Annotated in this window: 39 protein-coding genes; 26 read left to right on the top strand and 13 right to left on the bottom strand. The window is 70.7% G+C overall.

The features are described from left to right. Nucleotides 1-55: 55 nt before the first annotated feature. The 5 genes from ABZ873_RS23160 to ABZ873_RS23140 form a co-directional block, all read right to left on the bottom strand. Complete coding sequence (locus tag ABZ873_RS23160) at nucleotides 56-1,045, bottom strand: PAC2 family protein (RefSeq protein WP_360875247.1); 990 nt, start codon at nucleotides 1,043-1,045, stop codon at nucleotides 56-58. Between the two features lie 126 nt (nucleotides 1,046-1,171). Further along, a complete protein-coding gene (locus tag ABZ873_RS23155) occupies nucleotides 1,172-2,779 on the bottom strand; it encodes a glycerol-3-phosphate dehydrogenase/oxidase (protein WP_360875244.1) in 1,608 nt (535 codons plus the stop codon). A 45-nt stretch (nucleotides 2,780-2,824) separates the two neighbouring features. Beyond that, on the bottom strand, nucleotides 2,825-4,351 hold the full coding sequence (glpK, locus tag ABZ873_RS23150) for a glycerol kinase GlpK (RefSeq protein ID WP_360875241.1): 1,527 nt from the start codon (nucleotides 4,349-4,351) through the stop codon (nucleotides 2,825-2,827). Between the two features lie 80 nt (nucleotides 4,352-4,431). Further along, nucleotides 4,432-5,214, bottom strand: coding sequence for an MIP/aquaporin family protein (locus ABZ873_RS23145; RefSeq protein WP_360875238.1), 783 nt, complete (start codon nucleotides 5,212-5,214; stop codon nucleotides 4,432-4,434). 313 nt (nucleotides 5,215-5,527) lie between these two features. Then, a complete protein-coding gene (locus ABZ873_RS23140; protein ID WP_360875235.1) occupies nucleotides 5,528-6,295 on the bottom strand; it encodes an IclR family transcriptional regulator in 768 nt (255 codons plus the stop codon). Nucleotides 6,296-6,573: 278 nt separating this feature from the next. Here ABZ873_RS23140 and metH point away from each other — a divergent pair, with 278 nt between their 5' ends. The 4 genes from metH to ABZ873_RS23120 all read left to right on the top strand — a co-directional run bounded on the left by metH (nucleotide 6,574) and on the right by ABZ873_RS23120 (nucleotide 14,756). After that, nucleotides 6,574-10,086 carry a methionine synthase gene (gene metH, locus ABZ873_RS23135; protein WP_360875232.1) on the top strand — a complete coding sequence of 1,171 codons (3,513 nt, stop codon included), beginning with the start codon at nucleotides 6,574-6,576 and terminating at the stop codon, nucleotides 10,084-10,086. 113 nt (nucleotides 10,087-10,199) lie between these two features. Beyond that, nucleotides 10,200-10,901, top strand: coding sequence for an HAD family phosphatase (locus ABZ873_RS23130; RefSeq protein ID WP_360875230.1), 702 nt, complete (start codon nucleotides 10,200-10,202; stop codon nucleotides 10,899-10,901). A gap of 596 nt (nucleotides 10,902-11,497) precedes the next feature. Further along, a complete protein-coding gene (locus ABZ873_RS23125; RefSeq protein WP_360875227.1) occupies nucleotides 11,498-13,102 on the top strand; it encodes an ABC transporter substrate-binding protein in 1,605 nt (534 codons plus the stop codon). Nucleotides 13,103-13,172: 70 nt separating this feature from the next. Beyond that, complete coding sequence (locus ABZ873_RS23120) at nucleotides 13,173-14,756, top strand: ABC transporter substrate-binding protein (RefSeq protein WP_360875224.1); 1,584 nt, start codon at nucleotides 13,173-13,175, stop codon at nucleotides 14,754-14,756. 69 nt (nucleotides 14,757-14,825) lie between these two features. Here ABZ873_RS23120 and ABZ873_RS23115 read toward each other — a convergent pair whose 3' ends face one another. Together ABZ873_RS23115 and ABZ873_RS23110 are read right to left on the bottom strand one after the other, a co-directional pair. After that, on the bottom strand, nucleotides 14,826-15,497 hold the full coding sequence (locus tag ABZ873_RS23115) for a response regulator transcription factor (RefSeq protein WP_360875221.1): 672 nt from the start codon (nucleotides 15,495-15,497) through the stop codon (nucleotides 14,826-14,828). A 101-nt stretch (nucleotides 15,498-15,598) separates the two neighbouring features. Then, entirely contained in the window at nucleotides 15,599-16,486 is an 888-nt protein-coding gene (locus ABZ873_RS23110) for a RecB family exonuclease (protein ID WP_360875218.1), read from the bottom strand. Between ABZ873_RS23110 and ABZ873_RS23105 the strand changes: the two genes are divergently transcribed. The 3 genes from ABZ873_RS23105 (at nucleotide 16,386) to ABZ873_RS23095 (ending at nucleotide 19,574) form a co-directional block, all read left to right on the top strand. Continuing rightward, nucleotides 16,386-17,864, top strand: coding sequence for a site-2 protease family protein (locus tag ABZ873_RS23105; RefSeq protein ID WP_360875215.1), 1,479 nt, complete (start codon nucleotides 16,386-16,388; stop codon nucleotides 17,862-17,864). The two genes, ABZ873_RS23110 and ABZ873_RS23105, sit on opposite strands and share 101 nt — an antisense overlap. A gap of 18 nt (nucleotides 17,865-17,882) precedes the next feature. Then, nucleotides 17,883-18,779, top strand: a complete 897-nt coding sequence (locus ABZ873_RS23100; protein ID WP_053632380.1) for a tRNA (adenine-N1)-methyltransferase — start codon at nucleotides 17,883-17,885, stop codon at nucleotides 18,777-18,779. A gap of 297 nt (nucleotides 18,780-19,076) precedes the next feature. Further along, entirely contained in the window at nucleotides 19,077-19,574 is a 498-nt protein-coding gene (locus tag ABZ873_RS23095) for a hypothetical protein (protein WP_360875255.1), read from the top strand. Nucleotides 19,575-19,578: 4 nt separating this feature from the next. Here ABZ873_RS23095 and ABZ873_RS23090 read toward each other — a convergent pair whose 3' ends face one another. Next, nucleotides 19,579-19,899 carry a ferredoxin gene (locus tag ABZ873_RS23090; RefSeq protein ID WP_360875212.1) on the bottom strand — a complete coding sequence of 107 codons (321 nt, stop codon included), beginning with the start codon at nucleotides 19,897-19,899 and terminating at the stop codon, nucleotides 19,579-19,581. 264 nt (nucleotides 19,900-20,163) lie between these two features. Between ABZ873_RS23090 and arc the strand changes: the two genes are divergently transcribed. From arc to prcA, 6 genes are all read left to right on the top strand, one after another. Then, entirely contained in the window at nucleotides 20,164-21,930 is a 1,767-nt protein-coding gene (gene arc / locus ABZ873_RS23085) for a proteasome ATPase (protein WP_360875209.1), read from the top strand. A gap of 261 nt (nucleotides 21,931-22,191) precedes the next feature. Beyond that, nucleotides 22,192-23,703 carry a depupylase/deamidase Dop gene (gene dop, locus ABZ873_RS23080; RefSeq protein ID WP_360875206.1) on the top strand — a complete coding sequence of 504 codons (1,512 nt, stop codon included), beginning with the start codon at nucleotides 22,192-22,194 and terminating at the stop codon, nucleotides 23,701-23,703. Nucleotides 23,704-23,894: 191 nt separating this feature from the next. Further along, a complete protein-coding gene (locus tag ABZ873_RS23075; RefSeq protein ID WP_030233608.1) occupies nucleotides 23,895-24,107 on the top strand; it encodes a ubiquitin-like protein Pup in 213 nt (70 codons plus the stop codon). 37 nt (nucleotides 24,108-24,144) lie between these two features. Next, nucleotides 24,145-24,744, top strand: coding sequence for an endonuclease VII domain-containing protein (locus ABZ873_RS23070; protein WP_360875202.1), 600 nt, complete (start codon nucleotides 24,145-24,147; stop codon nucleotides 24,742-24,744). After that, on the top strand, nucleotides 24,696-25,535 hold the full coding sequence (gene prcB / locus ABZ873_RS23065) for a proteasome subunit beta (RefSeq protein ID WP_360875199.1): 840 nt from the start codon (nucleotides 24,696-24,698) through the stop codon (nucleotides 25,533-25,535). Before ABZ873_RS23070 ends, prcB begins: the two co-directional genes overlap by 49 nt. A 44-nt stretch (nucleotides 25,536-25,579) precedes the next feature. Beyond that, entirely contained in the window at nucleotides 25,580-26,344 is a 765-nt protein-coding gene (prcA, locus tag ABZ873_RS23060) for a proteasome subunit alpha (protein ID WP_360875196.1), read from the top strand. Nucleotides 26,345-26,411: 67 nt separating this feature from the next. On the opposite strand, the gene ABZ873_RS23055 is transcribed toward prcA, so the two are convergent. Then, nucleotides 26,412-27,422 carry a LacI family DNA-binding transcriptional regulator gene (locus tag ABZ873_RS23055; protein ID WP_360875192.1) on the bottom strand — a complete coding sequence of 337 codons (1,011 nt, stop codon included), beginning with the start codon at nucleotides 27,420-27,422 and terminating at the stop codon, nucleotides 26,412-26,414. A 135-nt stretch (nucleotides 27,423-27,557) separates the two neighbouring features. Here ABZ873_RS23055 and ABZ873_RS23050 point away from each other — a divergent pair, with 135 nt between their 5' ends. The 11 genes from ABZ873_RS23050 to ABZ873_RS23000 all read left to right on the top strand — a co-directional run bounded on the left by ABZ873_RS23050 (nucleotide 27,558) and on the right by ABZ873_RS23000 (nucleotide 38,854). Further along, complete coding sequence (locus tag ABZ873_RS23050; RefSeq protein WP_360875190.1) at nucleotides 27,558-28,808, top strand: MFS transporter; 1,251 nt, start codon at nucleotides 27,558-27,560, stop codon at nucleotides 28,806-28,808. Nucleotides 28,809-28,946: 138 nt separating this feature from the next. After that, complete coding sequence (gene pafA / locus ABZ873_RS23045) at nucleotides 28,947-30,308, top strand: Pup--protein ligase (RefSeq protein WP_360875187.1); 1,362 nt, start codon at nucleotides 28,947-28,949, stop codon at nucleotides 30,306-30,308. 116 nt (nucleotides 30,309-30,424) lie between these two features. Further along, the gene (locus ABZ873_RS23040; protein WP_360875184.1) at nucleotides 30,425-31,366 is read left to right on the top strand and encodes an FKBP-type peptidyl-prolyl cis-trans isomerase; all 942 of its coding nucleotides are present in this window, start codon (nucleotides 30,425-30,427) and stop codon (nucleotides 31,364-31,366) included. 41 nt (nucleotides 31,367-31,407) lie between these two features. Then, entirely contained in the window at nucleotides 31,408-31,794 is a 387-nt protein-coding gene (locus tag ABZ873_RS23035) for an FKBP-type peptidyl-prolyl cis-trans isomerase (RefSeq protein WP_360875181.1), read from the top strand. A gap of 122 nt (nucleotides 31,795-31,916) precedes the next feature. Beyond that, the gene (locus ABZ873_RS23030) at nucleotides 31,917-32,873 is read left to right on the top strand and encodes a WYL domain-containing protein (RefSeq protein WP_360875178.1); all 957 of its coding nucleotides are present in this window, start codon (nucleotides 31,917-31,919) and stop codon (nucleotides 32,871-32,873) included. Nucleotides 32,874-32,975: 102 nt separating this feature from the next. Next, nucleotides 32,976-33,944, top strand: coding sequence for a WYL domain-containing protein (locus ABZ873_RS23025; RefSeq protein WP_360875175.1), 969 nt, complete (start codon nucleotides 32,976-32,978; stop codon nucleotides 33,942-33,944). 14 nt (nucleotides 33,945-33,958) lie between these two features. Then, entirely contained in the window at nucleotides 33,959-34,186 is a 228-nt protein-coding gene (locus tag ABZ873_RS23020) for a hypothetical protein (protein WP_360875172.1), read from the top strand. A 26-nt stretch (nucleotides 34,187-34,212) separates the two neighbouring features. Beyond that, on the top strand, nucleotides 34,213-34,413 hold the full coding sequence (locus ABZ873_RS23015) for a hypothetical protein (RefSeq protein WP_360875169.1): 201 nt from the start codon (nucleotides 34,213-34,215) through the stop codon (nucleotides 34,411-34,413). 166 nt (nucleotides 34,414-34,579) lie between these two features. Further along, nucleotides 34,580-34,873, top strand: coding sequence for a Sec-independent protein translocase subunit TatA (tatA, locus tag ABZ873_RS23010; protein WP_360875166.1), 294 nt, complete (start codon nucleotides 34,580-34,582; stop codon nucleotides 34,871-34,873). 47 nt (nucleotides 34,874-34,920) lie between these two features. After that, the gene (gene tatC, locus ABZ873_RS23005) at nucleotides 34,921-35,886 is read left to right on the top strand and encodes a twin-arginine translocase subunit TatC (RefSeq protein ID WP_360875163.1); all 966 of its coding nucleotides are present in this window, start codon (nucleotides 34,921-34,923) and stop codon (nucleotides 35,884-35,886) included. A gap of 127 nt (nucleotides 35,887-36,013) precedes the next feature. Continuing rightward, entirely contained in the window at nucleotides 36,014-38,854 is a 2,841-nt protein-coding gene (locus ABZ873_RS23000; RefSeq protein ID WP_360875160.1) for a DEAD/DEAH box helicase, read from the top strand. Between the two features lie 44 nt (nucleotides 38,855-38,898). On the opposite strand, the gene ABZ873_RS22995 is transcribed toward ABZ873_RS23000, so the two are convergent. The 4 genes from ABZ873_RS22995 to ABZ873_RS22980 form a co-directional block, all read right to left on the bottom strand. Then, nucleotides 38,899-39,855 (bottom strand): RluA family pseudouridine synthase, encoded by a 957-nt coding sequence (locus ABZ873_RS22995; RefSeq protein ID WP_360875157.1) that lies wholly within the window; start codon nucleotides 39,853-39,855, stop codon nucleotides 38,899-38,901. A 30-nt stretch (nucleotides 39,856-39,885) separates the two neighbouring features. Beyond that, the gene (locus tag ABZ873_RS22990) at nucleotides 39,886-41,442 is read right to left on the bottom strand and encodes a serine hydrolase (RefSeq protein WP_360875154.1); all 1,557 of its coding nucleotides are present in this window, start codon (nucleotides 41,440-41,442) and stop codon (nucleotides 39,886-39,888) included. Between the two features lie 272 nt (nucleotides 41,443-41,714). After that, entirely contained in the window at nucleotides 41,715-42,554 is an 840-nt protein-coding gene (locus ABZ873_RS22985; protein ID WP_360875152.1) for a siderophore-interacting protein, read from the bottom strand. A 49-nt stretch (nucleotides 42,555-42,603) separates the two neighbouring features. After that, the gene (locus ABZ873_RS22980; RefSeq protein WP_360875252.1) at nucleotides 42,604-43,509 is read right to left on the bottom strand and encodes a 5'-3' exonuclease; all 906 of its coding nucleotides are present in this window, start codon (nucleotides 43,507-43,509) and stop codon (nucleotides 42,604-42,606) included. Between the two features lie 243 nt (nucleotides 43,510-43,752). On the opposite strand from ABZ873_RS22980, the gene ABZ873_RS22975 reads away from it, so the two are divergent. Beyond that, on the top strand, nucleotides 43,753-44,355 hold the full coding sequence (locus ABZ873_RS22975) for an XRE family transcriptional regulator (RefSeq protein ID WP_360875249.1): 603 nt from the start codon (nucleotides 43,753-43,755) through the stop codon (nucleotides 44,353-44,355). Between the two features lie 17 nt (nucleotides 44,356-44,372). Then, nucleotides 44,373-45,131 (top strand): helical backbone metal receptor, encoded by a 759-nt coding sequence (locus ABZ873_RS22970; RefSeq protein WP_360875149.1) that lies wholly within the window; start codon nucleotides 44,373-44,375, stop codon nucleotides 45,129-45,131. The last annotated feature ends 171 nt before the right edge of the window (nucleotides 45,132-45,302 follow it).

Genomic DNA, 45,302 nt, shown 5'->3' with positions numbered 1-45,302 from the left:
GGCGGAGCCCCACGGGGGTGCGGGGCGGAGCCCCGCGAGCCCCCGCCCCGCCCGGCTACGCGCCCGGGGTGTCCTCGCCCGGTTCCTCCGGCGGGGCCTCCGGAGGCGGCGGCGACACCGGCGGCTGCGGCTTAGGGGGCCGGGGGAGCCCCCCGCTCGTGTCCCGCAGGTACGAACCGTCGCCCGGCTCCGCCGACGGCGACGCGGGATCCCGCCGCCGCAGATACCGCTCGAACTCCCGCGCGATCGCGTCCCCCGACGCCTCCGGCAGGTCCGCCGTGTCCCGCGCCTCCTCCAGCGTCTGCACGTACTCCGCCACCTCGCTGTCCTCGGCGGCCAGTTGGTCCACGCCCAGCTGCCACGCCCGCGCGTCCTCCGGCAGCTCGCCCAGCGGGATCCTGATGTCGATCAGGTCCTCCAGCCGGTTCAGCAGCGCCAGCGTCGCCTTCGGGTTCGGCGGCTGCGACACGTAGTGCGGCACCGCCGCCCACAGCGACACCGCCGGCACGCCCGCGTGCGTACACGCCTCCTGCAGGATCCCCACGATCCCCGTGGGGCCCTCGTACTTGGTCTCCTCCAGGTCCATCGTCCGCGCCAGGTCCGCGTCCGAGGTGACCCCGCTCACCGGCACCGGCCGGGTGTGCGGGGTGTCCCCGAGCAGCGCCCCGAGGATGACGACCATCTCCACGCCCAGCTCGTGCGCGAAGCCCAGGATCTCGTTGCAGAACGACCGCCACCGCATGGACGGTTCGATCCCGCGCACCAGCACCAGGTCCCGCGGCTTGGCGCCGCCGATGCGGACCACCGACAGCCGGGTCGTCGGCCACGTGATCTTCCGTACCCCGTTGTCCAGCCATACCGTCGGCCGGTTGACCTGGAAGTCGTAGTAGTCCTCGGCGTCCAGAGCCGCGAAGACCTCGCCCTTCCACTCCCGGTCCAGGTGTGCGACCGCACCGGAGGCCGCGTCACCCGCGTCGTTCCAGCCCTCGAACGCGGCCACCATGACCGGGTCGATCAGCTCGGGCACGCCCTCAAGCTCGATCACCCAGGTCTCCTTCCGAAGTTCCTTGCGTACGTGGGCCAGCCTAAGCCTTGAGGGCACACCGGCCACAGCCCACGACAGAGGGGCGGTTCCCCTCGGAACCGCCCCTCTTCCCCACCTGCGTGACAGCTATGCCTTACGGCCCAGCATCTCCTCGACACGGGCCTTCACCGCGTCGTCGTCCAGACCGCGGATCGTGACCGTCGTACGGCGGCGCAGCACGTCGTCGACCGTCTCGGCCCACTCGTGGTCCCGGGCGTACGCGACCTGCGCCCAGATCTCCGGACCGTCCGGGTGGATGCGCTCGGCCAGCGCCGGGTCCTCGTTCGCCAGACGGGCGATGTCGAAGGCCAGCGAGCCGTAGTGCGAGGCCAGGTGGCGGGCGGTCAGCGGGTCCATCCGGGTGCCCGGCTCACGGTCCACGAGCAGCCGGTGCGCGACCGCGTTGGGGTTGGCGACACCGGGCAGCGGGACCCGGCGCACCAGGGACTTCACCGGCTCCATGTCCTCGGTCAGCGGGCTGCCCGGGAGCTTCGCCAGCTTGTCCATCACCACACGGCCGATGTGGCGGTACGTCGTCCACTTGCCGCCGGCCACGGACAGCATGCCGCCCGCGCCCTCGGAGACCACCGTCTCGCGCTTGGCCTTCTCCACCCCGCCGGGGCCGCCGGGCAGCACCCGCAGGCCCGCGAAGGCGTAGGTCATCAGCGAGCGGTCGAGGTCGGCGTCCTTCACCGAGAAGGCCGCCTCGTCCAGGATCTGCTGGATGTCGGACTCGGTGGCGCGCACGTCCGCCGGGTCCCCCTCGTACACCTCGTCGGTGGTGCCGAGCAGCAGCTGGTCCTCCCACGGGAGGGCGAAGGTGATGCGGTACTTGTCGATCGGGGTGGCCATGGCGGCCTTCCACGGCGACTTGCGCTTCATGACGATGTGCGCGCCCTTGGACAGGCGGATCGACGGCAGCGCGTGCTTGTCCTCCATGCGCCGCAGGTGGTCCACCCACGGGCCGGTGGCGTTGAGTACGACACGGGCGTCGACCCCGAACTCGGTGCCGTCGAGGCGGTCCTTGAGCTCGGCGCCGGTGACCCGGCCGCCGGTCTTGCGCAGCCCGGTGACCTCGGCGTGGTTGAGGACCACCGCGCCCGACTCGACGGCCGCGCGGACCGTCATGACGGCCACGCGGGAGTCGTTCATCTGGTGGTCGTAGTAGACCGCGACGGCCTTGAGGTTGTCGGTCTTCAGACCGGGGTTGTCGGCGACGGCACGCGCCGGGGATATGACCTTGCCCATGCCGTCACCGAAGGCCGAGAGGGCGGAGTAGGCGAAGACGCCCGCGCCCAGCTTGGCCGCACCCACCGGACCGCCCTTGTAGACCGGCAGGTAGAAGGTGAGCGGGTTGACCAGGTGCGGGGCCACGTCCTTGGCCAGCACCCGCCGCTCGTGGTGGTTCTCCGCCACCAGCTTGACCGCGCCGGTCTGCAGGTAGCGAAGACCGCCGTGGACGAGCTTGGAGGAGGCCGAGGAGGTGGCGCCGGCGAAGTCGCCGGCGTCCACCATGGCAACCCGCAGGCCCGACTGCGCGGCGTGCCAGGCCACCGAGGTGCCCAGGATTCCACCACCGATGACCAGCAGGTCGTACGTGGCCTTCGCCAGCTGCTCGCGGGTCTCGGCACGGCTCGCGTTCGCGCCGGCGGTCGGGTGCGTACCCAGGGCGGGAACGCTCTGCAGGGTGCTCATATTTCTTTCAGCTCCTCGTCGATTGACTCAGCTGTGACGGTGCGGTCAGCTGGCGTCTTCGTCGTCGACCCAGCCCATGGACCGCTCCACGGCCTTGAGCCAGCTCTTGTACTCGCGCTCCCGCTGCTCGGCGGGCATCCGCGGGGTCCACTCCGCCGCGCGGCGCCAGTTGGCGCGCAGGGCGTCGGTGTCGGGCCAGAAGCCGACGGCCAGGCCGGCGGCGTAGGCGGCGCCGAGGCAGGTGGTCTCGGCGACCATCGGACGGACCACGGGGGCGTCCAGGAAGTCCGAGAGCGTCTGCATCAGCAGGTTGTTGGAGGTCATGCCGCCGTCGACCTTGAGGGCCGCGAGCTCCACGCCCGAGTCCTTGGTCATGGCGTCGGTGATCTCGCGGGTCTGCCAGGCGGTGGCCTCCAGGACGGCACGGGCGATGTGCGCCTTGGTGACGTACCGGGTGAGGCCGGCGATCACACCGCGGGCGTCGGAGCGCCAGTACGGGGCGAACAGGCCGGAGAAGGCCGGTACGAAGTAGGTGCCGCCGTTGTCCTCCACGGAGGAGGCCAGGGTCTCGATCTCGGCCGCGGACTTGATCAGACCCATCTGGTCGCGCATCCACTGGACGAGCGAGCCGGTGACGGCGATGGAGCCCTCCAGGGCGTAGACCGGCTTCTGGTCGCCGATCTGGTAGCCGACCGTGGTCAGCAGGCCGCTGTAGGAGTTGATCAGCTTGTCGCCGGTGTTCATCAGCATGAACGTGCCGGTGCCGTACGTGGACTTCGCCTCGCCCTCGGCGAAACAGGTCTGGCCGAACAGGGCGGCCTGCTGGTCACCGAGCGCCGAGGCGACCGGGACACCGGCGAGGACGCCGTCCTTGACGTGGCCGTAGACCTCGGCGGAGGACTTGATCTCCGGGAGGACGTTGAGCGGGACGCCCATCGACTCCGCGATCTTCTCGTCCCAGGCCAGGGTGTGCAGGTTCATCAGCATGGTGCGCGAGGCGTTGGTGACGTCCGTGACGTGCACACCGCCCTCGGCGCCACCGGTGAGGTTCCAGATGACCCAGGAGTCCATGGTGCCGAAGAGGATGTCCCCGGCCTCGGCGCGCTCGCGCAGGCCCTCGACGTTGTCGAGCAGCCAGCGGACCTTCGGGCCGGCGAAGTAGCTCGCCAGCGGCAGGCCGGTCTCGCGGCGGAAGCGGTCCTGGCCGACGTTGCGGCCGAGCTCGCGGCACAGGGCGTCGGTACGGGTGTCCTGCCAGACCAGCGCGTTGTGCACGGGCTCGCCGGTGTGGCGGTCCCAGAGCAGGGTGGTCTCGCGCTGGTTGGTGATGCCGACGGCCTTGACGTCCGCGGCGGTGATCTCGGCCTTGGCGATGGCCCCGGCGACGACCTCCTGGACGTTGGTCCAGATCTCGTTGGCGTCGTGCTCGACCCAGCCCGGCTTCGGGAAGATCTGCTCGTGCTCCTTCTGGTCGACGCCGACGATGCGGCCGTCGCGGTCGAAGACGATGCAGCGGGAAGAGGTGGTGCCCTGGTCGATCGCGGCGATGAAGGGGCCGGTGCTCGTGGTCATAGTGGCTGCTCCTGGCAGATCGGGTGAGGAGGCGAATCAGGAGGGCGGTGCGGATCTTGCGATCGTTCCGGTACTGCTGATCAGGCGAACGCGATGTTGTAGAGACCACCGGCGAGCACGGCGCCGACGAGCGGGCCGACCACCGGGATCCAGGAGTAACCCCAGTCGGAGCCGCCCTTGTTGGGCAGCGGCAGCAGGGCGTGCACGATGCGCGGGCCGAGGTCGCGCACCGGGTTGATGGCGTAGCCGGTCGGGCCGCCGAGGGAGAGGCCGATACCGACGACCACGAAGGAGGTGATCAGGACTCCGATGACGCCGAGGCCCTTGCCGTCGTCCTGGAGGCCCTGGGTCAGGATCGCCAGGATCAGGACGGCGGTGCCGATGATCTCCGTCGCGAGGTTCTGCACGACATTACGGATCTCGGGGCCGGTGGAGAAGACACCGAGCACCGGGCCGGCCACGTCGTGCGGGTGCGGGTCCTCCGGGCCGAGCGTGGCGTCGCGGATGTGCTCCGGGTCGGACAGGTGGACGCGGAACTGCCCGTAGTAGGTGATCCACATCAGGACCGCGCCGAGCATGGCGCCCAGCAGCTGGCCGGCGAAGTAGACGGGGGTGTCGCCCCACTCGCCGGTCTTGACGGCGAGGCCGACGGTGACCGCCGGGTTCAGGTGGGCCCCGGACAGCGGCGCGGAGACGTAGGCGGCGATCAGTACGGCGAATCCCCAGCCGAACGTGATGGCGAGCCAGCCCGCGTTGCGTGCCTTGGAGCTCTTGAGCGTCACTGCGGCGCAGACGCCACCGCCGAGAAGGGTGAGCAGGGCGGTACCGATGGTCTCGCCGATGAAGATGTCGGAGCTGGACACCCGCGACTCCTTTGTACGTCCAGGGGTGGGCGGACACCGGGTCCCTCCGGTGGTTCCGCGCACTCGGTGAGTGCTGCACCGGTCCGTGGCCTTGTCGCATCCTAGCGCGTATTGCCGGTAGGTGTTCGACAATGTCGACCGGTGAACGGCAGTTTTCCGCCCAGATGAAGAACGCGTCAAGAGTCGGTCCGGTCAAGGTGTCGGATCGTTACCACGCGAGGGGATCAGCCAAAACCGGCCATACGAAGGTCGGGATATGGCGAAAAGTGGGCAGAAAGAGGCCCAGGGGCAGCCGGAGGCTGCTAAAGGAAGCTCAGAACCGGCCTGCGCCGAGATCGCGTGAAACCGACCGCGCACAGTCCCGTACGGACGCCACCAGGGCCGCACGGGGCTCCCCGGCCTCCCCGCAGACCCGCTCCACGGCACCCGCCACCGCCACCGCGCCCACCGGCATCCGCCGCCGGTCGTGGATCGGCGCCGCCACCGAGGCGATGCCCTCCCAGGTCTCCTCCACGTCCGCGGCCCAGCCGCGCGCCCGCGTGAGGTCCAGGATCTCCTCGAAACCGCCGCCGTCGGTGACCGTGCGCGGGGTGAACGACTCGCGCTCCACCTCCAGCGCCTGGGTGTGCGCCACCGGGTCGTACGCGGACAGCACCTTGCCCAGGGCCGTCGAGTGCAGCGGCTGCATCGCGCCCACCTCCAGCACCTGGCGGCTGTCGTCGGGCCGGAACACGTGGTGCATGATCAGCACCCCGCTCTGGTGCAGCACGCCCACGTACACGCTCTCGCCGCTCGCCCGGGCCAGATCATCCGTCCAGACCAGCGCGCGGGCCCGCAGCTCGTGCACGTCGAGATAGCTGTTGCCCAGCCGCAGCAGCTCCGCGCCCAGCTGGTAGCGGCCGGAGGCCGGGTCCTGCTCCACGAAGCCCTCCGCCTGGAGGGTGCGCAGGATGCCGTGGGCGGTGCCCTTGGCCAGGCCCAGCGAGGACGCCACGTCCGAGAGCCCCAGCCGGCGCTCGCCGCCCGCCAGGAGTCGCAGCATCGCAGCGGCTCGTTCGAGCGACTGGATGTTCCGTGCCATCGCGCAGCCTCCTGCTGACCTTCGGTATTACTGACCATCTTGACGCGGTTCGACAATGCTGAACAGTATCGGTCGATGTCGACCTTGCGCACCGTCGGAGATCTGTTCGCCGCACCACCGCCGGGTCACCCGCGGGTACGCCCTCCCGCCACAGAATGCAGTCCGCCACGTGGGACACCCACACCGGGGCCGGGGCCTCGCGGTTACGCTGGCCGCGTGCACCCCTGACACAGCGGGGGCGCAAAGCCGACAGCCGTCGCATCCCAGGGAGCTCAACCATGGCCTCGTCGCCGAACCCGCCCGCCGATCCGCAGAACCGGGCCGATGCCCTCCGAGAGGCGCTGACGACCCGCGTGGTCGTCGCCGACGGGGCGATGGGAACGATGCTCCAGGCGCAGGACCCCAGCCTGGAGGACTTCCAGCAGCTGGAAGGCTGCAACGAGGTCCTGAACGTCACCCGCCCCGACATCGTCCGCTCGGTCCACGAGGCGTACTTCTCGGTGGGCGTGGACTGCGTGGAGACCAACACCTTCGGCGCGAACTACGCGGCACTCGCCGAGTACGACATCGCCGACCGCAACTTCGAGCTGTCGGAGTCCGGCGCCCGGATCGCCCGCGAGGTCGCCGACGAGTTCACCGCGTCGACGGGGCAGCAGCGCTGGGTGCTGGGCTCCATGGGACCGGGAACGAAGCTCCCCACCCTGGGCCACATCACCTACGCGCAGATCCGCGACGCCTACCAGATCAACGCCGAGGGCCTGCTGACGGGTGGCGCGGACGCGCTGCTGGTGGAGACCACGCAGGACCTCCTGCAGACGAAGTCCTCGATCATCGGCGCCCGGCGTGCCATGGACGCGCTCGGCCTGCACGTCCCGCTGATCTGCTCGGTGACGGTGGAGACCACCGGCACGATGCTGCTGGGCTCGGAGATCGGTGCCGCCCTGACGGCGCTGGAGCCGCTGGGCATCGACATGATCGGCCTGAACTGCGCCACGGGTCCGGCGGAGATGAGCGAGCACCTGCGCTACCTCGCCCGCAATTCCCGTATCCCGCTGTCCTGCATGCCGAACGCCGGTCTGCCGGTCCTGACGAAGGACGGCGCCCACTACCCGCTGACCGCGCCGGAGCTGGCGGACGCCCAGGAGACCTTCGTCCACGAGTACGGGCTCTCCCTGGTCGGCGGCTGCTGCGGTACGACGCCGGAGCACCTGCGCCAGGTCGTGGAGCGGGTGCGCGGTACGGAGGTCACCGCGCGCGACCCCCGGCCCGAGCCGGGCGCGGCTTCGCTGTATCAGACGGTGCCGTTCCGGCAGGACACCTCGTACATGGCGATCGGTGAGCGGACGAACGCGAACGGGTCGAAGAAGTTCCGTGAGGCGATGCTGGAGGCGCGCTGGGACGACTGTGTGGAGATGGCGCGGGACCAGATCCGTGAGGGCGCGCACATGCTGGACCTGTGCGTCGACTACGTGGGCCGCGACGGCGTGGCCGACATGCAGGAGCTGGCCGGCCGCTTCGCGACCGCTTCCACGCTGCCGATCGTGCTGGACTCGACCGAGGTCCCCGTCATCCAGGCGGGGCTGGAGAAGCTCGGCGGGCGTGCGGTGATCAACTCGGTGAACTACGAGGACGGCGACGGCCCCGAGTCGCGGTTCGCGAAGGTGACCCGGCTGGCGCAGGAGCACGGTGCCGCGCTGATCGCGCTGACCATCGACGAGGAGGGCCAGGCCCGCACCGTCGAGCACAAGGTGGCGATCGCGGAGCGGCTGATCGAGGATCTGACCGGCAACTGGGGCATCCAGGAGTCGGACATCCTCATCGACACCCTGACCTTCACCATCTGCACCGGCCAGGAGGAGTCGCGGGGTGACGGTATCGCGACGATCGAGGCGATCCGCGAACTCAAGCGCCGCCACCCCGACGTCCAGACCACCCTCGGTCTGTCGAACATCAGCTTCGGTCTGAACCCGGCCGCCCGTGTCCTGCTGAACTCGGTCTTCCTCGACGAGTGCGTCAAGGCCGGACTGGATTCCGCGATCGTGCACGCCTCGAAGATCCTGCCGATCGCCCGCTTCGACCAGGAGCAGGTCGACACGGCCCTGGACCTGGTCTACGACCGGCGTCGTGAGGGCTACGACCCGCTCCAGAAGCTGATGGCCCTGTTCGAGGGCGTCAACACCAAGTCGTTGAAGGCGGGCCGCGCCGAGGAGCTGCTGGCGCTGCCGCTGGAGGAGCGCCTCCAGCGCCGCATCATCGACGGGGAGAAGAACGGCCTGGAGGCCGACCTGGACGAGGCGCTGCAGACGCGTCCGGCGCTGGAGATCGTCAACGACACCCTCCTGGAAGGCATGAAGGTCGTCGGTGAGCTCTTCGGCTCGGGGCAGATGCAGCTGCCGTTCGTGCTCCAGTCGGCCGAGGTCATGAAGACGGCTGTGGCCTATCTCGAGCCGCACATGGAGAAGACCGACGCCGAGGGCAAGGGCACCATCGTCCTGGCCACCGTGCGCGGGGATGTCCACGACATCGGCAAGAACCTGGTCGACATCATCCTGTCCAACAACGGCTACAACGTGGTCAACATCGGCATCAAGCAGCCGGTCTCCGCGATCGTCGAAGCAGCCCAGGAGCACAAGGCCGACGTCATCGGCATGTCCGGCCTGCTGGTGAAGTCCACGGTGATCATGAAGGAGAACCTGGAGGAGCTCAACCAGCGCAAGCTCGCCGCCGACTACCCGGTCATCCTGGGCGGCGCCGCCCTCACCCGCGCCTACGTCGAACAGGACCTCCACGAGATCTACGAGGGCGAGGTCCGCTACGCCCGCGACGCCTTCGAGGGCCTGCGCCTCATGGACGCCCTCATCGCCGTCAAGCGCGGCGTCCCCGGCGCCACCCTGCCCGAGCTCAAGCAGCGCCGCGTGGCCCGCCGCGACACCCCCGCCCTCCAGGTGGAGGAGCCGGAGGAGAGCGGCGGCCGCTCCGACGTGGCCGTGGACAACCCGGTGCCCACCCCGCCGTTCTGGGGCACCCGCGTGGTCAAGGGCATCCCGCTCAAGGACTACGCCAGCTGGCTGGACGAGGGCGCCCTGTTCAAGGGCCAGTGGGGTCTCAAGCAGGCCCGCGCGGGCGGAGCCACGTACGAGGAGCTGGTGGAGAGCGAGGGCCGGCCGCGGCTGCGCGGGCTGCTGGAGAAGCTGCACACCGAGAACCTGCTGGAGGCGGCCGTCGTCTACGGCTACTTCCCCTGCGTGTCCAAGGGCGAGGACCTGATCATCCTCGACGACGCCGGGAACGAGCGGACCCGCTTCACCTTCCCGCGCCAGCGCCGCGGCCGCCGACTGTGCCTGGCGGACTTCTTCCGCCCGGAGGAGTCCGGCGAGACCGATGTCGTCGGCCTCCAGGTGGTCACGGTGGGCTCGAAGATCGGTGAGGCCACGGCCAAGCTGTTCGAGTCCGACTCCTACCGCGAGTACCTGGAGCTGCACGGCCTGTCCGTGCAGCTGGCGGAGGCCATGGCCGAGTACTGGCACGCCCGGGTCCGCGCCGAGCTGGGCTTCGGCGGCGAGGACCCGGCCCAGGTCGAGGACATGTTCGACCTCAAGTACCGCGGTGCCCGCTTCTCCCTCGGCTACGGCGCCTGCCCCGACCTGGAGGACCGCGCGAAGATCGCGGACCTGCTCCAGCCGGAGCGGATCGGCGTCCATCTGTCGGAGGAGTTCCAGCTCCACCCGGAGCAGTCCACGGACGCGATCGTGATTCACCACCCCGAAGCGAAGTATTTCAACGCACGCTGAGCTCCGCCGACGTACACTTGTCGGTCCCATACAGGCCGGTCGCCTGTTCCCCGGGGGTACACCCCTGCGGGAAGAGGTGACCGGCCTTCTTGTCCCCCAGGAGAGGTACGCGCATGACGAGCACCGTTCCCGCCCCCGTCGCCCGCACGGCCGACGGATCGGCCCTGCAGGCGGTGCTGCTCGACATGGACGGCACCCTGGTCGACACCGAGGGCTTCTGGTGGGAGATCGAGGCGGAGATCTTCCGCGAGCTGGGGCACCACGTGGAGGAGTCCTGGCGGGACGTGGTCGTCGGCGGGCCCATGAGCCGCAGCGCCGCCTTCCTGATCGAGGCCACCGGCGCCGCCATCACCGTCGGCGAGCTGAGCGTCCTGCTCAACGAGCGCTTCGAGGCCCGTATCGCCGACGAGGTCCCGCTGATGCCGGGCGCCGAGCGGCTGCTGAACGAGCTGGCCCGGCACAACGTGCCCACCGCCCTCGTCTCCGCCTCGCACCGCCGGGTGATCGACCAGGTGCTGCGCACCCTGGGCCGGGACCGCTTCACGCTGACCGTCGCCGGGGACGAGGTCGTCCGTACCAAGCCGCATCCGGACCCGTACCTGCTTGCCGCGCGCACGCTGGGCGCGCACCCCTCGCGCTGCGCGGTCATCGAGGACACCGCCACCGGGGTGGCCGCCGCCGAGGCCGCGGGCTGCCGGGTCGTGGCCGTGCCCTCGGTCGGCCTGATCGAACCGGCTCCGGGGCGTACGGTCGTGGGCTCGCTGGAGGACGTGGACCTGGCCTTCCTGCGCTCGCTCATCGTCCCGCTGAACTGAGCCGGCAGCCGCCGGCGACCCCCTCGGACGCGCACTCTCCGTAACGGTGCGCTCAGCCCGCATACATTGGTATGCGGGCACTTTCATCCGTATGCACCAATACGGACAGGTATCCCCTGAGCACACTGCGTGCCGAACGGAACACCGGTCGCCCCGAGGTCTGGCGGAAGGATCTTCCGTCGAATGGCCCGGAGGCTGAAATTCCATCCCCTCCGCGGCCGTAGCTCAGGGTGACCTTGGTCACCTGCGGAACCCCCCGGAGGCCCCTCGGGCACCCCCAGCGCCTTCCCTTGTGTCCGGATTGATCAGCCACTGACCGAATCTTCACGGCCCCCCGCGTGAACAAGCTGTTCCCTCCCATCACGGTGCGATTACGCACCAAGTCCGGCCAGTTCCAGCCATCCCGCCCCGGGCCACTAGTGTCGGGCCGGGCACTGCGCCGCACCCAGCAGTCCCGGACACACACCCCTGTGCCGGAACCGCGTGGACCGATCGTCATACCACCGGCCCGATCGTTCCGCCCCGAACGGGCGACCGCCGCGAAGTGCCCTCTACGCCGCTTCAACCAAGTGCCGGTTACAGGGAGTACTTCCAGCATGAACCGCAAGACCATGGTGCTGACGGCCGCGGCCGGACTGCTCGCCCCCGCGCTGACCGCATGCGGCAGCGCGACCGGCGGAGGAGCGGGATCCGGAGCGATCGTCGTCGGGACCACCGACCGGTTCGAGGCCGCAGACTTCGCTCCCGCCCCCTTCGACCCCGCGTACGCCTACGACGCCGGCGCCTGGAACATCCTGCGCCAGACCGTCCAGACGCTCATGCACACCCCCCGCGGCGGCGGCCAGCCCGTCCCCGAGGCCGCCTCCGGATGCCGCTTCACCGACTCCGGCAACGAGAGCTACCGCTGCACCCTGCGCCCCGGCCTCAAGTTCGCCAGCGGTGACCCGCTCACCGCCAAGGACGTCAAGTTCTCCATCGACCGCGTCCTCGCGATCAAGGACGAGAACGGCCCGTCCTCGCTGCTCTCCACCCTCGACAACGTCGAGGTCAAGGGCGCCGACACCGTCGTCTTCCACCTCAAGACGCCGGACGCGACCTTCCCGTACAAGCTCTCCACCCCGGCCGCCGGCATCGTCAGCGCGAAGGACTACGACGCCAAGAAGCTCCGCGAGGGCTTCACCGTCGACGGCTCCGGCCCCTACACGATGAAGGCCGAGGTCAAGGACAACCGCCTCGTCCGCGCCGTGTTCAGCAAGAACCCGAACTACAAGGGCGACATCAAGCTGCAGAACGACAAGGTCGAACTGCGCACCTTCGACGACTCCACCGCCATGGGCAAGGCGCTCACCGACGGGAAGATCCACATGGTCTCCCGCACCCTGTCGCCCGCCCAGATCACCGAGCTGAGCGCCAACCCGCCCAAGGGCGTCAAGCTCGTCCCGATGCCCGGCCTGGAGATCCGCTACCTCGGCTTCAACACCGACGCGCCCGTCGTCAAGGAGAAGGCCGTACGCCAGGCCCTCGCCGCCGCCGTCGACCGCGGCTCCCTCATCTCCAAGGTGTACGGCAAGTCCGCGCAGCCGCTCTACTCGCTGGTCCCCACCAGCGTCACCGGCCACGTGAACTCCTTCTTCAACAAGTACGGCGACGCCAACACCGCCAAGGCCGCCGCCCTGCTCAAGGAAGCCGGCATCAAGACCCCGGTCAAGCTGACCCTGCACTACACCAACGACCACTACGGCGACGGCACGGCGGCCGAGTTCGAGGCCCTCAAGGCCCAGCTCAACTCCACCCAGCTCTTCGACATCACCGTCCAGGGCAGCGAGTGGAACAGCTTCCGCCCCACCCAGAAGAAGGGCGACCACGCCGCCTACGGGCTCGGCTGGTTCCCCGACTACCCGGACGCCGACAACTTCCTCGCCCCGTTCCTGGAGCAGGACAACTTCCTGGGCACGCCGTACGCCAACAACGCGGTGCGCACCAGGCTCCTCCCCGAATCCCGGCGGGCCGCCGACCGCAGCGTCGCCGCCCCCGCGATCGCGGAGATACAGGACATCGTCGCCGAGGACGTACCCGTCCTGCCCCTGTGGCAGGGCAAGCAGTACGTCGCCGCACGCGACGGGATCACCGGAGTGGAGTGGTCGGTCAACGCCATCTCCGACCTCCAGTTGTGGGAGCTCGGCCGCGGTGTGAGCGGCTGAGAAGGCAGAGACCGGCAGCGGATGTCGCGGGCCGGAACAACGAAACAGTTCGACTGTGAAGGACGTTCGCGTGAATCGACGTAACCAGTGGCTCGCGGCCCCGCTCGGCGCGGCCACCGCCGCCGCGCTGCTCAGCGGTTGCGGTTCGACCGATGGCTCCAACGCCGGCAGCGGCAAGGGCGTGGTCATGGGCATATCCGACAAGGTGAAGTCCACCGACCCCGCATCCGGCTACGACCCCGGCTCCTGGCTGCTGTTCAACAACGTCTACCAGTCGCTGCTGAGCTTCCCCAAGGGCGGCATCGCCCCCGAGCCCGACGCCGCGCAGTCCTGCGCCTTCGAGGGCGCCGACAGCAAGCTCTTCAAGTGCGTCCTCAGGTCCGACCTGAAGTTCAGCAACGGCAACAAGCTGACCTCGAAGGACGTCAAGTTCTCCTTCGAGCGCACCTTGAAGATCAACGACGAGAACGGCCCCGCCGTCATGCTCTCGTCGATCGCCGGCATCGACGCCCCCGACGAGCAGACGGTCGTCTTCCGCCTCAAGACCTCCGACGCCACCTTCCCCAGCAAGATCGCCTCGGGCGCGGGCTCCATCGTCGACCACCGCGAGTACCCGGCCGACAAGCTGCGCACCGACAACAAGGCCATCGGCTCCGGCGTCTACAAGCTGGACTCGTTCAGCGACAAGAGCGCCACCTTCTCCGTCAACGAGGCGTACACCGGCAAGGCCAAGGCCAAGAACACCGGCGTCACCCTCAAGTTCTTCAACGGTGACCAGGCCGGCCTCAAGACCGTCCTCGACAGCGGTGACGTCGACTTCGCCTTCCGCGGCCTCGCCGCCAAGGACATCGCCGCCCTCGCCTCCAGCAAGACCGGCGACAACAAGATCGACGTCGTGCAGGGCACCGGCGCCGAGGTCGAGCACATGGTCTTCAACATGAACGACCCGGTCGTCGGCAAGCTCCCCGTCCGCAAGGCCATCGCCTACCTCGTGGACCGCGAAGCCCTCGTCAAGGACGTCTACCAGGGCACCGCCACCGCCCTGTACTCCATCGTCCCGACCGGCATCGCCGGCCACACCACGCCGTTCTTCGACCGCTACGGCGGCACCCCGCAGCCCGAGAAGGCCAAGGCCGTCCTCAAGGCCGCGAACATCACCGGCAAGGTGAAGGTCACCCTGTACTCCACGCCGTCCCGCTACGGCCCCTCCACCGACCAGCAGTTCGAGGTCATCGCCAAGCAGCTCAACGACAGCGGGCTGTTCGACGCCGAGGTCAAGTCCGTCGAGTACGAGCAGTACGAGAAGGACATCCAGGCCGGCAAGTACGGCATCTACGTCAAGGGCTGGGTCCCCGACTACCCGGACGCCGACAACTTCACCCAGCCGTTCTTCGGCCCGGGCAACGTCCTCAACAACAACTACGACAACAAGGAGATCACCGGGACCATCATCCCGTCGACCTCCGCCAAGTCGGACCGCACCTCGGCCAACACCGACTACAACCGCCTCCAGGACATCGTCGCGGACGAGGTCCCGCTCATCCCGCTCTGGCAGGGCAAGCAGTACGCGGTCACCCGGCAGAACGTCACCGGCCTGCAGTGGTCGCTCGACGCCTCCACCGTCTTCCGCTTCTGGGAGATCAGCAAGGGCTGATCCGGCACCGACCGGAAAGGGGCACCCCGCGGCGACCGCCGCGGGGTGCCCCTTCGCCGTGGCGCGCCCCTACTGGGCCCCGGGCCGCACCAGACCGCTCTCGTACGCGTACACCGCGGCCTGCACCCGGTCGCGCAGGCCCAGCTTCGTCAGCACGTGCCCCACATGCGTCTTGACCGTCGTCTCGCTCACGAACAGGTCCGCCGCGATCTCCGCGTTCGACAGCCCGCGCGCCACCAGCTTCAGCACCTCGACCTCGCGCTCCGTCAGCGTCCCCAGCGTGTCCGGGACGGAGTCCTCGCCCGACGGCAGATGCCCCGCGTACTTGTCCAGCAGCCGCCGCGTGATGCTCGGCGCGAGCATCGCCTCGCCCGCCGCCACCACCCGGATCGCCTGCACCAGCTCCACGGCCGGCGCGTCCTTGAGCAGGAAGCCGCTGGCCCCCGCCCGCAGCGCCTCCACCACGTACTCGTCCAGGTCGAAGGTGGTCAGCACCAGCACCTTCGCTGGACCGTCCCGGCCCGGCCCGGTGATCTGCCGCGTGGCCTCCACCCCGTCCATCCGCGGCATCCGGATGTCCATCAGCACCACATCGGGCTGGAGCGCCCGCACCTGGTCCAGCGCCTGCAGACCGTCCCCGGCCTCACCGACCACCGCCAGGTCCTGCTCCGCCTCCAGGATCATCCGGAAGCCCGTGCGCAGCAGTGGCTGGTCGTCGACCAGAAGGACACGGATGGCCACGGGGATACCTCGTATTCGTCGCTCTGCGTAGGACCGCCCATTCTGCCCTGGCCCCACGATCGACGATTTCCGCCCCCGGCCGCCGCCCGCCGCCCCGCCGGCTAGTGCCCGGCGCCCCCGGCCGGCCGCGGGACCACCGCCAGCGGATACACCGGGGGAGTGCCGCCGAACTCCGGGCACACCGCCTGATGATCACACCAGCCGCACAGCTTCGTCGGCCGCGGCCGCCACACGCCCGTCTCCGTCGCCTCCCGGATCGCGTCCCACAACGCCAGCAGCTTGCGCTCCACCCGCTCCAGATCCGCCATCACCGGGTCGTACGTCAGCACCTCCCCGCTGCCCAGATACACCAGCTGCAGCCGCCGCGGCACGACCCCCTTGAGCCGCCACACCACCAGCGCGTAGAACTTCATCTGGAACAGCGCGCCCTCCGCGTACTCCGGCCGCGGCGCCTTCCCCGTCTTGTAGTCGACGATCCGCACCTCACCCGTCGGCGCCACATCCACCCGGTCGATGATCCCCCGCAGACGCAGCCCCGACTCCAGCTCCGTCTCCACGAAGAACTCCCGCTCCACCGGCTCCAGCCGCGTCGGGTCCTCCAGCGTGAACCAGCGCTCGACCAGCGCCTCCGCCTCCGTCAGCCACCGCGCCAGCCCCGCCCCCTCGTCCCCCTCCGGGAACAGCTCCGCCAGCTCCGGCTTCGACTCCAGCAGCCGGTCCCACTGCCCCGGGACCAGCGCCTTCGCCCGCGGCGCCGTCCGGTCCGCCGCGGGATGATCGAAAAGCCGCTCCAGCACCGCATGCACCAGAGTCCCCCGCGTCGCCGCCGCACTCGGCCGCTCCGGCAGCCGGTCGATCACCCGGAACCGGTACAGCAGCGGGCACTGCATGAAATCGCTCGCCCGGGAAGGAGAGAGGGAAGAGGGCGCCACCGCCGCCGGCGCGGAGGGCTCGGCAGCACCGGGCACGGCACCGGGAGTCGTCGTCATGGACAAAACCCTACGACCCGCCACCGACAGCACGCGCATACCATCGACGACGAGCACCCTCGCACTGCATGATCGGAGCATCACCCGCCGCTACAGCCCGGCGCACACCGCACCGGAAGCGACGCACACCACACCCGCACCACCAGCACCGACCGCCAGCACCGAACGAAGGACAGCCGTGGCAGACACCGACGAAACCGGCGAGCGCGGGAACCGGCGCTCCGGACCGGGCGGCGGACTCCTCATGGGCCGCCCCTTCGGCGTCCCCGTCTACGTCTCGCCCAGCTGGTTCCTCGTCGCCGCCCTCATCACCTGGGTCTTCGGCGACCAGCTCGACCGCGTCCTCCCCGACCTCGGCCCCGTCCGCTACCTGGTCTCCCTCTTCTTCGCGGTCGCCTTCTACGCCTCCGTCCTCGTCCACGAACTCGCCCACACCGTGGCCGCCCTCCGCTTCAAACTCCCCGTCCGCCGCATCCAGCTCCAGTTCTTCGGCGGCGTCTCCGAGATCGAGAAGGAATCCGAGACCCCCGGCCGCGAATTCGTCCTCGCCTTCGTCGGCCCCCTGCTCTCCCTCCTCCTCGCCGGAGCCTTCTACCTCGGCATGAAAGCCGTCGACCCCGCCACCGTCCCCGGCGTCCTCCTCGCCGGCCTCATGATCTCCAACCTCCTCGTCGCCGCCTTCAACCTCCTCCCCGGCCTCCCCCTCGACGGCGGCCGCATGCTCCGCGCCGTCATCTGGGGCATCACCGGCAAACCCATGACCGGCACCATCGCCGCCGCCTGGATCGGCCGCGCCCTCGCCGTCGCCGTCCTCCTCGGCCTGCCCCTGCTCACCCACACCGGCGTCCTCGGCAACCGCACCCAGGAGATCGGCGGCATGGACACCGTCATGGACGCCCTCCTCGCCGCGATCCTCGCCGCCATCATCTGGACCGGCGCCGGAAACAGCCTCCGCATGGCCCGCCTCCGCGAACACCTCCCCGACCTGCGCGCCCGCACCCTCACCCGCCGCGCCATCCCCGTCGAGAACGCCACCCCGCTCTCCGAGGCCCTGCGCCGCGCCAACGAAGCCGGAGCCCGCGCCCTCGTCGTCGTCGACGGCCAGGGCGACCCCGTCGCCATCGTCCGCGAGAGCGCCATCGCCTCCGTACCCGAACACCGCCGCCCCTGGGTCGCCGTCAGCACCCTCGCCCAGGACCTCACCGACGGCATGAAGGTTTCCGCGGAACTCACCGGCGAAGAACTCCTCGACCACCTCCGCGCCACCCCCGCCACCGAATACCTCGTCCTCGAACCCGGCGGCGCCGTCTACGGCGTCCTGTCCACCCTCGACGTCGAAAAAGCCTTCGTGAAGGCCATGGCACGGCCCCAGTCCTGAACCCAATACACTGGTCACATGTCCGAACCGACCGGTGCCGCCCGCCGACGCGGGCCCTTCAAGGTCGGGGACCAGGTTCAGCTCACCGACCCCAAGGGCCGCCACTACACGTTCACGCTCGAAGCCGGGAAGAATTTCCACACCCACAAGGGTTCCTTCCCCCACGACGAGCTGATCGGTGCTCCCGAAGGCAGTGTTGTCCGTACCACGGGGAACGTCGCGTACCTCGCGCTGCGCCCCCTGCTCCCCGACTACGTCCTCTCCATGCCCCGCGGCGCCGCCGTGGTCTACCCCAAGGACGCGGGCCAGATCCTGGCCTTCGCCGACATCTTCCCCGGCGCCCGCGTCGTCGAAGCGGGCGTGGGCTCCGGATCCCTGAGCAGCTTCCTGCTGCGCGCCATCGGCGACCAGGGCATGCTCCACAGCTACGAGCGCCGCGCGGACTTCGCCGAGATCGCCACCGCCAACGTGGAACGCTACTTCGGCGGCCCCCACCCGGCCTGGCAGCTCACCGTCGGCGACCTCCAGGACAACCTGTCCGACACCGACGTCGACCGCGTCATCCTCGACATGCTCGCCCCCTGGGAATGCCTGGAGGCCGTCTCCAAGGCCCTCGTCCCCGGCGGCATCCTCTGCTGCTACGTGGCGACCACCACCCAGCTGTCCAAGACCGTCGAGTCCATCCGCGAGATCGGCTGCTTCGCCGAACCGCAGCCCTGGGAATCGATGATCCGCAACTGGCACGTCGAAGGTCTCGCCGTCCGCCCGGACCACCGCATGATCGGCCACACCGGCTTCCTCGTCACCGCCCGCCGCCTCGCGGACGGCGTCGAGCCCCCCATGCGCCGCCGCCGCCCCGCCAAGGGCGCCTACGGCGAGGACTACGACGGCCCCGGCAGCGACCGCTCCGCGTAGCCCCCGACCACCAACACGAAGGCGCCGCGGCGCAGTTCCCGTACCACCCGGGGAACTGCGCCACGGCGCCTTTCCGTTGTCCGCCCCACCGTCCGCTCGCCGTCCGCCCCGCGTCCGCGCACCGGTCCCGACCCGACGGTTCCACCCCCGTACGAGGTGTGGCACGATGCTGGCTCCCCGTCACCCTTCGCACAGGAGACACACCGCGTGCCGCACAGCCCCGCCGCGCCGGTACCGGGCCCGGACCTGGACCACACCCGGAGCAAGACCCTCCACTGGCTCGCCACGGCCACCGCCATGGCCGCCGTCATAGCCGTCGCGGGGCTCGTCCAGCCGGCCACCGGCAGCCCCGCCGCCCACACCCCCGCCACCGCGGCCCAGGGGCCCGAGGCCACCGCGCCCGACCCGGCCGCCGTCACCTACCCCCTCGACTGCAAGGGCGCCCCCCAGGCCGTCACCGCCAGCGCCCAGGGCGACCTCGACGGCGACGACCGCCCCGAGACCGTCGCCGCCGTACGCTGCCAGGCCGGCTCCGGCACCCCGCCCCACGCCGTGTACGTCCTCACCCGGGGCCCGGCCGGCCCCCGCGTCGTCGCCACCCTCCTCGACACCCCACAGCGGCAGACCGCCGACGGCCTCACCGTCAGCGACCGCACCGTGACCGCCACCCTCCTCGGCTACTCCGGCCCCGAGGTCCCGCGCTGCTGCCCCGACAAGAAGCAGCTCGCCAAGTGGCGCTGGAGCGACGGAAAATTCCGCCAAGAGCTGACGGACTCCGCCGCCAGGAGTGTTTGAAGCGTCACTCCGCGTCCGGACCGTAGACCTCCACCCTGTCCGAAACGCGCCTTACGTGAATGCAGTCACCCGGGCACTCCTTCGCCGAGTCCACCACGTCCTGCAGCAGCACCAGGGGAACCGGAGTGGTCGCCCCCACGTCCTGCAGCAGCTCGTCGTCCGCGCTCTTCACATACGCCAGACCGTCGATGTCCAGCTCGAACACCTCGGGCGCGTACTGAGCGCAGATACCGTCCCCGGTGCAGAGGTCCTGGTCGATCCAGACCTCAAGCGGCTCGCCGGCCTCACCGGCACCGCCCGTCGGAGCCTCCTGCTGCACGCTCATATCTCCTGCCGTTCCCTGCGGTGAGTGATCCATCCCGGTCATGACCCGAAGCAAGTCGCACGGGCCCTGACGGGTGTTGAACACTTCGACCTTACAACCGGCTGCTTCCCGGGTTTGATGGGTGGGTATTTCCTTGGCGTGAGGGAGTACGCAAGGGTGAAGATCGGACACACCCCTATCGTCTTTGTGATCTAGGGGTTTCAATCACCACCAGCCCAGGTAGGGTCAGGAAGCGTCCAGCTCCCCTTGGAGGAGGTGAGGACCGTGGCAGCCCACGACGACGACATCAACCGCGGCATCCGGCCCGCGCGAGGGTCCGAGGACCCCGCCGGTCAGGTTGCCTATCTCGAGCAGGAAATCGCCGTCCTGCGACGAAAGCTCGCCGACTCTCCGCGACACACGAGGATTCTCGAAGAGCGGATCGTCGAGCTCCAGACAAATCTGGCCGGCGTCTCCGCACAGAACGAACGACTCGCGAATACCCTCCGTGAGGCCCGCGACCAGATCGTGGCCCTCAAGGAAGAAGTCGACCGGCTCGCCCAGCCGCCGGCCGGCTTCGGTGTCTTCCTGCAGGCGAACGAGGACGGCACCGTCGACATCTTCACCGGAGGCCGAAAGCTCCGCGTGAACGTCAGCCCCAGCGTCGACCCGGAAGACCTCCGGCGCGGCCAGGAGGTCATGCTCAACGAAGCGCTCAACGTGGTCGAGGCCATGGAATACGAGCGGGCCGGGGACATCGTCACCCTCAAGGAGATCCTGGAGGACGGCGAGCGCGCCCTGGTGGTCGGGCACACCGACGAGGAGAGGGTGGTGAGGCTCGCCGAGCCGCTCCTGGACATCACCATCCGCCCCGGCGACGCCCTCCTGCTCGAACCCCGCTCCGGCTACGTCTACGAGGTCGTCCCGAAGAGCGAGGTCGAGGACCTCGTCCTCGAAGAGGTCCCCGACATCGACTACGACAAGATCGGCGGCCTGGGCGACCAGATCGAGCTGATCCGCGACGCGGTCGAGCTCCCGTACCTCTACCCCGACCTGTTCAAGGAACACGAACTGCGTCCGCCCAAGGGCATCCTGCTCTACGGCCCGCCCGGCTGCGGCAAGACACTCATCGCCAAGGCCGTCGCCAACTCCCTTGCCAAGAAGGTCGCCGAAGTGACCGGACAGGCCCAGGGGAAGTCGTACTTCCTGAACATCAAGGGTCCCGAGCTCCTCAACAAGTACGTCGGCGAGACCGAACGCCACATCCGCCTCGTCTTCCAGCGCGCCCGGGAGAAGGCCAGCGAGGGCACCCCCGTCATCGTCTTCTTCGACGAGATGGAATCCCTCTTCCGCACCCGAGGATCGGGCGTCAGCTCGGACGTCGAGAACACCATCGTCCCGCAGCTCCTCGCCGAGATCGACGGCGTGGAGGGCCTGGAGAACGTCATCGTCATCGGCGCCTCCAACCGCGAGGACATGATCGACCCGGCCATCCTGCGCCCCGGCCGCCTCGATGTGAAGATCAAGATCGAGCGCCCGGACGCCGAGGCCGCCAAGGACATCTTCGCCAAGTACCTCAAGGCATCGCTGCCCCTGCACACGGACGACCTGTCCGAGCACCAGGGCTCGACCGCCGGCACCGTCCACAGCATGATCCAGACCGTCGTCGAGCAGATGTACGCCGAAACCGAGGAGAACCGCTTCCTCGAGGTGACGTACGCCAACGGCGACAAGGAAGTCCTCTACTTCAAGGACTTCAACTCCGGCGCGATGATCCAGAACATCGTCGACCGGGCCAAGAAGATGGCCATCAAGGCTTTCCTCGACCAGAACCAGAAGGGCCTCCGGGTCTCCCACCTCCTCCAGGCGTGCGTGGACGAGTTCAAGGAGAACGAGGACCTGCCCAACACCACCAACCCGGACGACTGGGCCCGTATCTCCGGAAAGAAGGGCGAGCGGATCGTATTCATCCGCACACTCGTCACCGGAAAGCAAGGCGCGGACACCGGCCGCTCCATCGACACGGTGGCGAACACCGGTCAGTACCTCTGAAGCGGAGCGGCTGCGGATGCCCTCCCCGGGCATCCGCAGCCGCCTGCTTTACCCCACCGCTTAACCGGCCGCTTTCAGCCGGTGACAGGGCAGATTCAATGACGGAAATGATCTCCCCACGAGCGCGCAGTGGTTCTAGGCTCTTCCGTACCGCCGGACGCGCAGTGCGGGGACGGGCACCGCACAGTCACACGCACCGGAGCACCAGCGGTACTTGAGCGCCGTTCCCGGAGGGGAGCGCCGCCGGGCAAGGAGGGCCGCATGACCGTACGGCGAGTAATGGGGATCGAGACGGAGTACGGGATCTCCGTCCCCGGTCACCCGAACGCCAATGCCATGCTCACCTCGTCCCAGATCGTCAACGCCTACGCGGCGGCGATGCACCGGGCGCGACGCGCCCGCTGGGACTTCGAGGAGGAGAACCCGCTGCGGGACGCCCGCGGCTTCGACCTCGCCCGCGAGGCCGCCGACAGCAGCCAGCTCACCGACGAGGACATCGGCCTGGCCAATGTCATCCTCACCAACGGAGCCCGGCTCTACGTCGACCACGCGCACCCCGAGTACAGCTCCCCGGAGATCACCAACCCGCTCGACGCCGTGCTCTGGGACAAGGCCGGCGAACGGATCATGGCCGAGGCCGCCGTACGGGCCGCCCAGCTGCCCGGCGCCCAGCCGATCCACCTCTACAAGAACAACACCGACAACAAGGGCGCCTCCTACGGCACGCACGAGAACTACCTGATGAAGCGGGAGACCCCCTTCTCGGACATCGTGCGCCACCTGACCCCCTTCTTCGTCTCCCGCCAGGTGGTCACCGGCGCCGGACGCGTCGGCATCGGGCAGGACGGCCGCGAGCACGGCTTCCAGATCAGCCAGCGCGCGGACTACTTCGAGGTCGAGGTGGGCCTGGAGACCACCCTCAAGCGGCCCATCATCAACACCCGCGACGAGCCGCACTCGGACGCCGAGAAGTACCGCCGGCTCCACGTGATCATCGGTGACGCGAACCTCTCCGAGATCTCCACCTACCTCAAGCTGGGCACGACCGCCCTGGTCCTGTCCATGATCGAGGACGGCTTCATCAGCGTCGACCTGGCCGTCGATCAGCCCGTACGCACCCTCCACCACGTCTCGCACGACCCCGGGCTCAGCTACCTGATCACGCTGCGCAGCGGGCGGACACTCACCGCGGTGCAGCTCCAGATGGAGTACTTCGAGCTGGCTCGGAAGTATGTGGACGAGCGTTTCGGCTCCGACGCGGACGAGCAGACCAAGGATGTGCTGGCCCGCTGGGAGGACGTGCTGGGCCGGCTGGAGAGCGACCCGATGAGCCTGTCGGGGGAGCTGGACTGGATCGCGAAGCGGGAGATCCTGGAGGGCTACCGGCGCCGGGACAGCCTGGACTGGGACGCGGCGCGGCTGCATCTGGTGGACCTCCAGTACTCGGACGTACGGCCCGAGAAGGGCCTGTACAACCGTCTGGTGGCCCGCGGGAAGATGAAGCGGCTGGTGGACGAGGCGGCGGTGGAGCGGGCCCAGAGCAAGCCTCCGGAGGACACCCGGGCGTACTTCCGCGGGCGCTGCCTGGAGCAGTACGCGGACGACGTGGCGGCGGCCTCCTGGGACTCGGTGATCTTCGACCTCCCGGGCCGGGACTCCCTGCAGCGCGTCCCGACCCTGGAGCCCCTGCGGGGGACCCGCAACCACGTCAAGGAGCTCCTGGACCGCTGCCGCACGGCGGAGGACCTGGTGCGGGTGCTTTCGGGGCAGTGAGCCGCAGTGAGTGGCGGTGATCGGGCCTGAAATGCGGGCGGTCCGGGAATCATGAGAGAACCGGACCGCAAAAGTACGGGGACGAATGTCGGACCCGCCCTATAGGGTCCGGCGTAGGGTCTGATCTTGAGAGATCCCGAATCCCGGGGTCTCTCGACATGAGCGTGCGAACCGAGCGGGGTGAGGTAGACATGGCGACCAAGGACACCGGCGGCGGACAGCAGAAGGCGACGCGCTCGACCGAGGAGGTCGAGGAGGCGGCGGTCGAAGAATCGACCGACCTCAAGGAGCGCCAGGAAAAGCTCTCCGACGACGTCGACTCCGTACTCGACGAAATCGATGATGTGCTCGAGGAGAACGCAGAGGATTTCGTTCGGAGCTTCGTACAAAAAGGTGGCGAATAGCCTTCGAATCTAAGGCGAACCCGCCAGTGTGTGCTCCATGTCCAATGGAACGAAGTGGTGTCGCGGTTGCGCCCGCGACATACCACTGAGCGGGTTCGCCTCGGATCGGAACCGGAGCGACGGGCTGCAGCCCAGATGCAGGGAATGCGTGGCGGCGTACAGTGCCGAGCGCTACCGGCGCCGCCAGGCGGCCAAGGGCAGGGTCGTCAGAGAGCACGTGGACGTGTCGGCGGGGCACAAGCTCTGCCGACTGTGCGGGGAGGTCAAGCCGCACAGTGAGTGGCACAAGAACGCCAGCGCGTCTGACGGTCTGTCCACACGGTGCAAGGCGTGCCGGGCCGTTCTGGCCCGTGCGGGCCATCTCAAGCGGTCCTACGGCATCACCGAAGCCGAACGGGAGAGCATGATCGTTGCCCAGGGCGGGGTCTGCGCGATCTGCCGAACAGCTCCCCCGGAGCATGTGGATCACGATCATCAGACGGGTAAGGTCCGAGGCGTACTGTGCTTCAGCGGTAACGCAGCCCTGGGCCAGTTCAAGGATCGGCCGGACGTCATACGGCGTGCAGCCGCTTACGTGGAAGGAAACCTGTGGAACCCAACACTCGTAGCACAGGGCGTCTACCGGCAGCCTTCCTGACGCCGGGGTCCTCGTCCTTCATGGACTTCCTGGGTGCGCACTCGCCCGAGATGCTGCCCGGCAACCGCAAGCTGCCGGAGGGTGTCGTCGAGGCGCCGCACGGGACGACCATCGTCGCCGTCACCTTCCCCGGAGGGGTCGTGCTCGCCGGTGACCGGCGGGCGACCATGGGGAACATGATCGCGCAGCGGGACATCGAGAAGGTGTTCCCGGCGGACGAGTACTCCGCCGTCGGCATCGCCGGTACGGCCGGTCTGGCCGTGGAGATGGTGAAGCTGTTCCAGCTGGAGCTGGAGCACTTCGAGAAGGTGGAGGGCGCGACCCTCTCCCTGGAGGGCAAGGCCAACCGGCTCTCCACGATGATCCGCGGCAACCTCGGCATGGCCATGCAGGGCCTGGCCGTGGTCCCGCTCTTCGCCGGCTACGACGAGGCCAAGGAGAAGGGCCGCATCTTCTCCTACGACGTCACCGGCGGCCGCTCCGAGGAGCACGGCTACGCGGCGACCGGCTCCGGCTCGATCTTCGCCCGCGGCTCCATGAAGAAGCTCTACCGCCCCGACCTGACGGAGGAACAGGCCACCACGCTGGTCGTGCAGGCGCTCTACGACGCCGCCGACGACGACTCGGCGACCGGCGGCCCGGACCTGTACCGCAAGATCTTCCCCATCGTCACCGTCATCACCGACGAGGGCTTCCGGCGGCTGACCGAGGACGAGTCCCAGGAGCTCGCCCGCCAGGTCACCGACCGCCGTCTCCAGGAGCCGGACGGCCCGCGCGCCGCCCTGCTCTGATCCGATCAGCCCTCCAGGATCCCAGTAGAAAGGGACGGATACCGGTGTCGACTCCGTTCTATGTGTCACCCCAGCAGGCCATGGCCGACCGGGCGGAATACGCCCGCAAGGGCATCGCCCGCGGCCGCAGCCTCGTCGTGCTGCAGTACGCCGACGGCATCGTGTTCGTCGGCGAGAACCCGTCCCGCGCGCTGCACAAGTTCAGCGAGATCTACGACCGGATCGGCTTCGCGGCCGCCGGCAAGTACAACGAGTACGAGAACCTGCGGATCGGCGGTGTGCGGTACGCGGATCTGCGCGGATACACCTACGACCGCGACGATGTGACGGCCCGTGGGCTGGCGAACGTCTACGCGCAGACCCTCGGCACCATCTTCTCCTCGGCGGGCGAGAAGCCGTACGAGGTGGAGCTGGTGGTGGCCGAGGTCGGTACGACGGCCGCCGGGGACCAGATCTACCGGCTGCCGCACGACGGGTCGATCGTGGACGAGCACGGCTCGGTCGCGGTCGGCGGCAACGCCGAGCAGATCAGTACGTACCTGGACCAGCGCCACCGGGACGGGATGACGCTCTCGGAGGCGTTGAAGCTGGCCGTGGCGGCGCTGTCCAGCCAGGCGAACGGTGCCGACAAGGCGATTCCGGCGGAGCGGCTGGAGGTGGCGGTGCTGGACCGGACGCGGTCGCAGCAGCGGAAGTTCAAGCGGATCCGCGGCCGGCAGCTGGCGCGGCTGCTGGAGGCGGATGTGCCGGCGGCGGCGCAGGCGGACGCGGTGTCCAACGACGAGGCGCCGGAGGACGACGCCGAGTAGGACCGGGCAGTGGGCCCCGGCCGTCCCCTTCGGGGGGTGGCCGGGGCTTCGTCGTGTCCGGGCCCGGTCAGCCGGCGGGTGCGGGTGCGGGCGCCGGGCCGGAGGAGCCGCGGGTGACGAGGCGGACGGGGAGGTCGGGGGCGGTCCAGGGGGTGCCGTCGAGGACGGCGAGGAGGGCGGTCATGCCCTGTTCGCCGACGCGTTCGGCGGGGAGGTGGACGGTGGTGAGTTCGGGGTCGACGGCGGTGGCGAGGGCGAGGTCGTCGAAGCCGGTGACGGAGAGGTCCTCGGGCACGCGCAGGCCGAGGCGGCGAGCGGCCTTGCAGGCGCCGGCGGCGAGGATGTCGTCGTCGCAGACGAGGGCGGTGGGCCGGTCCTGGGGGGCGGCCAGGGCGGCTTCCACGGCCGTACGGGCGGCGTCGACGGTGAGGGCGGACCGTACGGTGCGCAGGGCGGTGCCGGGGCCCAGGAGGGCGGCCAGGGCCTCGGCGCGGGTGGTGAAGGTCCAGGAGTCGACGGCGGAGGCGAGGTGGAGGAAGCGGCGGTGGCCGTGGCCGAGGAGGTGGGCGGTGATCTGGCGCATGCCGTCGGCCATGGCGAGGTTGACGTGGGCGGCGGCGGTGCCGGCGTGGGGGTCGCTGTCGAGCATGACGAGGGGGAGGGTGTCGCCGCCGATTGCGGTGAGGGCGTCGGCGGCCATGGAGGAGGCGATGACGCCGTCGAGGGCGGCGCGGGCGGAGGCGAAGGGGTCGCGGGCGGGGCCGGTGCCGTCGGGGGAGGGGTAGAGGACGACGCCGAAGCCGTGGGCGGCGGCGACGCGGGCGGCGCCGGTGTAGACGCGGGCGAAGAACTCGTTGGTGAGGGCGGGGACGACGAGGAGGGCGGTGCGGGTGGAGCCGAGGCGGAGGTTGCGGGCGGCGAGGTTGGGGCGGTAGCCGATGCGGGTGGCGGTCTCGCGGACGTGGGCGGCGGTGCGGGGGGAGACGCGGCCGGTCCATTTGTCGCCGAGGACGAGGGAGACGGTGGCCTGGGAGACCCCGGCGGCGGTGGCTACGTCCCGGCTGGTGGGTCTCGTCACACGGGGCTCCTGGAGTGCGAGGTCAGGGGTGGTGGCGGGGTGTGCGGGGTGGACCCGCCGCTGGTGGCCATGGTACGTATGACGAGTCACGTTATACGTATTACCCCGGTGGGATCCGGGCAGAAGGGGGCTGTGATGGCCGCGGGATACGCGGAGCTGCTGAGGACCCGGCACGCCGCGAGGCTGCTGGTGGGCACGCTCGTGGGCCGCCTGCCCAACGCGACCGCGCCGATCGCGATCGTGCTGTTCACGCGCGCGGAGGGCGGCAGCTACAGCCTGGCGGGCGCGCTCGCGGCCGTGTACGGGCTGGCGAACGCGGTGGGCCAGCCGCTGCTGGGGCGGGCCGTGGACCTCTTCGGGCAGCCGCGGGTGCAGCTCCCGGCGGCGTTGCTGTCGGCGCTGGGCATGGTGTGGCTGGCCCTCACCGGCACCGGCTCGGCGGTGGCGGCGTACGCGGCGGTAGTGGTCGCCGGGCTGTTCACGCCGCCCCTGGAGGGCGGGCTGCGGGCGCTGTGGCCGGGGGTGCTGGGCGGCCGCGAGGAGAAGGTGCACGCGGCGTACGCGATGGACGCGGTGGCGCAGGAGGTCATGTTCACGGTCGGCCCGCTGCTGGTGACCCTGTTCGTGGCGGTCTGGTCGCCGGCGGGGGCGCTGCTGGCGCTGAACGCCGTCGGGGTGCTGGGTGCGCTGTCGGTGGTGGTGAGCGAGCCCTCGCGGGCCTGGCGTTCGGAGCCGCGGGAGGCGCACTGGCTGGGCGCGCTGCGCTCGCGGGGGCTGCTGGCGCTGCTGGGGGCGTTCTTCTTCGTGGGGATGGCGCTGGGTTCGATCACGGTGGCCGGTGTGGCGTACGCGGACGAGCACGGCGGGCAGGCGGTGTACGGCTGGCTGATGGCGGCGCTGGGGCTGGGCGCCCTGGTGGGCGGCGTGTTCTACGGTTCGCGGCAGTGGGCCGGGGCGGCGGAGGCGCGGCTGCGGGTGCTGGTGGCGCTGCTGGCGGTCTGCTATCTGCCGCTGCTGCTGGTTCCGGGTCCGGTGGCGATGACGGGGCTGGCGGCCCTGGCGGGGGTGTTCCTGGCGCCTTCGCTGGCGTGCGCGTTCATCGTGGTGGACCGGCACGCGCCGGCGGGGACGGTGACGGAGGCGTTCTCGTGGCTGGTGACGTTCTTCGGCGTGGGCGCGGCGATCGGTACGGCGGCGGCTGGTCCGGCGGTGGAGCTGGGCGGTACGGCGTCCGGGTTCGGGGTGGCCTGTGTGGCGGGTGCCTCGGCGCTGCTGGTCCTGATGCTCACTCAGAAGGCGCTGTCGGCCGTACGCCCGGCCGGTGCGGCGGCGGTTTCCTCCGGCGGGCTGTCCGGGGCGGCGGCGGAGGCCCGGTCGGCGCAGTGAGCGGCGGCCGGGCGGGGGCGGCGCGCCGGGGTGTCCGGCGGCCGCCCGCCCGGTGTGTCGCGGTCCTCGGCGGGGAACTGATCGAACCGGGGCGCCGAACCCGGTTTCAGAAGAGGGCAGAAGGCGTAATGTTCAGTCATGGACCGCCGCATTTTCGGGCTGGAGAACGAGTACGGCGTCACGTGCACGTTCAGGGGACAGCGCCGACTGTCTCCTGACGAAGTGGCGCGCTACCTCTTCCGCCGTGTCGTGTCATGGGGCCGCAGCAGCAATGTCTTCCTGCGGAACGGTGCCCGTCTGTACCTCGATGTGGGTTCGCATCCGGAATATGCAACTCCCGAATGCGACAACGTGACCGAGCTGGTCACCCACGACAAAGCGGGCGAGCGCATTCTCGAAGGACTGCTCGTCGACGCCGAACGCCGCCTGCACGAGGAGGGAATCGCGGGCGACGTCTATCTCTTCAAGAACAACACCGACTCGGCGGGCAACTCGTACGGCTGCCACGAGAACTACCTGGTGGCCCGGCACGGGGAATTCTCCCGCCTCGCGGACATTCTCATCCCGTTCCTGGTGACGCGTCAGCTGATCTGCGGCGCCGGCAAGGTGCTCCAGACGCCCCGGGGCGCGGTCTACTGCGTGAGTCAGCGGGCCGAGCACATCTGGGAGGGCGTCAGCTCCGCGACGACCCGGTCGCGTCCGATCATCAACACGCGGGACGAGCCGCACGCGGACGCCGAGCGCTACCGCCGGCTGCATGTGATCGTGGGCGACTCGAACATGTCGGAGACGACGATGCTGCTGAAGGTCGGGGCGACCGACCTGGTGCTGCGGATGATCGAGGCGGGCACGGTGATGCGCGACCTGACCCTGGAGAACCCGATCCGGGCGATCCGCGAGGTCAGCCACGACATCACGGGCCAGCGGAAGGTGCGCCTGGCGAGCGGCCGGGAGGCGTCGGCGCTGGAGATCCAGCGGGAGTACTACGACAAGGCGGTGGACTTCGCCGAGCGCCGGGGCATCCGTACGGGTGTGGTCGACCAGGTGCTGGAGCTGTGGGGCCGCACGCTGGAAGCGATCGAGGCGGAGGACCTGGACCGGATCGGGACCGAGATCGACTGGGTCATGAAGTACCAGCTGATCGAGCGGTACCGGGCCAAGCACAACATGACCATGTCGAATCCGCGGGTGGCGCAGATAGACCTCGCCTACCACGACATCCACCGCCGGCGCGGGCTGTACTACCTGCTGGAGCGCAAGGGGCAGGCGGCGCGGATCTGCAACGACCTCAAGATCTTCGAGGGCAAGTCGGTGCCCCCGCAGACGACGCGGGCGCGGCTGCGCGGCGACTTCATCCGGCGGGCGCAGGAGCAGCGGCGGGACTTCACGGTGGACTGGGTGCACCTCAAGCTCAATGACCAGGCGCAGCGGACGGTGCTGTGCAAGGACCCCTTCCGGTCGGTGGACGACCGGGTGGAGAAGCTGATCGCCGGTATGTAGGTCCGGTGTGCGGAAGCGCACTCCTGGTGAAGGGCCCCGTACGTTTCTCGTACGGGGCCCTTCGCACGGCTTAGAGTGGCGGGCGACCACCTTGCCGTCTGAGATCTGAGGAACACGTGCGCCGAATTGCCGGCCTGCTTGTCGTACCCCTTCTGCTGCTGTCGACAGCGGCGTGTGGCGATGACAGCGGCTCCGACTCCGCCCAGATGAAGAACGGGGCGCCCGCCATCACCAAGGGTGCCGAGTTCGGGCAGACGCCCACCCTGTCGAAGGGGCAGGGCGAGCCGCCGAAGGAGCTGAAGGTGGTGACCGTCAGCGAGGGCACCGGCCCGGCTCTGAAGAAGGGCGACATCGCGCAGGTCAACTACTACGGCCAGGTGTGGGACGGCAAGGAGCCGTTCGACCAGAGCTTCGGCAAGGGCAAGCCGTTCGATGTGACGATCGGCGCGGGCGCCGTCATCAAGGGCTGGGACCAGGGCCTGGAGGGCCAGAAGGTCGGCAGCCGCGTCGAGCTGGTGATCCCGCCGGACCTGGGCTACGGCGCGCAGGGCTCGCCGCCGAAGATCCAGCCGAACGCCACGCTGGTCTTCGTCGTGGACATCGTCAAGGGCACCACGGTCCCGGCCTCGGCCACGGGCAAGGAGGTCGCCCAGGACAACAAGGACCTGCCCAAGGTCGGTACGAACACGGACGGCAAGGAAGTCTCCGTGACCGTCCCGAAGGACGTGGCCCCGCCGGCCAAGTCGGTGTCGAGCTACGTGCTGGAGGGTGACGGGCCGGTGGTGAAGGACACCGACACGGTCACCGTGAAGTTCCACGGCAAGACGTGGAAGGACGACAAGACCTTCGAAAGCACGTACGCCCAGGACCAGTCGGTGACCTGGCCGCTGGAGCAGCTTTCGGTCAAGGGCCTCAAGGAGGGCATCGTCGGCAAGAAGGTCGGCAGCCGCGTCCTGCTGGTGATCCCGCCGGACATGGGCTTCGGTGACAAGGAACAGGGCACCATCCCGGCGAACTCGACGCTGGTGTTCAGCCTCGACATCCTCGCCGTGATGTAAGACTGTCCCGTTCGTCCCAACAGTTTTTGAGGAGCAGTTCCGTGAGCACCAAGCCTGAGAAGCTCGAGAAGCCCGAGATCGACTTCCCCGAGGGCCCGGTCCCGGCCGACCTCGTCATCGAGGACATCTGGGAGGGCGACGGCGCCGAGGCCAAGGCCGGCTCGCGCGTCTCCGTCCACTACGTGGGCGTGGCGTTCTCCACCGGCGAGGAGTTCGACGCCTCCTGGAACCGCGGCTCCGCGCTGCAGTTCCAGCTCGGTGTCGGCCAGGTCATCGCCGGCTGGGACAAGGGTGTCCAGGGCATGAAGGTCGGCGGCCGCCGCAAGCTGACGATCCCCGCCCACCTCGCCTACGGCGACCGTGGCGCGGGCGGTGCGATCGCCCCGGGCGAGACGCTGATCTTCGTGTGCGACCTGATGGCCGCCTGATCCAGGGCAGTCGTGAGCGCAGGGCCCCCGCCGTGAGGCGGGGGCCCTCGCTTTTGCCGGTGGCGGCCGGGACGGTACGGTCAACGGTCACGAGAGTGTCGAGAACGGGGGGAAGGGCGTCGATGGCGATTGCCAAGGCCGAGCGGCTGATGAATCTGGCGCTGTGTCTGCTGGGGACGCGCCGGCCGCTGAGCAAGCGCGAGCTGCGCGGCTCCATCGAGGCGTACATGGAAGCCGGCAACGACGAGTCCTTCAACCGGATGTTCGAGCGCGACAAGGACGATCTGCGCGAACTCGGCCTGGTCATCGAGACGGTGGAGAACCTGGACGGCGAGACGGGCTATCTGGCCCGCCGCGACAGCAACCGGCTGCCGCCCGTCTCCCTGGACGCCGAGGAGGCCGCCGCCCTGGGGCTGGCGGCGAAGGTCTGGCAGCAGGCCCGGCTGGCGGGCGCCGCCAGCGGCGCCCTGCAGAAGCTGCGCGCCGGCGGGATGCCGGAGGCGGGGGACCCGTACGGGGGCCAGGGCAGTGCCATCGAGCCGCGGATCCCCGTCCACGAGGCGGCCTTCGAGCCGCTGATGCTGGCCTGCCGGGACCGCCGTCCGGTGGTCTTCGACTACCGCAAGTCCAATGCCGCCCGGCCCGAGACCCGGCAGGTGGAGCCGTGGGCGCTGGAGTGCTGGCGCGGCCACTGGTACCTGGCCGGCTACGACCGCGACCGCGGGGCGGAGCGGGTGTTCCGGCTGTCGCGGATCACCGGGAAGGTCCGCTCCCGGGCGGGCAAGTACACCGCCGATGTGCCCGACGTGGTGACCGTACGGGAGACCGTGGCGGGCTGGGCCGGGGAGGGCGCGGACCGGTCCGCGCTGATCCGGCTGCGGGCCGGCGCGGGCTATCCGCTGCGGGCCAAGGCCACCGCCGTCCGCGAGGGCGCGGAGGGCTGGGACGAGCTGGAGATCCCCTACGGGCACGGGCTGGACGCCTGGCTCGTGGAGTTCGGCCCTGACGTCGTCGTGGTCGGGCCCTCCGACCTGCGGGCGGACGTGGTGGACCGGCTGCGGGCCGTGGCCGGGGCCTGAGACGCTTCCCGGGTACCGCCTCCGGCGCGGCGCCGGTCCGCCGCCGCGCCCCTTTCGAACCGCGACATCCACAGACGTGCCCTGAGGGGGAGACGTACCAGCATGGCTGCCAACGCCATCGACCAGACCCGCCGGATGCTGTCCCTGGTGACCTATCTGCGCGAGCGCCCCGGGGCGCACGTCGCCGACGTCGCCCGCGCCTTCGGCATCACCGAGGACGAGCTGATCTCGGACCTCGACGTGCTGCCCATGTGCGGGACCAGCTTCCGCGGCGGGGACCTGCTCGACATCGACACCGACGGGGAGCGCATCTGGTGGCGCAACCCCGACGCCTCGGGCGAGTCCACCGCCGAGCCGCTGCGTCTGGCCGCCGACGAGGCGACCGCGCTGCTGGTCGCGGCGCGGGCCGTGGCCACGCTGCCCGGGCTGCGCGAGAGCGACCGCGACGCCCTGCTGCGGGCGACCGCCAAGCTGGAGGCGGCCGCGGGGGAGGCGGCCGGGGCCAGCTCCCGGCTGTCGGTGACCTTCGAGTCGGAGGGCGGGGTCTTCGCGGACGTCGACCGGGCCATCGCGGAGCGCCGCCGGCTGTGGCTGCGCTACTACTCGCCCGCGCGCGACGAGCTGACCGAGCGCGCGGTGGACCCGATCCGGCTGTTCGCCGTGGGGCACACCTACCTGGAGGGCTGGTGCCACCTCTCCGAGGCGCGGCGCACCTTCCGCCTGGACCGGGTCGCGGAGATCCGGCTGCTGGACGAGCGGGCCGAGCCGCCGGCGATCGAGCCGCGGGACCTGTCGGAGGGGCTGGTCCAGCCGTCCGCCGAGGACCCGGAGGTCGTGGTCGAGGTCGGGCCGGGCGGCCGCTGGGTCGCGGAGTACTACCCGCACGACAGCGCCGAGGAGCTGCCCGAGGGGGGCCTGCGGATCACGCTGCGCAGCCCCGACCCGGGCTCGCTGCGCCGGCTCGCGCTGCGGCTGGGCCGCGAGGGCCGGATCGTGGCCCCCGCCGCGCTCGCGGACAGCGCCCGCAGTGCCGCGCGGGAGGCCCTGGCGGGGTACGGGGAACAGGTCTGAGGGGAGCGCGGTCCATGTCGCCCATGTCCGGGCCCGTCGCCTTCAAGGCGTCCTGTCCCGACTGTCGAGCCCGCTTCGAGCTCGACGCGAGCGCCCTGCGACTGGCCATCGGCGGCAGCCGGAGAGCCACCTTCTATTCCTTCATGTGTCCCGAATGCGGCGCCTCCGTCCGTAAACCCGCAGGTGAGCGGATTGTGGAGCTGCTGACGGGCGGCGGCGTGAGCACCCTGCGCAGCATCTGAGGCCCGTGGTGGCCTAGGCTCGGCCCATGCTGTGGCCGATGTTTGCAATCGCTCTGGGCTTCCTCGGGCTCGTCGTGCTCGCCGTCGCGGCGGTACGCGTCTTCGCGGAGGTGCGCCGGCTGTCCGCCGAGGTCGCGCTGGCGAGCCGGCGGATCACCGAGGCTTCGGGGGACCTGGAGGAGGCGGCCGCCGGGCTGGCGCGGGCCGGCCGCGGCGTACGGCAGTAGCAAACAGGACAGCCCCCGGGCGGGGAGGTCGCCGTCCGGGCGGGACGCAAGACAGGGGATGCCCGGGGATTGCCGGGCGTTTACCCCCGGGGGTTACGATCCTCGGTAGAGACAGTCCCAGGCGCCCGCCGGTGTGCTGTGAACCTCGGAGAAAAGGAAGATACCTATGTTCGGCAACCTCAGGGGTTGGGAAATCTTCATCATTCTCGGAGTCATCATCCTGCTGTTCGGCGCCAAGAAGCTCCCCGACATGGCCCGCTCCCTCGGCAAGTCGGCGCGCATCCTCAAGAGCGAGGCCAAGGCGATGAAGAAGGACGGCGAGGCCGAGACCCCCGCGCCCGCTCCGTCCGCGGACCCCAACGCCCCGCAGCAGCCCGCCCCGCGCACCATCCAGGCGGCGCCCGGTGATGTCACCAGCTCCCGTCCCGTCGGCGAGCCGAACCGCACCGCCCAGGGCTGAGCCCCGCCCGACACGCCAGTCAGCTGCAACGAGACAAGGGACGTGGGTTGCTCAAGTCTGCCCGCAAGCAAGGGAAGCCTGGACGACAGGCCAAGGACGCCGAAGGGCGCATGCCTCTCGTCGAGCACCTGCGTGAGCTGCGAAACCGCCTGATGAAGTCGGTCCTGGCGATCCTGGTGATCACGATCGTCGCCGCCTTCTTCTACCGCGAGATCATCAACTTCCTGTTGAAGCCGATGCTCGACTCCGTCGGCTGCACCAACGGCGTGGTGACCCAGCGCAACGGCCGTCCCTGCGCCGACATGACCGTGAACGGCCTGATCTCGGCCTTCTCGATCGCCCTCAAGGTCTCCTTGATGGCCGGCGTGGTGCTCTCCGCACCGGTGTGGCTCTACCAGCTGTGGGCCTTCGCCGCCCCCGGCCTGCACAGCCACGAGAAGAAGTACGCGCGCAGCTTCGTCGCGGTCGGCGCCCCGCTGTTCGCCGCCGGCGCGGTCCTCGCGTACAAGATCCTCCCGCAGACCGCGACGATCATGCTGGAGTTCACCCCCGACCACGCGCGCAACCTGCTGCCGGTCGACGACTACCTCGACCTCGTCACCCGCATGGTGATCGTCTTCGGCCTGGCCTTCGAGCTGCCGCTGCTGCTGGTCCTGCTGAACTTCACCGGCGTGCTCACCGGCAAGCGGCTCGCGGGCTGGTGGCGCGGGTTCGTCCTCGGCATCACGATCTTCGCCGCCTTCGCCACGCCCACCGGCGACCCGCCGACCATGCTGGCCCTGGCCATGCCCATCATCGCCCTGTACTTCCTCGCCCTCGGCCTGTGCCTGCTCAACGACCGGCGCCGCCGGCGCAAGGACCCCGACGCGGGCCTGAGCGACGACGAGGCATCGCAGCTGGACCTCACCCCGGAGCCGATCGGCGACCTGGCGGCCGTACCGGCCCCCGCCGCGCTGCCCGGACAGGCCGACGGCGGCCGCCAGCGCATCAACGGCTACGACGACGCCACCTGAGCGGCGGACGGCCGGACGCACGGAGGGACGGACGGCCGGGGCGGGAGCCCCGGCCGCTCCCGGGGCCGCCCCCTCACTTAAATGATCGGGACTGTTGTCGGAGGCGACGGGTAGGCTCCACAGCAAGATGACCGAAGAACTCTCCCCCGCCGAGCGGTACGCCGCTGCCCGGCGCCGCGCCGCCGAAGACGCCACCGCCCTGGCCCCCTTCCGCGAGATGTACGAATTCGACCTCGACGACTACCAGGTCGAGGCATGCAAGGCGCTGGAGGCCGGCAAGGGCGTCCTCGTCGCCGCCCCCACCGGCTCGGGCAAGACCATCGTCGGCGAGTTCGCCGTGCACCTGGCCCTCCAGCAGGGCCGCAAGTGCTTCTACACGACGCCGATCAAGGCCCTGTCGAACCAGAAGTACGCCGACCTCGTCAAGCGCTACGGCGCCGACCGCGTCGGCCTGCTCACCGGCGACAACAGCGTCAATTCCGAGGCGCCGGTGGTCGTGATGACCACCGAGGTGCTCCGCAACATGCTCTACGCGGGCTCCCAGTCCCTGCTCGGCCTCGGCCACGTCGTGATGGACGAGGTCCACTACCTCTCCGACCGGTTCCGCGGGGCCGTCTGGGAGGAAGTGATCATCCACCTCCCCGAGTCCGTCACCCTGGTCTCCCTCTCGGCCACCGTGTCCAACGCCGAGGAGTTCGGTGACTGGCTGGACACCGTGCGCGGCGACACCGAGGTGATCGTCTCCGAGGAGCGGCCCGTCCCGCTGTGGCAGCACGTCATGGCCGGCCGGCGGATCTACGACCTCTTCGAGGAGGAGTCCGACCACGGAGGCCGCGGCTCCGCCCGCCGCGAGGTCAACCCCGACCTGCTGCGCATGGCCCGCGAGGAGAACACCCGCACCTACAGTCCCAAGGACCGGCGGCGCGGCAAGATGGTCCGCGAGGCCGACCGCGAGCGCGAACGGCGCTCCCGCGGCCGGATCTGGACCCCCTCCCGCCCCGAGGTCATCGCCCGCCTCGACAACGACGGGCTGCTGCCCGCCATCAACTTCATCTTCAGCCGGGCCGGCTGCGAGGCCGCCGTCCAGCAGTGCCTGTTCGCGGGCCTGCGGCTCAACGACGAGGCCGCGCGGGTCCGCGTACGGGAGATCGTCGAGGCGCGGACGGCCTCCATCCCCACCGAGGACCTGCACGTCCTCGGCTACTACGAATGGCTCGAAGGGCTGGAGCGCGGCATCGCCGCCCACCACGCGGGCATGCTGCCCACCTTCAAGGAGGTCGTGGAGGAGCTGTTCGTCCGGGGCCTGGTCAAGGCCGTCTTCGCCACCGAGACCCTGGCGCTGGGCATCAACATGCCCGCCCGTACGGTCATCCTGGAGAAGCTGGTCAAGTGGAACGGCGAGCAGCACGCCGACATCACCCCCGGCGAGTACACGCAGCTCACCGGCCGGGCCGGGCGCCGCGGCATCGACGTCGAGGGCCACGCGGTGGTGCTCTGGCAGCGCGGCATGGACCCGGCGGGCCTCGCCGGGCTCGCGGGTACCCGTACGTATCCGCTGCGCTCCAGCTTCAAGCCCTCCTACAACATGGCCGTCAACCTGGTCAGCCAGTTCGGGCGGCACCGCTCGCGCGAGCTGCTGGAGACCTCCTTCGCGCAGTTCCAGGCGGACCGCTCCGTCGTCGGGATCTCCCGGCAGGTGCAGCGCAACGAAGAGGGCCTGGAGGGCTACCAGGAGGGCATGACCTGCCACCTGGGGAACTTCGAGGAGTACGCGCAGCTGCGCCGCGACCTCAAGGACCGTGAGACGGACCTGGCCAAGCAGGGCGCCGCCCAGCGCCGGGTGCAGGCGGCCGGCTCGCTGGAGAAGCTCAAGCCGGGCGACATCATCCACGTGCCCACCGGCAAGTTCGCCGGGCTCGCGCTCGTCCTGGACCCGGGCGTCCCGGCCGGGCGGGTCCACGGGCACCGCGGCCACGAGTACGCCGAGGGCCCGCGCCCGCTGGTGCTCACCGCCGAGCGGCAGGTCAAGCGGCTCGCCGCGATCGACTTCCCGGTCCCGGTCGAGGCCATCGACCGGATGCGGATCCCCAAGTCCTTCAACGCGCGCTCGCCGCAGTCCCGCCGGGACCTGGCCTCGCAGCTGCGCAGCAAGGCCGGGCACATCGCGCCCGAGCGGCGCACCCGCGGCCGGGCCGCGGCCGCCGACGACCGCGAGATCGCCCGGCTGCGCGCCGCGCTGCGGGCCCACCCCTGCCACGGCTGCGACGAGCGCGAGGACCACGCCCGCTGGGCGGAGCGCTACCACCGGCTCAAGCGGGACACCCAGCAGCTGGAGCGGCGCATCGAGGGCCGGACGAACACCATCGCCCGCACCTTCGACCGGATCCACGCCCTGCTGACCGAGCTGGACTACCTGCGCGAGGACGAGGTCACCGTGCACGGCAGGCGGCTCGCCCGGCTGTACGGGGAGCTGGACCTGCTGGCCTCCGAATGCCTGCGGGCCGGGGTCTGGGAGGGTCTGAGCCCCGCCGAGCTGGCCGCCTGCGTCTCGGCGCTGGTCTTCGAGGCACGGCAGTCCGACGACGCGGTCGTACCGAAGGTGCCGGGCGGCGCGGCCAAGGAGGCACTGGGCGAGATGGTCCGCATCTGGGGCCGCCTCGACGCGCTGGAGGAGGAGCACCGCATCAACCAGGCGGAGGGCGTGGGCCAGCGCGAGCCGGACCTCGGCTTCGCGTGGGCGGCGTACCAGTGGGCCTCCGACAAGAGCCTGGACGAGGTGCTGCGCGAGGCGGAGATGCCCGCCGGTGACTTCGTGCGCTGGTGCAAGCAGGTCATCGACGTGCTCGGGCAGGTCGCGGCCGCCGCTCCCTCGTCCTCGGCGGACGGCGGCAGCACGGTGGCGAAGAACGCCCGCAAGGCCGTGGACGCACTGCTGCGCGGGGTCGTGGCCTACAGCTCGCTCGGCTAGGCCGTGGTGGGGCCCGGCCCTTTTCGGGGGCCGGGCCGCCGGGCTCAGGGGCCGGTCTCCCAGCCGGGGCGGTCCTCCCAGGCGCGCAGGGTGCGCGTGCTCTCGAAGCGGTGCGGGGCGCCCGTCACCGGGTCGGTGAACTCCAGTACGCGGGCCAGGAGTTGCAGGGGCCTGCGGTAGTCGTCGGGGGCCGGTTCGGTGACCCGGGGATAGACCGGGTCGCCCAGCAGCGGCAGGCCCAGGCTGTTCATGTGCACCCGCAGCTGATGGGTGCGGCCGGTGTGCGGGACGAGGCGGTAGCGGCCCAGGCCCTCCCGGGCGGCCAGCAGTTCGACCCGGGTCTCGGCGTTCGGCGGGCCCGGTACCTCGGCCGCCGCGATGACGCCCCGGACCTTCTCGATCCGGCTGCGGACGGTGCGCGGCAGGGCGAGACCCGGGTCGACGGGCGCCAGCGCCTCGTACTCCTTGCGGACCTCGCGCCGCTCGAAGAGCCCCTGGTAGGCGCCGCGGTCCTCGGGCCGGACGCTGAACATCACCAGGCCCGCCGTCAGCCGGTCCAGGCGGTGCGCCGGGCTGAGCGCGGGCAGGGCCAGCTCCTCGCGCAGCCGGGCCAGGGCGGTCTCGGTGATGTGGCTGCCGCGCGGGGTGGTCGCCAGGAAATGCGGCTTGTCCACGACGAGCAGATGCGCGTCCCGGTGCACGACCCGCACCGCGAACGGCACCCGCGGCTCGGGCTCCATGTCCCGGTGGAACCACAGGTAGGCGCCCGGCTCGTACGGGTCCTCCGCGCGCAGGACCCGCCCGCCCGGGCCGAGGACCCGGCCCGCGGACAGCAGGCGGGCCATCGACTCCGCGCCGCGGGTGCCGGCGTAGCGGTCGGTGAGGTAGCCGCCGAGGTCCCGCCAGGTGCCGTCCGGGTCGGGCGGGAGCCGCAGCCGGACCGGGTCGATGCCGGCGCGCTGGGGGAGGGGGGAGGTCGGTGGCGGGGTTCTGCGTCTCATCGGGGACAGGCTATGCGGCGGGGCCGGGGGCTAGCGCCGCGTGAAGGTGCCCAGGTGGTCGGCGTCCAGGTACTCGACGCGCAGGGTGTTCCCGGAGAAGACCGCGCCGGTGCGGCCCACGGCGTTCTCGCCGGTGGTGACGAAGCTGAAGGTGTCGCCGTCGTAGTGGGTCAGGGGGAAGCGCAGGGGTTTGGGGCCGAGGGAGAGGGTGAGGGCGCCGTTGTCGTCGGCGGTGACGGTGGCCTTGCCGTAGTACGGGTTGTCGTAGGTGCCCGTGTACGCGGAGCTGTCCTGGGCGGGCTTGGCGGTGGCGGGCGGGTGGGCGTAGTCGGTGGGGGACCGGCCCTCGGCGGCGAGCTGGGCGTACAGCCCGCCGGTGAGGGTCAGCCAGTCGGTGGTGGCCTTGCCGTGCTCGGCGTAGTCGAAGAAGTCCAGGGCCACGGCGTCGGCGAGGCCGACGGGGGCGCCGTTGGTGAGGACGACGATGCCGAGCTTCTCCAGCGGGAGCATGGTGACGTTGGTGTTCGCGCCGAGCTCGAAGGCGCCGGAGTGGCTGAGGCGCAGGCGGCCCGCGTCGTCGTACGAGACGTTCCAGCCGAGGCCGTAGAAGCCGGTGCGGGCGGTGGGGGTGGCGGGCGGCTGGGAGACGGCGTGCGGTACGTGGGTGCGGGCCAGGGTCCCGGCGGGGACGATCCGCTTGCCGTCCAGGGTGCCGCCGGCGAGCTGGAGCCGCAGCCAGCGGGACATGTCGCGGGCGGTGGAGCTGACGCCTCCGGCGGGGGCCTGGGCGTCGGGGTCGCGGACGTAGGTGGGGCTCCAGGTGCCGTCCGGGTTCTTGACGTGGGTGGCGGCGCGGTCGGGGTCCTCGGCGAAGGTGGAGAAGAGGGTGCTGGTGCTGGTCATGCCGGCGGGCTTGAAGAGGGTGTCGTCGGCGAGCTTCTGCCAGCTGGTGCCGTGGGCGCGGGCGACGGCCTCGGCGGCGGCGGTGAGGCCGAAGTTGGTGTAGGCGTAGCTCGCCCGGAAGGGGGCGAGGGGGGCGAGGCGGAGGTGGCCCAGGATGTACGACTGGTCGTAGCCGAGGTCTTCGAGGAGGTCGCCGGCGTGGTCGGGGAGGCCGCTGCGGTGGGAGAACAGGTCGGCGGTGGTGACGTGCGCGGTGACCCAGGGGTCCTTGAGGGCGAAGCCGGGGAGGGTGGCGGGGCGGTCCCACTGGGCGGCGTCGGTGAGGGTGGCGGCGACGACCGTGGAGGAGACCGGCTTGGAGAGGGAGGCGATCTGGAAGCGGGTGTCCGGGGTGACGGGGGCGTCGTCGCCGGTGCGGCGGAGGCCGTAGCCCTTGAGGTGGATGACCTTGTCGTTGTGGACGACGGCCACGGTGACGCCGGGGACGCCGGTGCGGCGCATCATGGCCGGGACGATGTCGTCGAGGCGGGTCGCTGCGCGGGTGGCGGCGGGGGCGGAGATCTGGGGCTGGGGGGTGGGGGGTGGGGCGGCCGTTGTTGCCGTCGCCGCTGCCGCGGTGGTGGCGGTGGTGGCGGTGAGGAGGGCCGCGGCCCCTGCGGTTCCCAGGGTGCGGAGCGGGCGCATGCGGCTATTGTCCCGCTGTGGGGGGTGGGGCGCGCGGCCGGAGCCCCTGGGGGTGCGGGCCTTTCGGGGCTCCGCCCCGGACCCCGCGCCTCAAACGCCGGCGGGGCTGGATGGTGCCCCTGCGCTGTGAGCGCCTGCGGGCTGGGTTTGGGGCTCCGCCCCTGGCCCCCGCGCCTCAAACGCCGGCGGGGCTGGAGTTGCCGCCCGGTGGCGGGGCTGGAGTTGTAGTCCGGCGGGGGAATTGCGCCCCGCCGGACTGGGTGGTGGTCGGGTCAGGCGGCGGTGCGGTGTTCCTGTTCGGCTTCTACTGTGGCGTTCCAGTCGCGCTTGATCGCGCGCCAGCCCTCGTCCGTTTCGCCCTGGCGCCAGTAGCCCGAGATCGAGAGGCGTTCGCGGGGGACGCCGCGTTCCAGGCGGAGGTGGCGGCGGAGGTCCTTCACGAAGCCCGCCTCGCCGTGGACGAAGGCGTGGACGTCCGTGGAGGGGAAGCGCAGGGACTGGACCGCCTCCACCAGCGCCTCGCCCACCGGGCGGTCGCCGCGGTGGATCCAGATCGGCGTGACGCCGTCCGGGGTGGCGACCTTCAGTTCGTCCTGGGGGCCCTCGATCTCCACGAACGCGCGGACGTCCGCGCCCACCGGCATCCGCTCCATCGCCGCGGCGATCGCCGGGAGGGCGCTCTCGTCGCCCACCAGCAGGTGCCAGCCGGCCGTCGGGTCCGGGGCGTAGGCGCCGCCGGGGCCCAGGAAGCGTACGAGCTCGCCGGGCTGGGCCCGGGCCGCCCAGGGGCCGGCCAGGCCCTCGTCGCCGTGGACGACGAAGTCGAGGGTCAGCTCCAGGTGGGCCGGGTCCCAGTTCCGGACGGTGTACGCGCGCTGGCGCGGCCACTGGGCGCGCGGGAAGTCGGCGCGGATGCGTTCGAGGTCCCAGGGAGCGGGGTAGTGCACACCTGCGGGAGCGAACAGGAGCTTGACGTAATGGTCGGTGTACGTGCCCGCGCCGAACTCCGCCAGTTCCTCACCACCCAGCACAAGCCGCACCATATGCGGCGAGAGCCGCTCGGTGCGTACGACGACGGCGGTGCCGACGGTGCGGGCGCGTCCTTCTGCCACGGTGTCTCCCCTGACTCCTGCGAAACTTAGCCTTACCTAAGTTAGCACCTCAGGAGCGCAGAGCGCCGCTCAGACGTGACACGGCTCCACCCAAACCCCACCGATGGGCTAGCGCGTCGACCATCTCGGGCTGCGCCGGGGCGCTCGGCAGAGCCGGGCCGAACTGCGGCAACGGCACGTCGGAGGCCACCCGTACCACCTTCGGGGCCACCGCCAGATACGGACGTGATTCGTCCAGCCGCTTGCGCTGCGTGGGGGTGAGCGCGGACTCCGGGTCGTCGATCGCCGCGATGATCCCGGCCAGGTCGCCGAAGGCGTCGAGCAGCTTCGCGGCCGTCTTCTCCCCGATGCCCGGGACGCCCGGCAGGCCGTCGCTCGGGTCCCCGCGCAGCAGGGCGAGATCCGCGTAGCCGGGGCCGTCCACGCCGTACTTCGCGCGCAGCCACTCCTCGTCCGTGACCTGGAGGCTGCCGACGCCCTTGAGGGGGTACAGCACGCGCCGCTGCCGGGCGTCGTCCACCAGCTGGTAGAGGTCCCGGTCGCCGGTGACGATGTCCACCGGGCCCGTGGCCCGCGTGGTGAGGGTGCCGATGATGTCGTCCGCCTCGTAGCCGGCGACGCCCACCCGCGCGATGCCGAAGGCGTCCAGCGCTGCCTCGATGATCGGCACCTGCGGTGCGAGGGTGTCCGGGGTCTCCTCCACGTCCGGGCCGGTCTCGGTCAGCTCGGCGACGCGGTGCGCCTTGTAGGACGGGATCAGCTCCACCCGCCAGTGCGGCCGCCAGTCGGCGTCCATGCAGGCCACCAGGTCGTCCGGGCGGTGGTCCTGGACGAGCCGGCCGATGAAGTCGAGCAGTCCGCGTACGGCGTTGACCGGGGTGCCGTCGGGTGCGCGGACGGAATCCGGAACCCCGAAGTAGGCGCGGTAGTAGAGGGAAGCGGTGTCCAGGAGCATCAGTCGTCGTGTCGTCACGGGGTCGATGATGCCGCAACGCCACGGGCCGTCGGCCGCCCGCGGAGGGCGACGGTCCGTGAGCGGTTGTGTACGGGAAGAGCCGTGCGGGCGAAACCGGAGGCGGTTGCTGCGTAAGGTGCTTACAGCACGCCGATGTGCGACGGACATGGGGAGGGCAGCCCCGAAATGAACGACAGGGACGGCACGGACGGCACGGACGGTACGGACGGTACGCGCGGCACGATGGACGACAGGGACGAGAAGAGCAAGGACAAGGACGGCAAGGAGCCGCTGCGCGTGGGCGTCGCCGTGCGCAAGCGCCGCCGTGCGCTCTCCCTCACGCTGGCCGCGGTGTCCGCGCGCAGCGGTCTGTCGGTGCCGTTCCTGAGCCAGATAGAGAACGAGCGGGCCCGGCCCAGCATGCGGTCCCTGGAGCGGGTGGCCGACGCGCTGGAGACCACCGCCGTCGAACTGCTCGCCGCCTCGGACACCGCGCGCACGGTGGACCTCGTACGGGCGGGCGAGGAGTCCGGGCTGAATCCGGTGCCGGGGGTACGGCCGCTGGTGCGCGGTCATCATCAGCTGCACGCGCTGGAGTTCACCGGGGACCAGGACGCGGGGCGGGAGTACCAGCACCGCAACGACGAGCTGATGTACGTGGTCGCGGGCGCGTGCCAGGTGGAGGCCGAGGGGCGGGCGTACCGGCTGGAGAGCGGGGACGCGCTGTTCCTGTCGGGGGGTGTGCGGCACCGCTGGCGGGCGGTCACCGAGGACACCCGGATCCTGGTGGTCGCGGTGGGCGAGCACATCCACGCCACGTCCGAGCCGCCGGCGCCGGGGCGTTGAGCGGGGTGGCGCGGCGGGTGGTGTCGCTGGTGCCGTCGCTGACGGAGGCGGTGGCGGTGAGCGGGGCGGGGGTGCTGGCCGGGGTGACGGACTGGTGCACGCATCCTGCGGAGCTCGGCGGGGCGGGTGCGGCCGGTGCGGCCGGTGCGGGCGGGGGGCCGGTGCGGATCGGGGGGACGAAGAACCCCGACGTACGGGCGATCGTGGATCTGGCTCCTGATCTGGTGATCGCCAACGAGGAGGAGAACCGGGCCCCGGACCTGGAGGCGCTGCGCGCGGCGGGGCTGGAGGTGCTGGTCACGGAGGTACGGGACGTGCCGTCCGCGCTGCGGGAGCTGGAGCGGGTGCTGGTGGGGGCGCTGGGGCTGGTGCGGCGGCCGGGGTGGCTGGTGGACGCGGAGCGGGTGTGGCGGGGGGTGGAGCCGGGGGCTCGGCTCGATGCGTTCGTGCCGGTGTGGCGGCGGCCGTGGATGGTGCTGGGGCGGGACACGTTCGCGGGGGACGTGCTGGGGCGGCTGGGCGTGCGGAATGTCTACGCCGGGCATGCGGAGCGGTATCCGCGGGTCGCGGTGGAGGAGCTGGTGCGGGTGGGTGCGGGCTGCGACCTGGTCGTCCTCCCGGACGAGCCGTACCGCTTCACGGCGGAGGACGGCCCGGATGCCTTCCCGGCCCTCCGCCCGGCCCTCGTCAGCGGCCGCCACCTGACGTGGTACGGCCCCTCCCTGACGGAGGCCCCGACGGTACTGGGCGCGCAGCTGCGGGGCAGGGGAGCCTGACCCGGCGCCCTGCGGTGTTCCGGGTGCGGGGTGGCGCGGTGAGCGGGTTCGGCTCCGGGTCGGCTGGCCCGCGCAGGGGTGGGGCGGTGCCCCTCCGGAAGGTCTCCTCGGCTCGCGCGTGCGGGCATGGTCGTCCTGTGCGGGGTGGTTGCGCGCTCGTCCTGCGGGGAC

The organism is Streptomyces sp. NPDC047014, from assembly GCF_040644195.1.
In the GTDB taxonomy this organism is placed as follows: Bacteria; Actinomycetota; Actinomycetes; order Streptomycetales; family Streptomycetaceae; genus Streptomyces.
The sequence above is the reverse complement of the archived record's forward strand: the minus strand, read 5'-3'. Positions and strand labels throughout refer to the sequence as shown.

Excerpts from the sequence above, each read along its gene's own strand:
- ABZ873_RS23155 (WP_360875244.1), bottom strand. The coding sequence starts at position 2,779 with ATGAGCACCCTGCAGAGCGTTCCCGCCCTGGGTACGCACCCGACCGCC.
- glpK (WP_360875241.1), bottom strand. The coding sequence starts at position 4,351 with ATGACCACGAGCACCGGCCCCTTCATCGCCGCGATCGACCAGGGCACC.
- ABZ873_RS23140 (WP_360875235.1), bottom strand. The coding sequence starts at position 6,295 with ATGGCACGGAACATCCAGTCGCTCGAACGAGCCGCTGCGATGCTGCGA.
- metH (WP_360875232.1), top strand. The coding sequence starts at position 6,574 with ATGGCCTCGTCGCCGAACCCGCCCGCCGATCCGCAGAACCGGGCCGAT.
- ABZ873_RS23130 (WP_360875230.1), top strand. The coding sequence starts at position 10,200 with ATGACGAGCACCGTTCCCGCCCCCGTCGCCCGCACGGCCGACGGATCG.
- ABZ873_RS23125 (WP_360875227.1), top strand. The coding sequence starts at position 11,498 with ATGAACCGCAAGACCATGGTGCTGACGGCCGCGGCCGGACTGCTCGCC.
- ABZ873_RS23105 (WP_360875215.1), top strand. The coding sequence starts at position 16,386 with ATGAAATCGCTCGCCCGGGAAGGAGAGAGGGAAGAGGGCGCCACCGCC.
- ABZ873_RS23110 (WP_360875218.1), bottom strand. The coding sequence starts at position 16,486 with ATGACGACGACTCCCGGTGCCGTGCCCGGTGCTGCCGAGCCCTCCGCG.
- ABZ873_RS23100 (WP_053632380.1), top strand. The coding sequence starts at position 17,883 with ATGTCCGAACCGACCGGTGCCGCCCGCCGACGCGGGCCCTTCAAGGTC.
- ABZ873_RS23095 (WP_360875255.1), top strand. The coding sequence starts at position 19,077 with ATGGCCGCCGTCATAGCCGTCGCGGGGCTCGTCCAGCCGGCCACCGGC.
- ABZ873_RS23090 (WP_360875212.1), bottom strand. The coding sequence starts at position 19,899 with ATGAGCGTGCAGCAGGAGGCTCCGACGGGCGGTGCCGGTGAGGCCGGC.
- dop (WP_360875206.1), top strand. The coding sequence starts at position 22,192 with ATGACCGTACGGCGAGTAATGGGGATCGAGACGGAGTACGGGATCTCC.
- ABZ873_RS23075 (WP_030233608.1), top strand. The coding sequence starts at position 23,895 with ATGGCGACCAAGGACACCGGCGGCGGACAGCAGAAGGCGACGCGCTCG.
- ABZ873_RS23070 (WP_360875202.1), top strand. The coding sequence starts at position 24,145 with ATGTCCAATGGAACGAAGTGGTGTCGCGGTTGCGCCCGCGACATACCA.
- ABZ873_RS23050 (WP_360875190.1), top strand. The coding sequence starts at position 27,558 with ATGGCCGCGGGATACGCGGAGCTGCTGAGGACCCGGCACGCCGCGAGG.
- pafA (WP_360875187.1), top strand. The coding sequence starts at position 28,947 with ATGGACCGCCGCATTTTCGGGCTGGAGAACGAGTACGGCGTCACGTGC.
- ABZ873_RS23030 (WP_360875178.1), top strand. The coding sequence starts at position 31,917 with ATGGCGATTGCCAAGGCCGAGCGGCTGATGAATCTGGCGCTGTGTCTG.
- ABZ873_RS23025 (WP_360875175.1), top strand. The coding sequence starts at position 32,976 with ATGGCTGCCAACGCCATCGACCAGACCCGCCGGATGCTGTCCCTGGTG.
- ABZ873_RS23020 (WP_360875172.1), top strand. The coding sequence starts at position 33,959 with ATGTCGCCCATGTCCGGGCCCGTCGCCTTCAAGGCGTCCTGTCCCGAC.
- ABZ873_RS23015 (WP_360875169.1), top strand. The coding sequence starts at position 34,213 with ATGCTGTGGCCGATGTTTGCAATCGCTCTGGGCTTCCTCGGGCTCGTC.
- tatA (WP_360875166.1), top strand. The coding sequence starts at position 34,580 with ATGTTCGGCAACCTCAGGGGTTGGGAAATCTTCATCATTCTCGGAGTC.
- ABZ873_RS23000 (WP_360875160.1), top strand. The coding sequence starts at position 36,014 with ATGACCGAAGAACTCTCCCCCGCCGAGCGGTACGCCGCTGCCCGGCGC.
- ABZ873_RS22995 (WP_360875157.1), bottom strand. The coding sequence starts at position 39,855 with ATGAGACGCAGAACCCCGCCACCGACCTCCCCCCTCCCCCAGCGCGCC.
- ABZ873_RS22990 (WP_360875154.1), bottom strand. The coding sequence starts at position 41,442 with ATGCGCCCGCTCCGCACCCTGGGAACCGCAGGGGCCGCGGCCCTCCTC.
- ABZ873_RS22980 (WP_360875252.1), bottom strand. The coding sequence starts at position 43,509 with ATGCTCCTGGACACCGCTTCCCTCTACTACCGCGCCTACTTCGGGGTT.
- ABZ873_RS22975 (WP_360875249.1), top strand. The coding sequence starts at position 43,753 with ATGGACGACAGGGACGAGAAGAGCAAGGACAAGGACGGCAAGGAGCCG.